Source organism: Bacteroides sp. 2_2_4 (genome assembly GCF_000157055.1).
GTDB classification, from domain to species: Bacteria; Bacteroidota; Bacteroidia; order Bacteroidales; family Bacteroidaceae; genus Bacteroides; species Bacteroides ovatus.
The window spans coordinates 463,439-521,109 of sequence record NZ_EQ973355.1; the positions used below are offsets into that span (position 1 = coordinate 463,439).

At 41.6% G+C, this 57,671-nt stretch carries 44 protein-coding genes, 2 tRNA genes and 1 pseudogene (1 of these 47 cut by a window edge); 29 read left to right on the top strand and 18 right to left on the bottom strand.

The annotated features are described in order from the left end of the window. Positions 1 to 429, bottom strand: a 429-nt coding sequence (locus tag BSCG_RS0127160; protein ID WP_032849270.1) for a Fic family protein, incomplete at its 3' end; no start/stop codon positions are given. 18 nt (positions 430 to 447) lie between these two features. Beyond that, positions 448 to 741: a helix-turn-helix domain-containing protein gene (locus tag BSCG_RS25225; protein WP_008774737.1), complete on the bottom strand. Its 294-nt coding sequence runs from the start codon at positions 739 to 741 to the stop codon at positions 448 to 450. 181 nt (positions 742 to 922) lie between these two features. Between BSCG_RS25225 and BSCG_RS0127165 the strand changes: the two genes are divergently transcribed. Further along, positions 923 to 1,213, top strand: coding sequence for a hypothetical protein (locus BSCG_RS0127165; protein ID WP_050428032.1), 291 nt, complete (start codon positions 923 to 925; stop codon positions 1,211 to 1,213). Positions 1,214 to 1,253: 40 nt separating this feature from the next. Continuing rightward, positions 1,254 to 1,631 carry a hypothetical protein gene (locus tag BSCG_RS25220; RefSeq protein WP_008774739.1) on the top strand — a complete coding sequence of 126 codons (378 nt, stop codon included), beginning with the start codon at positions 1,254 to 1,256 and terminating at the stop codon, positions 1,629 to 1,631. 436 nt (positions 1,632 to 2,067) lie between these two features. Here BSCG_RS25220 and BSCG_RS25215 read toward each other — a convergent pair. From BSCG_RS25215 to feoB, 3 genes are all read right to left on the bottom strand, one after another. Further along, positions 2,068 to 2,139: transfer RNA gene (locus tag BSCG_RS25215), tRNA-Cys, on the bottom strand. Positions 2,140 to 2,190: 51 nt separating this feature from the next. Continuing rightward, the gene (locus BSCG_RS25210; RefSeq protein ID WP_004312937.1) at positions 2,191 to 2,406 is read right to left on the bottom strand and encodes a hypothetical protein; all 216 of its coding nucleotides are present in this window, start codon (positions 2,404 to 2,406) and stop codon (positions 2,191 to 2,193) included. Then, a complete protein-coding gene (gene feoB, locus BSCG_RS25205) occupies positions 2,403 to 4,889 on the bottom strand; it encodes a ferrous iron transport protein B (protein WP_008774741.1) in 2,487 nt (828 codons plus the stop codon). Before feoB ends, BSCG_RS25210 begins: the two co-directional genes overlap by 4 nt. Positions 4,890 to 5,034: 145 nt before the next feature. Here feoB and tilS point away from each other — a divergent pair, with 145 nt between their 5' ends. Further along, on the top strand, positions 5,035 to 6,315 hold the full coding sequence (tilS, locus tag BSCG_RS25200) for a tRNA lysidine(34) synthetase TilS (protein WP_008774742.1): 1,281 nt from the start codon (positions 5,035 to 5,037) through the stop codon (positions 6,313 to 6,315). Here tilS and BSCG_RS25195 read toward each other — a convergent pair. Continuing rightward, entirely contained in the window at positions 6,300 to 7,136 is an 837-nt protein-coding gene (locus BSCG_RS25195; protein WP_004312931.1) for a 4Fe-4S binding protein, read from the bottom strand. The two genes, tilS and BSCG_RS25195, sit on opposite strands and share 16 nt — an antisense overlap. A gap of 236 nt (positions 7,137 to 7,372) precedes the next feature. Between BSCG_RS25195 and rho the strand changes: the two genes are divergently transcribed. The 22 genes from rho (at position 7,373) to BSCG_RS25090 (ending at position 32,407) form a co-directional block, all read left to right on the top strand. Beyond that, a complete protein-coding gene (gene rho / locus BSCG_RS25190) occupies positions 7,373 to 9,631 on the top strand; it encodes a transcription termination factor Rho (RefSeq protein ID WP_008774743.1) in 2,259 nt (752 codons plus the stop codon). Positions 9,632 to 9,915: 284 nt separating this feature from the next. After that, positions 9,916 to 11,382: a sulfatase gene (locus tag BSCG_RS25185; RefSeq protein WP_008774744.1), complete on the top strand. Its 1,467-nt coding sequence runs from the start codon at positions 9,916 to 9,918 to the stop codon at positions 11,380 to 11,382. Positions 11,383 to 11,472: 90 nt separating this feature from the next. After that, complete coding sequence (locus BSCG_RS25180) at positions 11,473 to 13,323, top strand: sensor histidine kinase (protein WP_032849271.1); 1,851 nt, start codon at positions 11,473 to 11,475, stop codon at positions 13,321 to 13,323. Next, positions 13,320 to 15,275, top strand: coding sequence for a sensor histidine kinase (locus tag BSCG_RS25175; protein ID WP_008774746.1), 1,956 nt, complete (start codon positions 13,320 to 13,322; stop codon positions 15,273 to 15,275). The genes BSCG_RS25180 and BSCG_RS25175 overlap by 4 nt, the downstream gene beginning before the upstream one ends. Before the next feature lie 39 nt (positions 15,276 to 15,314). Further along, on the top strand, positions 15,315 to 16,637 hold the full coding sequence (locus tag BSCG_RS25170; protein ID WP_004311376.1) for an MATE family efflux transporter: 1,323 nt from the start codon (positions 15,315 to 15,317) through the stop codon (positions 16,635 to 16,637). A 104-nt stretch (positions 16,638 to 16,741) separates the two neighbouring features. Then, positions 16,742 to 18,064: a signal recognition particle protein gene (gene ffh / locus BSCG_RS25165; protein WP_004311377.1), complete on the top strand. Its 1,323-nt coding sequence runs from the start codon at positions 16,742 to 16,744 to the stop codon at positions 18,062 to 18,064. A gap of 156 nt (positions 18,065 to 18,220) precedes the next feature. Continuing rightward, a complete protein-coding gene (gene folD / locus BSCG_RS25160) occupies positions 18,221 to 19,102 on the top strand; it encodes a bifunctional methylenetetrahydrofolate dehydrogenase/methenyltetrahydrofolate cyclohydrolase FolD (RefSeq protein WP_004304330.1) in 882 nt (293 codons plus the stop codon). Then, positions 19,099 to 20,268, top strand: coding sequence for a CapA family protein (locus BSCG_RS25155; RefSeq protein WP_032849272.1), 1,170 nt, complete (start codon positions 19,099 to 19,101; stop codon positions 20,266 to 20,268). The genes folD and BSCG_RS25155 overlap by 4 nt, the downstream gene beginning before the upstream one ends. 44 nt (positions 20,269 to 20,312) lie before the next feature. Further along, positions 20,313 to 20,388 (top strand) — tRNA-His (locus BSCG_RS25150). 141 nt (positions 20,389 to 20,529) lie between these two features. Next, complete coding sequence (locus BSCG_RS25145) at positions 20,530 to 21,804, top strand: phage integrase SAM-like domain-containing protein (RefSeq protein WP_032849297.1); 1,275 nt, start codon at positions 20,530 to 20,532, stop codon at positions 21,802 to 21,804. A 121-nt stretch (positions 21,805 to 21,925) separates the two neighbouring features. Then, entirely contained in the window at positions 21,926 to 24,037 is a 2,112-nt protein-coding gene (locus BSCG_RS25140; protein ID WP_032849298.1) for a DEAD/DEAH box helicase, read from the top strand. Positions 24,038 to 24,274: 237 nt separating this feature from the next. Further along, positions 24,275 to 24,943 carry a hypothetical protein gene (locus BSCG_RS25135; RefSeq protein WP_008774750.1) on the top strand — a complete coding sequence of 223 codons (669 nt, stop codon included), beginning with the start codon at positions 24,275 to 24,277 and terminating at the stop codon, positions 24,941 to 24,943. A 351-nt stretch (positions 24,944 to 25,294) separates the two neighbouring features. Continuing rightward, entirely contained in the window at positions 25,295 to 25,564 is a 270-nt protein-coding gene (locus BSCG_RS25130) for a hypothetical protein (protein WP_008774752.1), read from the top strand. Between the two features lie 94 nt (positions 25,565 to 25,658). Next, on the top strand, positions 25,659 to 26,546 hold the full coding sequence (locus tag BSCG_RS25125) for an AAA family ATPase (RefSeq protein WP_032849273.1): 888 nt from the start codon (positions 25,659 to 25,661) through the stop codon (positions 26,544 to 26,546). Beyond that, on the top strand, positions 26,512 to 27,597 hold the full coding sequence (locus BSCG_RS25120; RefSeq protein ID WP_032849274.1) for a DUF3871 family protein: 1,086 nt from the start codon (positions 26,512 to 26,514) through the stop codon (positions 27,595 to 27,597). The genes BSCG_RS25125 and BSCG_RS25120 overlap by 35 nt, the downstream gene beginning before the upstream one ends. 8 nt (positions 27,598 to 27,605) lie before the next feature. Further along, entirely contained in the window at positions 27,606 to 28,061 is a 456-nt protein-coding gene (locus tag BSCG_RS25115) for a JAB domain-containing protein (RefSeq protein WP_032849275.1), read from the top strand. 936 nt (positions 28,062 to 28,997) lie between these two features. Further along, positions 28,998 to 29,654, top strand: coding sequence for a hypothetical protein (locus BSCG_RS25110; protein WP_008774756.1), 657 nt, complete (start codon positions 28,998 to 29,000; stop codon positions 29,652 to 29,654). 12 nt (positions 29,655 to 29,666) lie between these two features. Then, the gene (locus BSCG_RS29855) at positions 29,667 to 29,900 is read left to right on the top strand and encodes a hypothetical protein (protein ID WP_175285317.1); all 234 of its coding nucleotides are present in this window, start codon (positions 29,667 to 29,669) and stop codon (positions 29,898 to 29,900) included. A 174-nt stretch (positions 29,901 to 30,074) separates the two neighbouring features. After that, a complete protein-coding gene (locus BSCG_RS25105; RefSeq protein WP_008774757.1) occupies positions 30,075 to 30,473 on the top strand; it encodes an aspartyl protease family protein in 399 nt (132 codons plus the stop codon). Positions 30,474 to 30,730: 257 nt separating this feature from the next. Further along, positions 30,731 to 31,339 carry a hypothetical protein gene (locus BSCG_RS25100; protein WP_032849276.1) on the top strand — a complete coding sequence of 203 codons (609 nt, stop codon included), beginning with the start codon at positions 30,731 to 30,733 and terminating at the stop codon, positions 31,337 to 31,339. 455 nt (positions 31,340 to 31,794) lie between these two features. Next, positions 31,795 to 32,028 carry a PspC domain-containing protein gene (locus BSCG_RS25095; protein WP_004300799.1) on the top strand — a complete coding sequence of 78 codons (234 nt, stop codon included), beginning with the start codon at positions 31,795 to 31,797 and terminating at the stop codon, positions 32,026 to 32,028. Between the two features lies 1 nt (position 32,029). Next, positions 32,030 to 32,407: a VOC family protein gene (locus BSCG_RS25090; protein ID WP_004300800.1), complete on the top strand. Its 378-nt coding sequence runs from the start codon at positions 32,030 to 32,032 to the stop codon at positions 32,405 to 32,407. Here BSCG_RS25090 and BSCG_RS25085 read toward each other — a convergent pair. Further along, positions 32,399 to 34,264, bottom strand: coding sequence for a DNA polymerase III subunit gamma/tau (locus tag BSCG_RS25085; RefSeq protein ID WP_004300801.1), 1,866 nt, complete (start codon positions 34,262 to 34,264; stop codon positions 32,399 to 32,401). The two genes, BSCG_RS25090 and BSCG_RS25085, sit on opposite strands and share 9 nt — an antisense overlap. Before the next feature lie 156 nt (positions 34,265 to 34,420). Here BSCG_RS25085 and BSCG_RS25080 point away from each other — a divergent pair, with 156 nt between their 5' ends. Together BSCG_RS25080 and BSCG_RS25075 are read left to right on the top strand one after the other, a co-directional pair. Beyond that, positions 34,421 to 34,717 carry an FtsB family cell division protein gene (locus BSCG_RS25080; RefSeq protein WP_004300802.1) on the top strand — a complete coding sequence of 99 codons (297 nt, stop codon included), beginning with the start codon at positions 34,421 to 34,423 and terminating at the stop codon, positions 34,715 to 34,717. A gap of 3 nt (positions 34,718 to 34,720) precedes the next feature. Then, positions 34,721 to 35,062, top strand: a complete 342-nt coding sequence (locus BSCG_RS25075) for a hypothetical protein (protein WP_008774759.1) — start codon at positions 34,721 to 34,723, stop codon at positions 35,060 to 35,062. Positions 35,063 to 35,162: 100 nt separating this feature from the next. On the opposite strand, the gene BSCG_RS25070 is transcribed toward BSCG_RS25075, so the two are convergent. Beyond that, complete coding sequence (locus tag BSCG_RS25070; RefSeq protein WP_004300804.1) at positions 35,163 to 35,765, bottom strand: OmpH family outer membrane protein; 603 nt, start codon at positions 35,763 to 35,765, stop codon at positions 35,163 to 35,165. Positions 35,766 to 35,792: 27 nt separating this feature from the next. Continuing rightward, a complete protein-coding gene (locus tag BSCG_RS25065) occupies positions 35,793 to 36,026 on the bottom strand; it encodes a hypothetical protein (RefSeq protein WP_004300805.1) in 234 nt (77 codons plus the stop codon). Positions 36,027 to 36,159: 133 nt separating this feature from the next. On the opposite strand from BSCG_RS25065, the gene BSCG_RS25060 reads away from it, so the two are divergent. Together BSCG_RS25060 and BSCG_RS25055 are read left to right on the top strand one after the other, a co-directional pair. Further along, positions 36,160 to 37,620, top strand: coding sequence for an aminoacyl-histidine dipeptidase (locus BSCG_RS25060; protein ID WP_004326498.1), 1,461 nt, complete (start codon positions 36,160 to 36,162; stop codon positions 37,618 to 37,620). Continuing rightward, positions 37,601 to 38,800 carry an endonuclease gene (locus tag BSCG_RS25055; protein WP_032849277.1) on the top strand — a complete coding sequence of 400 codons (1,200 nt, stop codon included), beginning with the start codon at positions 37,601 to 37,603 and terminating at the stop codon, positions 38,798 to 38,800. The genes BSCG_RS25060 and BSCG_RS25055 overlap by 20 nt, the downstream gene beginning before the upstream one ends. Positions 38,801 to 39,051: 251 nt before the next feature. On the opposite strand, the gene BSCG_RS25050 is transcribed toward BSCG_RS25055, so the two are convergent. From BSCG_RS25050 to BSCG_RS25010, 9 genes and pseudogenes are all read right to left on the bottom strand, one after another. Continuing rightward, positions 39,052 to 40,227: a mechanosensitive ion channel family protein gene (locus tag BSCG_RS25050; protein ID WP_004311434.1), complete on the bottom strand. Its 1,176-nt coding sequence runs from the start codon at positions 40,225 to 40,227 to the stop codon at positions 39,052 to 39,054. A gap of 142 nt (positions 40,228 to 40,369) precedes the next feature. After that, positions 40,370 to 42,187, bottom strand: a pseudogene (locus BSCG_RS25045) (alpha-L-fucosidase). A gap of 144 nt (positions 42,188 to 42,331) precedes the next feature. Then, positions 42,332 to 45,418, bottom strand: a complete 3,087-nt coding sequence (locus BSCG_RS25040) for a glycoside hydrolase family 2 TIM barrel-domain containing protein (protein ID WP_083793637.1) — start codon at positions 45,416 to 45,418, stop codon at positions 42,332 to 42,334. A gap of 167 nt (positions 45,419 to 45,585) precedes the next feature. Continuing rightward, entirely contained in the window at positions 45,586 to 47,910 is a 2,325-nt protein-coding gene (locus BSCG_RS25035) for a glycoside hydrolase family 20 protein (protein ID WP_004300811.1), read from the bottom strand. Between the two features lie 18 nt (positions 47,911 to 47,928). Then, a complete protein-coding gene (locus tag BSCG_RS25030) occupies positions 47,929 to 49,512 on the bottom strand; it encodes a sulfatase (protein ID WP_032849278.1) in 1,584 nt (527 codons plus the stop codon). Positions 49,513 to 49,714: 202 nt separating this feature from the next. Then, positions 49,715 to 51,559 carry a DUF5006 domain-containing protein gene (locus tag BSCG_RS25025; protein ID WP_008774763.1) on the bottom strand — a complete coding sequence of 615 codons (1,845 nt, stop codon included), beginning with the start codon at positions 51,557 to 51,559 and terminating at the stop codon, positions 49,715 to 49,717. 45 nt (positions 51,560 to 51,604) lie between these two features. Next, a complete protein-coding gene (locus tag BSCG_RS25020) occupies positions 51,605 to 53,449 on the bottom strand; it encodes a RagB/SusD family nutrient uptake outer membrane protein (RefSeq protein WP_008774764.1) in 1,845 nt (614 codons plus the stop codon). Between the two features lie 18 nt (positions 53,450 to 53,467). Next, complete coding sequence (locus BSCG_RS25015; protein WP_032849279.1) at positions 53,468 to 56,788, bottom strand: SusC/RagA family TonB-linked outer membrane protein; 3,321 nt, start codon at positions 56,786 to 56,788, stop codon at positions 53,468 to 53,470. A 31-nt stretch (positions 56,789 to 56,819) separates the two neighbouring features. Further along, positions 56,820 to 57,671, bottom strand: partial view of a glycosyl hydrolase family 18 protein gene (locus tag BSCG_RS25010; protein WP_004304365.1) — the 3' portion only. It continues 789 nt past the right edge of the window; the window shows 852 of its 1,641 coding nt (coding positions 790-1,641); its start codon lies beyond the right edge, outside the window; its stop codon occupies positions 56,820 to 56,822.

Sequence of the window (57,671 nt, forward strand, 5' to 3'; positions counted from 1 at the left end):
TATTAAATAAGGTTGTGGCGGCATGTGGGTACTACCGGAAATCATAACGGGAACGGTACGATATTTCCCGGCATTTTCACGGTCTATTCCATGCAAGATAAGAGCGTGTATTTCTTTGATAGTACGTTCGCTTATCTCTATATCCTTCTTCGCTATATCTTTGATATAATCAATAGCTTCGCTATGATTGATAGCTTCCAAATGTTCACGCATAGATTTGCCGGATATGGTAACTCCTTCATTTACTACTAATGCGGTTTCCTGTAATGTAAGGGTATTGCCTTCGATCCGGTTACTTTCGTAGGTGTATTCTATATCCAAGGCATCCTGTATCTTTTGCAGCGCATCTTCCGGTAATGGACGTAAAGCGGATAACTCTCCTTTGAGTGTATCGGCTTTATCTAACAACAGTTTTAAATCTTCATTCATGACTATTCTACTTTGATATTATAAAACGATTTCTCCGCTTTCTATTCTATCCAGCAACCGGGACAAGTCCGATACGCTATTTATATTGTAATTGGTATCTCTTATGCGGATCACTCCAATAATACCACCGGAAGAAGAAGGTGCAAACAGTTCTGTAATATCAACCTCTAAAGCATTGGCAATCCTTTCCAGTGTTTCAAGCGTTGGATTTCCATTGATAGCCCGGCTTAAACTTTCTTGCTTAATACCCATCTTTTCCGCAAGCTGGCTCACTGTGATGCCTTTTTCTTTACATACTTCTTTTATTCTCATGATAATGACATTTTAAGTTATAATTCAATTTATGTGCAAATATAGGAATAAATAACTCAAAAGTTATATCTCATAGTTAAATATAGTTTAAAGCATCATTATTTTTCATTTAGACAATTGTAGTTATGATATTAAGAGTTATATTTGCACTATGATAATAACAATAAAAGTTATAAAGAATATGAAACGCTACAACTTATCAGAAATAATGCGAACCGCACATAGAACTTATAAATATGTAGGTAAGAAACAAGGTAAAACCTTCGGTGAGGTACTGAAATCAACTTGGAGACTTGCCAAACTGGACGTAGCCAGACAAGAAGCGGATGCAAAACGCAAGGCGGAAGAAGAGAAACGGCAGGAGGCATTAAAAAGTAGCAAGCCAGCAGAGGTAGTGCGCTATAACTTCATCGGTGAGATATACAACCGGAACAGTAGAGGTTACATGAGTTCACAATATTGCGGAGATTAATTTAATATACAAAATCAATATAAATATAACTTTAATAACAATGGCAACAATTGATTTACAAGATTTAATCACAGAGAAAAATGTAGAATTACAAGAGTTCATCAAAGAGCAAATGAGAATACACCAGCTTAGTAATTTATCAATAGACCAAAGAGAGTTAATGATAGATACTCCAGCAATAAGTACAAAGCAAATGATTGATACTTATTATTCCACGATCCAATATGTGGCAGCTCGGCTGATTGAATTAGAAGGCAATAATGAGGCATGGAATAAACATCGAGCCATTATCATGAAGAAGGTAGCAAAGAAAGAAAAGGAATGTAAGAGAATAGAGAAGAAAGCCCGAAAACATGAAAGATATAGCCGGAAACTCACACAGGAATATAACAGAAAATATAATACTAATATATCGTGATAACATTTAAGTCAGGGGACTTCGGTTCCGGCACATTAGTTGACGCCATCAACAAAGCCACCCCGGTAACAATACGGTTGCCGGGTTTACATTTCTTGCAAATTATTGAAAAGTATTCAAGGATTAACATTATGGTTACCTTTGGCAAGTCGTTTTAAATGCCACCATTTCCGGCAATATACCCTAAGGATAAATAAAGAATCACGGTAAGATTACGGTAAGGGTAAAATGTGATTTTTGATAATACTCATGTTTTATAACTCCCAATAACGGTTATTTGGAACTGATACACTACAAAGATTTTCTGGGGGCATTGCACATGTGTGAGAAGAAGAATCACACTTCTCCTACCCTAATTTTGTAGTACCAATGTAGTACCATTTTCAGCTAAGAGCAAAGAAAAACCCTTCCAGAAATTATCTGAAAGGGCTTCGTGAGGTTCCTGGCGGATTCGAACCGCCGTACACGGTTTTGCAGACCGCTGACTAAGCCACTCATCCAAGGAACCATTATTTCTCGTTTGCGGTTGCAAAGGTAGTACAAATTTTGAAACTACCAACTATCCGCAGCAATTTTTCTTTGTACTTTTTTTCTTTACATCACACTCTCTGCGTTTCTTCTCCATCATATCCTTTAGTTCACAGCCACTTACGCAGCTGTCACAAGGATTCTGATTTTCCCGCGTACGACGAAAAAAAAGAAATATTCCATATACAACACGGGCAATGCAGAGCACAACGAGTACTCCGACTACCCACTCTTGCCAATTATTCATACAAACAATCCTCCAATCTGATAAACAGTAAATGATACAAGCCAAGCTAATGCCGTTGTATAACAGGCAGCAAAAAGCGCCCATTTCCAACTACCCGATTCCTGTTTGATAGCCGCCAACGCCGCAATACACGGGAAGTAAATCAATACAAACAGCATATAACAGAAAGCGACCAATGGAGTAATCGGAATACGTTCTGCCAAACTCACCGAGTCAGCATCCGGATCATCTGCATACAAAACGCCTAACGTACTTACCACCAATTCTTTCGCCCCTACACCGGAAAGCAAGCCAATACCTAATTTCCAATCAAATCCCAATGGCTTTATTACCGGCTCTATTCCACGCCCCAACTGACCGATATAAGAATTCTCCTGCTGCTCGGCAACCGTTTCATAAGCATCATGATTCGGATAATATCCCAAAAACCAGATAATAATAGAAGCAATCATAATAATTCCGCCCATCTTTTTCAGATACTGCGCTCCCTTTTCCCATGTATGCCGGAAGATAGACTTCGCTGTCGGCATTCGGTAAGGAGGAAGCTCCATCACAAACGGCGTATCATCACCCTTTATCAGAAACTTGCTAAACAAGCGAGCCATTACCACGGCCAGCACAATACCAATCACATAGATACTTAACAGCACCAAACTTGCATTGTTCGGGAAGAAAGCACCCACCAACAATAAATAAATCGGCAGACGCGCACTGCAAGACATCAATGGATTCACCAACATGGTAATGAGACGACTCTTCCGGTTCTCAATAGTACGGGACGCTATAATCGCAGGCACATTACATCCGAATCCCATAATCAGAGGAATAAACGACTTTCCGTGCAACCCCATTTTATGCATGATCTTATCCATGATAAAAGCCGCACGAGCCATATAACCAGAATCCTCCATGATAGAAATACAGAAATACAGAATCAAAATATTCGGTAAGAAAACAATCACAGCTCCTACCCCACCGATAATTCCATCAATCAGCAGATCTTTAAATGGACCTTCCGACATATTATTGCGCAACAATTCACCAAGCTGCTCTACCATCCATTCAATCCCCATCATCGGATATTCGCCAATGACAAATGTACCTTCAAACATCAGATACATAAAAAGAAAGAAAATAGGGAATCCCCAGACACGATGAGTTACAATCGAATCCAGCACCTTTGTTGTCTGCGCCTGTTCCAGATGATTATCCGTGAACGTTTCTTTCAACGCACCACTGATAAATCCATATTTAGCATCAGTAATAGCCGATTCACAATCCTCATTCATTGTCTCCTGAACACGCTTCGACATCTTGTCGCGGACATGGAAAATTTCATCCGCATTCGGCAATGTGCGTACAATACGCTCAATGTCAGGATCATTCTCCAACAATTTAATGGAGAGGAAACGGGTAGAATATTTATGCCGGATAAACTCGTTCTTGGACACTTCACTTTTTACAGCCTCAATCGCTTTTTCTATATCAGGACCGTGGTTTATATGAATATGCCGGAAGACACGCCCCGTCTTTTTATGTTCACGCACATAATCTTCCAGATGCTCTTCCTCATGGTTCTTACGGTCTTCCAAAGAGTCATGCCATTCAGTCAAGTCTTTGAGGACTTCCGGATTCATGTTTCCCTGTTTATCGAAGAAGTCTACTCCTTCATACAGATTGATAACTACATGAAACAACGTATCCAATCCACGATTTTTCTTACTGGCAGTAGGCAGCATCGGCACCCCGAACAACTTGCTCAACAAATGGTAATCCAATGTATTTCCACTGGCTTCCAGTTCATCATAGATATTCAGAGCCACTACCATGCGGACATTCATGTCTATCAATTGAGTAGTCAGATATAAGTTTCGCTCCAGATTAGAAGAATCGACGACATTAATAATCACGTCAGGAGTTTCATCGATAATATGACGGCGAACATAGATTTCTTCCGGCGTATAAGCAGATAAAGAATAAGTTCCCGGTAGATCGACAATACGGAAATGATAGCCTTCGAAGTCAAAATAACCTTCTTTGGCATCCACGGTCACACCGCTGTAATTTCCTACATGTTCATGAGCACCGGACGCAAGATTAAACAAAGAAGTCTTGCCACTGTTCGGATTTCCAACCAAGGCAACATTGATGGTGCGACGTTTACCTAACGCCAACCGTTTCATATCTTCTTCTTTTACTGAAAGGTCTTCGGGTAATCCTTCATGATAAACAGTCTTTTCAGCCAGTTCTTTTGCCTCCTCCTCGCTGATTACTTCGATCATTTCAGCTTCCTGACGACGAAGAGATATTTCATAACCTAAGACTTTATATTTTATGGGATCTTTTAGGGGAGCGTTCAACAGCACTTCAACCGTTTTACCTTTAATGAAGCCCATCTCCACAATACGTTTACGAAAACCACCGTGCCCCAATACCTTTACAATAACACCTTTTTCTCCTGTTTTTAATTCGGACAAACGCATAACTCTCAAAATTTTCGGCAAAGATAATTCATAACTTCGGAGCACGCAAATTATTTAGAATGTTTTTAAATAGCAGTCATTTTCCTCCTCCAAAAGATTTAGGAAAAATAAAAAAACTTATTGATAAACTCGTATCTTTGCAGATATGATACAACAACACGTTACAAAATATATAGAAAAAGAACATTTGTTCTCACTGGATGCCAAAGTCCTGATTGCATTGAGTGGCGGTGCCGACTCGGTGGCACTGCTATGTATTCTGCACACAGCAGGTTATCATTGCGAAGCCGCACACTGTAATTTCCACCTGCGAGGCGAAGAATCAGACCGGGATGAACTGTTTGTCCGCCAACTTTGCAAAAGAACCGGAATCCATTTGCATACAATTGATTTTAACACGACACAATACGCAAAGGAAAAACAGATTTCGATTGAAATGGCTGCACGGGAATTACGCTATGACTGGTTCGAGAAAACGAGAAAAGAATGCCAAGCAGATGTGATCGCCGTAGCACATCATCAGGATGATAGCGTAGAAACCATACTACTCAATCTGATTCGAGGTACAGGAATTACCGGTTTATTAGGAATCCGCCCCCGCAACGGAGCAATCGTGCGGCCTCTGCTTTGCGTCAATCGAGAAGATGTCATTCATTATCTGGAGAGCATCGGACAAGATTATGTAACAGACAGCACCAATCTGGAAGACGAATATACCCGTAACAAAATCCGGCTCAATCTCCTTCCTCTTATGCAGGAAATCAATCCGTCAGTCAAAAAGAATCTGATAGACACGAGCAATTATCTGAATGATGTAGCTACCATATATAATAAATGCATAGAGGAAACCAAAAATAATATTGTAACGACAGAAGGTATCCGAATCAGTGATTTAGTAAAGGAACCGGCACCCGAAGCTATTCTATTCGAAATCTTGCATCCTCTAGGCTTCAATTCTGCACAAATCAAAGATATTGCCTTTTCGCTTCACAGCCAACCGGGCAAACAATTTTGCAGTAAAAAATGGAGAGTGATAAAAGATAGAGAATTCTTATTAATAGAAGCTATTGAATCGGGAAATGAAATTCTTCCTCCTTTTCAAATCATCAAAGAAGAAAAAGAATACACCCCTGCTTTCCTAATTCCACGCGACAAAGGAATAGCCTGTTTTGATGCCGACAAACTGAATGGAGATATTCATTACCGGAAATGGCAGACAGGAGACACTTTTATTCCTTTCGGAATGAAAGGAAAGAAAAAAATAAGCGATTATCTGACCGACCGCAAATTTTCTATCAGTCAAAAAGAACGCCAGTGGGTACTCTGCTGTGGAGAACACATTGCGTGGCTGATAGGCGAACGAACAGACAACCGCTTTCGTATTGATGAAACAACTAAGCGTGTCGTAATCTACAAAATAGTTTGAGGCAATTTCTGTTTCTTGAAGCAATCTGACAACAAAGCCGCAAAAGGAGTATCATACACCCGTGCTTTCTTAACGCAGGCTTTTACACAAGCACAACACTTGATACATTTAGCTTCATCTGTATGCAGTTCATCCCCTTTCGTTATAGCCCCTGCCGGACAACGGACCACACACAATCCACAATGGGTGCACAAATTCTCATCCTCCACCCAAGGAGTGCGGGGAAGCGGTGTTCCACTTTTACGCAACTTGATAACTTTCCTCAAAAAGCGAAACAAAGGAAAAAATGGCTGACTCGGACGTTTGATAGCACGTACATCTACCGGATAAAGGGTATCCATGCTATCGGCAGCCTGTATTTTTTCCATGATTTTCTTCCCAAATTCCGTAGCAAAGGCTAAATCCGACTCATCGGGACGTCCCACCGCAATCGGATGTTTATCAGTACTATATGAATGTTCTCCAATAAAAGTTGCCCCGGCAATCACTTTCAATCCATGAGGAATAGCAAAAGCATCCAGTTCCATTAAAGCTTTTTCATAAGCACGGTTTCCATACACCACCACCAAAACGGTCGGAGTATCTACTCCCCGGATGTACTGCAAACGCTCCATTGCCAGAGGAGCGACATGACCTCCATACACAGGCACTACAATAATGGCCAAAGCAGATGCAGGAATCACGATTTCATCTGCAATTTGCTGCGTTACATTAATAGGAAGGATATTTTTTATGCCCGTACCGTGAACAATCGCTTCCGCAACTTGTTTAGATGTGTGTGTAGGCGAAAAATAAATTAAATGAGCTTCATTTACTGTCATACTATTTTCTTTTATGTAGCAAAGATACACTTTTACGTGGAAAAAAATGTTTGATTGTTCATGAAACCAAAAAAAATTATTATCTTTGCCCCGTTGAAACATTCTACGATTCAACATATACATCCCTAATTCAGAATAAAAAACAAAACGTATGCTTGCATATCTGTAGCCATAAGCTGTAGTAATGCTGTCCGTAATTCAGCAAAAAAAGAAATATTAATAACTTACCATACTATATGTATAACATTATCCAATTAAACGACAAAAATCTGTCGGAACTTCAAGTTATTGCCAAAGAGTTAGGCATAAAAAAAGCAGACTCATACAAAAAAGAAGACCTTGTTTATAAGATACTCGATGAACAGGCTATTGTAGGAGCTACTAAGAAAGTTGCCGCAGATAAGCTCAAAGAAGAACGCAAAAATGAAGAACAAAAGAAAAAGCGTTCACGGGTAGCTCCTACCAAAAAAGAAGACAAGGTAGTTTCCACACCAAAGAGTGGAGAGGTTAATAAAACAAAAGAAGCCACTCCTGTAAAAGCACCACAACCTTCCAAGAAAGAAGAAAGTACAAACAAAGAAAAAGAAGCTCCTGTTGTAGAAGCTAAAGCAGAAAACGCTACTACTGCTCCCAAGCGTAAAGTGGGACGTCCGCGCAAGAGCGCTGACGCAGAAGAGAAAAAAGAAGTAGAAAATGTAACACCGGCTGCTCCCAAAGTGGTGGAAACTAAGCCTGTTGTTGCAGAGAAAACTACTGAAACAAAAGAAAAAGCTGCTCCTGTACAACAGCCGATTGCTGAAAAGAAAGCAAAAAGCAAACCGGCTGCAGAAACAAATAAACCAGCCGCAGGGCCAAACAAGCCTGTTGCAGAGAAAAAAGTTATAGATAAACCACAAAAGAAAGCCGCACCCGTTATCGACGAGGAAAGCAATATCTTATCCAGCGTTGACGATGATGATTTTATTCCAATCGAAGATCTGCCTTCTGAAAAAATAGAGCTTCCTACCGAACTCTTTGGCAAATTCGAGGCAACTAAAACAGAACCTGTGCAAACAGCACCTGAACAGCCATCTCATCCTCAACAGCAACAACAATCTCAACAGCAGCAAGCACAACAGCAACGCCCGCGCATTGTCCGTCCACGCGACAATAACAACGGTAATAACAATGTGAACAATAATAGCAATAACGCTAATAACAACAATAATAATTTCCAGCGTAATAACAATAATCAAAATCAGGTTCAGAATCAGAACCAACAACGCTTACCGATGCCACGTGCCACTCAGCAAAACCATGCGAACGAGAATCTTCCGGCACAACAGCAACAACAGCAGGAACGCAAGGTTATTGAACGCGAAAAGCCTTACGAATTCGATGATATTCTCAACGGAGTAGGCGTTCTGGAAATCATGCAGGATGGATACGGATTCCTCCGTTCTTCCGATTACAACTACCTTTCTTCTCCTGACGACATTTATGTATCACAATCTCAAATCAAACTCTTTGGTTTGAAAACCGGTGATGTAGTGGAAGGTGTTATCCGTCCACCCAAAGAAGGAGAAAAATATTTCCCGTTGGTAAAAGTGTCGAAAATTAACGGACGTGACGCAGCCTTCGTTCGCGACCGTGTTCCTTTCGAACATCTGACACCTCTCTTCCCGGATGAAAAGTTCAAACTTTGCAAAGGCGGTTATTCAGACTCCATGTCTGCACGCGTTGTTGACCTTTTCGCTCCTATCGGTAAAGGACAACGTGCCTTGATCGTTGCCCAGCCAAAGACAGGTAAGACCATCTTAATGAAAGATATCGCAAACGCTATCGCAGCCAACCACCCGGAAGTTTACATGATTATGCTGCTGATTGACGAACGCCCGGAAGAAGTAACAGACATGGCGCGCAGCGTTAATGCAGAAGTAATTGCTTCTACTTTCGACGAACCGGCAGAACGCCACGTAAAAATTGCAGGTATCGTATTGGAAAAGGCAAAACGTCTGGTAGAATGTGGTCACGACGTAGTTATCTTCCTTGATTCTATTACTCGTCTGGCTCGTGCATACAATACAGTATCTCCTGCATCCGGTAAAGTTCTTTCCGGTGGTGTGGATGCAAATGCACTTCATAAACCTAAACGCTTCTTCGGTGCTGCCCGTAATATTGAAAACGGTGGTTCACTGACTATTATTGCTACCGCATTGATTGATACCGGTTCTAAAATGGACGAAGTTATCTTCGAAGAATTCAAGGGTACAGGTAACATGGAGTTGCAGCTCGACCGCAACCTGTCCAACAAACGCATCTTCCCGGCAGTCAACATTACCGCATCCAGCACTCGTCGCGACGACCTGTTGCTTGATAAAACAACCCTTGACCGCATGTGGATATTACGCAAATATCTTGCCGACATGAATCCGATCGAAGCAATGGACTTTGTTAAAGACCGTCTGGAAAAAACCAGAGACAACGACGAATTCCTGATGAGCATGAACAGCTAATCAACAGCAAACTTATAAATGAACGGTGAACAAACTGCGCCATAACAAGTGCAGTTTATTCACCGTTTTCTTTTTCGGTAACCCATTTTATGACTTATCACCTGCCGTTTATCACTTATCATTCAACTCCCATCACCGATAGTTACCCCTAACCGCTTGCCACACCTTTCATTTTTGTACAAAATACTTTCATTTGCGTCCAAAACTACTACCTCGCCCTTTTTTACGTTTCCTTTTTTCCTACTTTTGCTTCCAAATCAAATATTACTTAATTCTAACCAGTAATGAAAACTATTTATCCATTCATGGGATTAGCCCTGTGCAGCGTGACAGCGCAGGCCCAAGAAAAGCCCAATTTCCTGATTATCCAGTGCGACCATCTGACACAACGCGTTGTGGGAGCTTACGGACAAACACAAGGCTGCACCCTCCCTATTGACGAAGTCGCTTCACGAGGAGTTATCTTCTCCAATGCTTATGTAGGCTGCCCTCTCAGCCAACCCTCACGCGCTGCTTTATGGAGTGGCATGATGCCTCATCAAACCAATGTACGTTCCAACTCCAGCGAACCTATCAACCCACGTATTCCCGAAAATGTACCGACATTAGGAAGTCTTTTTTCTGAAAACGGTTACGAAGCCGTACACTTCGGAAAAACGCATGACATGGGTTCACTTAGAGGATTCAAGCATAAAGAACCAGTAGCCAAGCCATTCACTGATCCGGAATTCCCGGTCAATAACGACAGCTTCCTGGATGTAGGAACATGCGAAGACGCTGTTGCTTATCTAAGTAATCCGCCGGAAGAACCATTCATCTGTATCGCAGATTTTCAGAACCCTCACAATATCTGTGGATTTGTAGGAGCGAACGAAGGAGTACATACCGACCGCCCCATTAGCGGAACCCTTCCGGAACTACCAGCCAATTTCAATGTAGAAGACTGGAGCAATATCCCTAAACCTGTACAATACATCTGCTGCAGTCATCGCCGCATGACCCAGGCCTCTCATTGGAATGAAGAGAATTACCGTCATTACATTGCTGCTTTCCAACACTATACCAAGATGGTTTCCAAGCAAGTAGACAGCGTATTGAAAGCACTTTACTCCACTCCTGCCGGAAAAAACACAATCGTTATTATCATGGCTGACCATGGTGATGGGATGGCTTCACACCGCATGGTGACCAAACACATCAGCTTCTACGATGAAATGACCAACGTACCGTTTATCTTTGCAGGTCCCGGCATCAAACAACAGAAAAAGCCCATAGACCAAGTATTGACACAGCCTACACTGGATCTTCTGCCTACCCTTTGTGATTTGGCAGGAATTCCTGTTCCGGCCGAAAAACCGGGAATCAGCCTTGCACCTATATTAAAAGGAGAGAAACAGAAAAAAACTCACCCTTATGTCGTTTCCGAATGGCATAGCGAATATGAATATGTCGTTACTCCCGGACGTATGGTACGCGGACCGAAATACAAGTACACTCACTATCTGGAAGGTAACGGAGAAGAGCTATATGATATGAAAAAGGATCCGGGAGAACGCAAGAATCTCGCCAAAGACCCTAAATACAGTAAAGTCCTCGCCGAACACCGTGCCATGCTTGATGATTACATCGCCCGCACCAAAGACGATTACCGGAGTTTGAAAGTAGATGCCGATCCACGATGCAGAAACCATACTCCCGGCTACCCCAACCACAAGGGCCCTGGGGTACGAGAGATACTCAAAAGAAAATAAATTATAAAAAAGAGTGAAGATTTCTTTGTAATCTTCACTCTTTTTAGTTCTTTTGCAGATAAACTTACAAGCAAGCAATTCTTATATCAGGTGAAAAAACACAGACGTCATATAATTGCAATAGTCGTAACCGCATTAATATCGGTCACCTTATATGCTGCACGTACAAATTCAGATCGTCTTTCTTTATTACAACCTTTACTTGAATACAATCATCCATTTAGTCCGGACACCCCTGTCGACAGCATCATTGCCTGGGAAAAACTTTTAGAACCGGAATTACAAAAGGAACAACAATACCCACTCCTATTCCAGATAAATCTGCTGACCGTTCAAGCCTTAATCACAGAAGGCAACATCAGTCTCGCCATCAACCAGGCCAATCAGATGTACCAGAAAGCCAGAGAAATGGACTATCCTTTGGGAATAGCACTCGCATTACACGCCATTGGAAATACCTATTTAAGTTCGTCAACACCACAAGTTGCCATCAAATCGTATAAGGAAGCATTAGAAATCATCCAGAAACTCCCTCATGCCAACCAATATATCAAAACGATCTTGTCCCAATTTATCCTGACGAAGCTCAACTATCACCAAATGACAGATATAGAAGACAATATCCGGGAACTCGAATCTGTTATCAACAAGGATACGAATCCCCAAGACGATTTCCACCTTGTTTATTGTCAGGCATTCTATCGCATCCAGATGCATCATCTTCCGGAAGCATTAAACTATATACGACAAACCGAACAAATCAGCCGGCAACACCAGTACCCATATTTTCATTTAATGATTAAATACCTGTATTCACGCTACTACACTGAATCCAAAGAATACACGCAGGCACTAACCACACTTGACGAATTACTTTCGCATACCAAAGCAGCCAACTCATACAGATCCCTGCAAGTACTGAAAGATCGTGCACACATACTTACACTAATGGGAAACAGCAAGGAAGCATGTGAAGCTTATGAAATATTCAATACGTACAAAGACTCTTTGGACGCAATGAATTATATTCGCCAAATCAATGAATTGCACACCCTCTACCAAATAGATAAAAATGAACTGGACAACTTAAACAGACAGAAGACAATCCTCTACTGGAGCTGGTTCACCATCCTATTCATAGTCATACTGATTGTATTTTTCATCCTTTTGGTCAGACGAGGAAATAAAAAACTGCGCCAATCACAGCAGGAACTGGAAAAAGTGAAAAAGCAAGAAGAAAATTCCATCCGGACAAAGAGCCTTTTCCTTTCCAACATGAGCCATGAAATTCGCACGCCGCTCAATGCGTTGTCCGGCTTCTCCTCCATCCTGACGGAAGAATCCATCGACAACGAGACCCGGAAACAGTGTAGCGATATTATTCAGCAAAATTCAGAACTGTTACTCAAGCTGATTAACGACGTAATCGACTTGTCCAGTCTCGAAGTAGGCAAGATGAAATTCAAATATGAGCGATGTGATGCAGTGGCAATATGCAGAAACGTTATCGACATGGTTGAGAAAATAAAACAAACGAATGCTAACGTCCGTTTTTCGACCTCTTTCCATTCATTAGAATTGACGACAGACAATGCAAGGTTACAACAATTATTAATCAACCTTCTCATCAATGCAACCAAATTTACTCCGCAAGGTTCCATCACCATGGAACTGGAAAAACAGACAGAAGACATAGCACTGTTTTCCGTGACCGACACCGGTTGCGGTATCTCTCCGGAGAATCAGAATAAAATATTCAACCGTTTTGAGAAACTGAATGAAAATGCTCAAGGGACAGGACTCGGTCTGTCTATCTGCCAACTCATTATCGAGCAGCTGGGCGGCAAAATATGGATTGACTCCAATTATGAGGAAGGAGCCCGTTTCCTGTTCACACACCCCATTTACCATGAGCAACAAGGAAAGGAGGAAGCCGAATGAAACAAGTCCTGCTCCTGATCCTTCTATTATGCTGCACCCTCACCGGAAAAGCCAGCACCGAGATTGTTTTGGAATCCGACAGCCTGATAAAGGTGTTGGAAACATTACCGTACGATACGACACGGCTGAATGTTCTCAATCAAATCATCAGAATAGAACAAAACAACCAGCAATGTATCCAATATTCAGATGCATTAATGAAAGAAGCATTGCAACTGGGAAATGACAAATATGCCGGTCTGGCTGCTTACTACCATATTTTATACTATTACAATCGTAATAATCAAGACAGTGTAGCCAAATGGCTCACCATAATGGAGCCTCATGCCCGGAAATCAGATTTATGGAATTACTTCTTTGATGCCAAACGTTTCCAGATAGACCTGTACACATTCAACGAACAATACGAACTTGCTATCAACGAATCTCAAAAGATGCAACAGCAAGCCTCCCAAATGAATAGTAACCGGGGTAGTATGGCTGCCTATCAATGCTTGAGTAATGCATATATCGGCAGCCAGCGCTGGGATAAAGGAATAGAAGCACTGGAGGCTGCCTACCAGCTACTCACTCCGACAGAAAATCCGGTGGTCCGTATCTCGGTATTGTCACAGTTAGTATCCGTTGTCAAAGAAAAGAAGGATAATAAAAAACTACTCAAATATTTGCAGGAACTGGAAAACACTCTTCATAACCACATCAGTGCAAACCCATCCTTAAAAGCGGGATTTGCCGATGTATACCTGTTCAATGAACTGTTCTACAGCTATTATTACCTGAATACCCATCAGCCGCAACAAGCCTATGAACATCTCGTAAAATCTAAAGAATATCTGGACGAGAATACTTATTTCATGTATAAAGTACTCTATTTCGACACATTTGCCAAATATTACCAGGCAATTGGAGCCTACCAACAGGCATCGGATTATATCGACACGACACTGACGATGTTGAAGAAAGACTTCACAAGCGACTATGCCGAACAGCTACTCGAAAAGGCCAGAATATGGAAACAGGCAGGGCAAAGCGGAAAAGCCATCCCCCTGTATGAGCAGGCACTTGCCATCAAAGACTCGACAGCCACTGTACTCTCAAACAATCAGATGGCACAGATACAAAGCAAATACAATATCGAAAAAACAGAACTGGATCAAAAAAGGGAAAACAACCGGATCCAGCTCACCTATCTGATCTTTATATTTGTTATCCTGATTCTGCTTTTTATCTTTATGGCACGACTCTTTATGGTACGGAAGGCACTCAAATACGCGGAAAACGAAATCCGGAAAACAACAGAAAACGTGCGGAAGACCAATGAAATAAAAAATCGCTTCCTGTCCAACATGAGCTATAACATCCGTACCCCACTCAACAATGTGGTCGGTTTCTCACAACTCATAGCCAGCGAACCCAATATAGACAAGGAAATAAGGCAAGAATACTCAAACATCATCCACAAAAGTTCGGAGAAGTTAATGAGACTTGTCAATGACGTTCTCGACTTATCCCGTTTGGAAGCTCAGATGATGAAGTTCCAGTTGCAAGACTATGATGCCACTACCCTATGCAAGGAAGCATGCAGCATGGCGCAGATGAGGAACGAAGAAACAGGTATCCAGATTGAATTTTCCAGCGAAACGGACGCCCAAATTCATACCGATATAATGCGACTGACACAGGCCTTGATTAGCGTACTGGTGTACCCACAAGAACACCGGCAAGCACGAATCATCCGGTTCACATTAAGCCAGAATGAAGACATGCTTTGTTTCCGGATCACTAATTCACCTTTGGCAGACCATGCATTCGTATCACAGGAAACCATCATCCGGCATGATATCAACCTGTTGTTACTAAAACATTTCGGAGGAAACTATCTCGTCAACGATAAAACTCCCGGAGGTCCGGAAATTGTTTTCATCTACCCCATCGTTTCCGAATCGAAATAAAGCACTATCTTTGCAAAGTGTAAACTTAAACACTTAATTATGTACACCAACAAACAGATTTGGAGTGTCAGTTATCCGATACTACTAAGCTTGCTGGCACAAAATGTCATCAATGTCACCGACACAGCATTCCTCGGACACGTGAGTGAAGTAGCCCTTGGAGCATCAGCTATGGGCGGGTTATTCTATATATGCGTATTCACCATCGCATTCGGATTCAGTACCGGTTCGCAGATAGTCATCGCACGACGCAATGGCGAAGGACGCTATTCGGATGTCGGTCCCGTCATGATTCAAGGAATCATGTTCCTGTTCGTCATGGCCCTGCTGCTATTCGGATTCACCAAAGCATTCGGTGGAAACATCATGCGTTTGCTAGTTTCTTCAGAATCCATCTACGAAGGAACAATGGAGTTTCTGAACTGGCGTATTTACGGATTCTTTTTCTCTTTTATCAATGTCATGTTCCGGGCATTGTACATCGGCATTACACGCACTAAAGTGCTAACCATCAATGCTATTGTCATGGCATTAACTAATGTCGTACTGGACTATGTATTAATTTTCGGAAAGTTCGGTTTGCCGGAAATGGGTATCAAAGGGGCTGCTATTGCTTCCGTATTGGCAGAAGCCTCCTCCATTCTCTTTTTCGTCATCTATACGTATGCCACGGTCGATTTAAAGAAATACGGTATGAACCGCCTGCGCACATTCGACCCAGCATTGCTGATGCGGATTCTTAGTATCTCCTGCTTCACCATGCTGCAATATTTCCTGTCGATGGCTACCTGGTTCGTTTTCTTCGTAGCCGTAGAACGGTTGGGACAACGGGAACTGGCGATTGCCAATATCGTCCGGAGTATTTATGTCGTATTGCTGATTCCGGTCAACGCACTGGCTACGACTACCAACAGTCTTGTCAGCAATGCTATTGGTGCAGGAGGCATCCAGCACGTGATGCCGCTCATTAATAAAATTGCGCGTTTCTCCTTTTTCATCATGCTGGGGTTAGTAGCGGTATCGGCACTGTTTCCGCAATTCCTGCTCTCCATTTACACTAGTGAAGCTGCGCTCATTACGGAATCCGTATCCTCGGTATATATAATTTGTTGCGCCATGCTTATCGCATCCGTAGCCAACGTGGTGTTTAACGGTATCTCCGGAACAGGAAATACACAGGCAGCCCTGTTGCTCGAAACGATTACAATTATCATCTACGGATCATACATCATTTTCATCGGAATGTGGCTGAAAGCACCGATCGAAATTTGCTTTACGATTGAGATTGTGTATTATAGCTTGCTGTTGATAACAAGTTATATTTATCTCAAAAAAGCAAAATGGCAGAATAAAAAGATATAAATACAAGAGATTTTTGTACATTTGCAAGCTCAAATAAAGAGTAGACGGAAAAGTCCCTCTTTCGGCCAAGTAAATTGTAATTAGTAATTCGTAATTAAATAACTATGTTCGATAATTTAAGTGAAAGACTAGAACGGTCATTCAAGATTCTGAAAGGTGAAGGCAAAATCACCGAAATCAACGTGGCGGAGACGCTGAAAGACGTACGTAAAGCACTTCTCGACGCCGACGTAAACTACAAGGTGGCAAAGATTTTCACGGATACAGTGAAAGAAAAAGCGCTTGGCCAGAACGTTCTTACGGCTGTGAAGCCAAGCCAATTGATGGTGAAAATCGTGCATGATGAACTTACACAATTGATGGGTGGAGAGACAGCCGAGATCAACATCGACGCCCGTCCGGCAGTTATCCTGATGTCAGGTTTGCAGGGTTCGGGTAAGACCACCTTCTCCGGTAAACTGGCACGGATGCTGAAAACCAAGAAGAACCGTAAGCCATTATTGGTGGCTTGTGACGTTTACCGTCCGGCAGCTATCGAACAGTTACGTGTATTGGCAGAACAGATTGAAGTACCGATGTACTGCGAACTGGACAGCAAGAATCCGGTAGAAATCGCACAACACGCCATTCAGGAAGCCAAAGCCAAAGGATACGACCTCGTTATCGTCGATACAGCCGGACGTCTGGCAGTAGACGAGCAGATGATGAACGAGATCGCCGCTATCAAAAAAGCAATCAACCCGGACGAAATTCTGTTCGTGGTAGACTCCATGACCGGTCAGGACGCTGTAAACACAGCTAAAGAATTCAATGAACGTCTGGACTTCAACGGTGTGGTACTGACCAAACTCGATGGTGATACCCGCGGTGGTGCGGCTCTTTCTATCCGTTCGGTAGTGAACAAACCGATTAAATTCGTAGGTACAGGTGAAAAGCTGGAAGCAATCGATCAGTTCCACCCTGCCCGTATGGCCGACCGTATTCTCGGTATGGGTGACATCGTTTCATTGGTAGAACGCGCACAGGAACAATACGATGAAGAAGAAGCCAAACGCTTACAGAAGAAAATTGCCAAAAACCAATTCGACTTCAACGACTTCCTTAGCCAGATTGCACAAATCAAGAAAATGGGTAATCTGAAAGACCTCGCTTCCATGATTCCGGGAGTAGGAAAAGCAATCAAAGATATTGATATTGACGACAATGCTTTCAAGAGCATCGAAGCCATCATTTATTCCATGACTCCGGCAGAACGTTCCAATCCGGAAATACTGAACGGTTCACGCCGTACGCGTATCGCCAAAGGTAGCGGAACGACTATCCAAGAAGTGAATCGCCTATTGAAACAGTTCGACCAGACACGCAAAATGATGAAAATGGTGACTAGCAGCAAAATGGGTAAGATGATGCCTAAGATGAAAAAGTAATCATTCTGTAGATCCAAATCTAATGATAAGTAAAAAGAGGGAGTTTCGGCTCCCTCTTTTTTTTATCCCCCCATCTCTTGACAAAAATTCCAATCCCTTTGGAGAGTTCAGTTATTTATTTTACTTTTGTCCATCACCAATAAATACTCTGAAAATATGACTCTGATAGACGGAAAAGCAATTTCCGAACAAGTAAAACAAGAGATTGCAGCCGAAGTAGCCGAAATGGTGGCTCATGGCGAAAAACGCCCGCACCTGGCCGCTATTCTTGTAGGACACGATGGTGGTAGCGAGACTTATGTAGCTGCCAAAGTAAAAGCCTGTGAAGTATGTGGATTCAAGTCTTCCCTCATCCGTTATGAAAGTGACGTGACCGAAGAAGAACTGCTTGCCAAAGTACGTGAACTAAACGAAGACAACGACGTGGACGGCTTTATCGTACAACTTCCCTTACCCAAGCATATCTCCGAACAGAAAGTAATCGAAACAATTGATTACCGTAAAGACGTAGACGGTTTCCATCCGATCAACGTAGGCCGTATGTCCATCGGGCTTCCGTGTTATGTATCCGCTACTCCCAACGGCATCCTCGAATTGTTGAAACGTTATAACATAGAAACTTCCGGAAAAAAGTGCGTCGTACTCGGACGCAGCAATATTGTCGGCAAACCGATGGCTGCCCTGATGATGCAGAAAGCCTATCCGGGCGATGCCACAGTAACCGTATGCCACAGCCGTAGCAGAGACCTGGTAAAAGAATGTCAGGAAGCTGATATTATTATCGCTGCTTTGGGACAACCGAACTTTGTAAAAGCCGAAATGGTGAAAGAAGGCGCGGTAGTTATTGACGTAGGTACTACCCGTGTGCCGGATGCAACCAAGAAATCAGGTTTTAAACTGACCGGCGACGTGAAGTTTGACGAAGTTGCACCGAAATGCTCATTCATCACTCCCGTACCGGGCGGTGTTGGACCAATGACGATTGTATCGTTAATGAAAAATACACTCTTAGCTGGTAAGAAAGCTATTTATCAATGAGACATACCCTGTTTCTGATGATTTTGCTTCTCTCTTTGTCCTGCACCTCCCGGTCGCAGGCAAAGAGAGATTCTATCATTGACACCCTGTCGGACAGCCTTTCCGACAGCATCTTCTCCACCGACACCCTACGCCTCCTTTTCGTAGGTGACCTCATGCAACATCAGGGACAAATCAACGCTGCACGAACATCAACCGGCTATGATTACTCCACATGTTTCACGTATGTCAAAGAAGAAATAAAGAAAGCCGACCTCTCCATCGCCAACCTGGAAGTGACATTAGGAGGCAAACCTTACAAAGGTTATCCTGCTTTCAGCGCGCCGGACGAATTTCTGACCGCAATTCACGATGCAGGTTTCAATGTTTTAGTGACTGCCAACAACCACAGTCTCGATCGTGGTAAATCCGGACTGGAGAGAACCATTCAATTAATAGACTCTTTAAAGGTTCCACACGCAGGCACGTATATCAACGCTGATGAACGCGAAAAGAAATATCCTCTTTTATTAGAAAAGAACGGATTCCGCATCGCCCTGCTCAACTACACGTATGGAACAAACGGCATCCCCGTTACCCCTCCTAATATCGTGAACTATATCGATACAGCCATCATCGCCAAAGATATTGAAGAGAGTAAAGCAATGAAGCCGGATGCCATCATAGCTTGTATGCATTGGGGAATCGAATACCAGTCACTCCCGGACAAAGAGCAAAAATTCCTCGCCGACTGGCTGATTGAAAAAGGAGTAAACCATATCATCGGCTCCCATCCTCACGTAGTTCAGCCCATCGAAGTTCGCACAGACAGCCTGACGAATGACAAACATCTCGTAGTCTATTCGCTGGGAAATTATATTTCCAATATGTCCGCCCGCCGCACTGACGGAGGACTGATGGTAAGAATGGAATTAGTAAAAGACAGCACTGTCCGCCTCAATAATTGTGATTATAGTTTGGTATGGACAGCCCGTCCCATTCAATCAGGAAAAAAAAATCATCAATTGCTCCCAATCAATTTGCCGATTGATTCAATTCCTTTACAAGCACGTAACTCTCTGAAAATCTTTGTAAATGATGCGCGAACCCTTTTCAGCAAGCACAATCGGGGAATAAAAGAATATACTTTTTTCGAAAAAAAAATAGCAGAATCTTTTGGAAATTAGAAGATAATATCTATCTTTGCACCGCGTTAGAGAAACGCAAACATGGTGGATGTAGTTCAGTTGGTTAGAGCGTCAGATTGTGGTTCTGAATGTCGCCGGTTCGAGTCCGGTCTTCCACCCAACAAAAACCCTTGTAAGTTAAGTACTTATGAGGGTTTTCTTTTTGTTGGTAGAATATCATTCAGGGGCAGAAATTAGGCTAAATCACCCCTTAAAAGTATAGTTGTTGGTCTATTGTTGTTCCCAATAAATCAATATAACATGCTAACTATCAAAGCAGAAGTCTTAAAATCCAAGCAAAAAGTTGATAATACCTACAATGTAAAGATTAGGCTGACCTATAACAGAGAGGTTAAGAGGTTGGCTACTCATATCTTTGTAAGAACAGAAGACCTGACTAAGGACTTCAAGTTAAAGAATCCAAAGTACATCAAGGAAGCTGACAGACTAGTCAGACATTATCAAGAGTTATGTGCTACTCTACCCCTAGAGACTTCCAACTTCACCCTTAATGATATTTTAGAGTGCATCCAGAAGGAAAAGGAAGCAAATACCCCTATTGACTTTATCCAGTTCTGCAAAGACTGGTTAACAACTACAGAGGTCAAAGGTAAGAGGAACTATCAAACTACCCTTAATACCTTCATTGCCTTCTTAGGAAAGGATAAACTGAATACCAACCAAGTTACCAAGTTGTTAATGATGGAGTTCATGGAATACCTTCACAAGAAAAGGGCTAAACAGGTGGCAGAACTCCAGAGGAAAGGCAAGAGAATACCTTCCAATAGAATGGTATCTTTATACATGGGGAGTATCAGGCATCTATTCAATGAAGCCAAGAAGAAGTATAATGACTATGACAGGAATGTCATTAGAATACCAAATTCACCTTTTGAGAATTTGGATATACCAAAGCAAGAGGCAACTAGAAAGAGAGCATTATCAGTAGAGTTAATCAAGAAGATATGGGAACTGCCTTATATCATCAATACCAATGGCAGGGAAAGGTTGTGTCCTTTTAACTTAGCCAAGGATTGTTTCATTCTCTCCTTCTGCCTAATAGGGATGAACTCTGCTGACTTGTACAACTGTACTGAAATGGAAGGTGGTTCAATTACTTATTACAGGACTAAGACTACAGACAGGAGACTTGACAAGGCTAAGATGAAAGTAGATGTTCTTCCTATCCTGTTACCTTTAATGAAGAAATATGAAGATTACACCCAGAAGAAGGTGTTCTGCTTCTATCACCTCTATTCTACTTTCAAGAACTTCAACAGAGCCATCAATCTTGGGCTAAAGCAGATTGGCAAGATACTAAAAATTGATGATTTGGAGTACTATGCTGCAAGGCACTCATGGGCTACATTAGCTGTTAACAAGGTAGGCATTGATAAGTACACTGTTCATGCTGCATTGAATCATATTGATGAGGCTATGAGAGTTACTGACATATACATTGAAAGGGACTTCAAGATAGAGAATGAAGCTAACAAGAAGGTGGTTGAGTATGTATTTAGCAACCATAATGAGTAGTCTTGTCCAAAAGTGAAATAAGTTTAACATAAAAGAACCTCTGTAATTGATTGAATTATGGAGGCTCTTTAATATCTTTGTTCACTTACTACTTATATATAACCTTAAACAAAGTGAGCACATGAAAGAGGCTACTCAACAGTATAGTGATATTACTTATAATACCTTTGCAGATGTAATAGATTGGGATGACTTGACAGAAAAAGACTACCAGACTATACAGGAACTAAAGGAGAATGGAATAACCATAACTCCTGATACAGTAATTGAAGACTTATCAGGTTTTCCCGTTGGTGAAGCTCCTAATAAAGTAAAAGGGATTTTTGCCAATAAGAGGCACTTACTATCTAACTATTTAACCAAGATGCCTCATGGGTTAGTAGACAAGAAGATAACAGGCATTGGAGCTACTACCCTTGAGATAAACTCAAAGAGAAACTCAATCATAGTCTTTCCTACTAAGGCTCTGGCTTATGGCAAACACTCAAAGCATCCTAATACATTATATGTAGGTAGTGAGATTAAAGGTGAAAAGGAAAAGGTCACTAATCAGCAAATTGAGGAATACTTGGCTAAAGGTGGATACAAGAAACTTCTAGTAGTTGCAGATAGTCTAGGTAGACTATTAGGTATCATAGGAAAAAACTACAAGGACTACTTCCTTATGATTGATGAGGTTGATGTTCTCCAGACTGACAACAACTTTAGACCCCAATTGGAGAATGTGATTGACTACTACTTTATGTTCCCATCAAAGAACAGATGTATGGTAACAGCTACTATGAAGGAGTTCAACAATCCACTACTAAAGAAAGAATGTAAGTTCTCCATAACTTGGACATATAATGCCCGAAGAGATGTTAAGTTATTGCACACAAATAATATCATACAAGCTGTCATAGAAAAGGTTATCTCCCATCCTACAGAGAAGGTGTTCATTGCCTATAACTCCATACTCCAGATAAGAAACATTATAGCATCACTAGATGAAGAAACCAGAAAGGAATGTGCTATCCTATGTAGTGAGGCATCCATAAAGGAAGCAGGAGAATACTTTGCACCCAAATTAGGAGACAATGATACCTTACCTGCTAGGATTAACTTTGCCACCTGTTGCTACTTCACTGGTATAGATATAGAGGATAGTTACCATCTAATCACTGTATCAGATGTAAGAAGAAGCCACTCAATGTTGACCTTAGATAGAATGACACAAATACATGGTAGATGCAGAAAGGTCAATGGGATACTTAGTGAAACTATCATATATAACACCTTAGGATATGTATCAGTAATGGAAAGTATGGATAGCTATGCAGTCACCCTCTTACATAAAGCTAAGAAGGTGCTCAAAGTAATAGAATCAGCAGATGATATCATGCAAGGTGACCATACCCTAACTGATCTGTTTGCAATGGTCAAAGAAGCCATAAGAGAGAAAGCACAAGAAAGAATTGCAGGGAATGAGTTAATTAACTTGACTAGAAAGGATGTACATGGAAAGGATGTACCTGCCTACCTCAATATAGACTACATCATTGAAAGGACAGAGTTATACTCCACATACTTTATGCCTGAAACACTGAAAGAAGTACTAAGTAAACAGGTTAAAATCATTAGCTACAACTCCCTGAACTATGATGTATCTCCAGAGCAAAACATCATAGAGAAAACCAATAAGGATGCACAGAATAAACTAACAGACAGCAATATCCAAGATGCCATAAAATACATCAAAACATTATCAACCACAGGACAGTTGAATGATAATACCTTGTACTCATATACTAGATATTGCAGAAGTAAAACTAAGATATTCTTAGAGAGATTCATCAAGCTATATAGGTATGTTGACCTTGATAGTCTGCTACATCAACTATGGGAAATTAGAACAAGTAACAGTGTAGTCTTCAAGAACCTCAATAATACAGTCATGTACTGGGCACTAGATGAAGAGCATCCTTTCAAAGTTGCTATAAGAAGATGCTTTACCCTTAATAGAAGTTATTCAGCAAATGAGATACAAGATAAGCTGACTCCCATAGTCCAGTATCATCTACACAAGGTACTAAAACCAAGAAAGTATGTAGCCTTATTGAAAAGTATGTATGCTACTGATAGAACATCTGGGAATAAGTATATCATTAGAAATGAGAATCCTAGAGGCTTCAGAGAGCATACTTGCAGGATAGCTACCAAAGAGAATAATTTGTTAAAACTATTTATGTTATAGGAAGTTAATAGAAAGCAGAATAAAGGGTAGAATGTTGATGCTGTGGACTTTATTTGCTATCTTTGTTACTGGAAATCAGTTCCTTATAAAGGGCATTTGCTCTAATATGGCACTGACTACTAACCTTAGGGTCAAAATTCCCCCTATACTAATTACCTACCTTAAGCAAACCCCTTTCCTTTATTACTGTAGGTAATTAGTATGGGGTGGAATTTGACCCTTCAAAAATGAAATTTAATGACAACTGTAAAACAATACACTATCATCCCTATTGAAGCTTGTAAATATTTCAAGCCCAAAGACCTTTATCTATTAGCAGGTCTGTACATTAATTCACCTTATAAGAAAGGTGAAGAGTATCTGGTGACAAATACCACCTATGAACAGTTAGCAGACACTACAGGAGTCAGTCTTGATTATATCAAGGATGCCTTTATTCCCAGATTAAAAGAAAGCAACTATGTTAGAGTTGAGTCTATACAGGAGAGCTATATGGTCAAGAGAAATATTTATCATCTACCTAATCCTCCAGAGAATTTCAGGATTATATGGGCAGAGTTATTCAGTGACAGTTCCTTAAGTCCAGAAGAAAAAGGAGTTATAATAGGATTATACTGTCTTTGTGTCAACAATGAGTTCAGACTAGGAATGTCAGACAAAGCCATTTATAGTCAATTAGATATGGTAAAGAACACATATAAAAAGTACAGAGACTTACTTATTGAGAAAAAGGTTATCTGGTCTTCCTATGATGTTCCAATGGTACTAACATGGAGTGAACACATGGAAGCTAAAGTCCTTCTGTATCCTCACTTAGGTTACAACACTTGGATAGACAAAGTTACATCACATGTACCAGATGATGATGAAATCAAGCATTACCTTGATACTGTTAATGATGAATGAATATGAATGATATATACCTCAATATCCCCTGTTTTCACACCAGTGAGGCAGGGGTTTTCTATATCTGTACATAACTAATGTATAACAGTCCCTACTGTCATCTGATATACTGTCTCTCTGTATTTTTTTAATTTTTTATTTTCAATTTCTGTAAACTTAATAGCTACAAGTACACTCTAAGTCACAAAGTCTCCCTCCCCTTACCTTAAGAGTGGGATATCCCCCCTGTGCATATTGGGGATTATTGGATTCACATTGTGAACTCATTACAATTAGCTCATTACCCCACCAAAGCAACTGAATCAACAGCAGCAGAATGGTCTGTCTGCACAACAATAAAATTACAAGATTATGGAAAAGTTAAAGTTCTTAGAGACAGTGACAGTGAATGAGTTCAAGGCTCAAAAGGGAGTCAACAAGATTGAGATTAAGCAGAATCCTCATACAGGGAAGTGCTTCTTTGTTTATGGCTGTGAAATAGGTGCAGTTAGTGACAAGTTCATCAATGGAGAGGTTACCAATCCTGTTATCTCCCAAGTATGTTCACCTGATACAGGTGACATGTTTTATATGCTGCATCAGAGAGGTGAAGGTGGAGCTATGACACTGGCAACTCTATGATGGGTGTCAATGTAGACCTCAAGGAGGCAAGTTTATTAGGACTTGCTTCCTTTTTTCTTTATAGACTGTGTATAACAATTAACCCTATTCAGATATGTTGAACTTAAGAGTTTCATCCAAGAAGCAGGCTAAGATTAAGCTTGCTCTACAAGGCTGTGCAGGTTCAGGTAAGACCTATTCAGCATTACTTTTAGCTTATGGTTTATGCAATGACTGGACTAAGATAGCCATCATTGACAGTGAACATGGAAGTGCAGACCTTTATGCTCACTTAGGTGCTTATAATGTATTAAGTCTAAGTGATAATTTTACACCTGAAACTTATATACAAGCTATTGAAATATGTGAAGGTGCAGGCATGGAAGTTATCATAATTGATAGCATCTCACAGTGTTGGGATACCTTGCTAGAATACCATGCAGGATTACAAGGAAACAGCTTCACTAATTGGCAGAAGGTGACACCCAGAATCAATGCTTTCATGCAGAAAATTCTACAATCCAATAGGCATATTATATGCACTATGAGGTGCAAACAGGACTATGTTTTAAGTGAGAAGAATGGCAAGATGATACCAGAGAAAGTAGGACTTAAAGCAGTCATGAGAGATGGTATTGATTATGAGTTTACCATAGTCTTTGACATCAACATGAAGCACCAGACTATTGCATCTAAAGACAGGACAAACCTGTTCATAGGTAAGCCTGATTTTACCATTACACCTACTACAGGTCAGATAATACTTGATTGGTGTAATGATGGTGTCAATCTGGAGATGATAAGGAGCAAGATTAACAGCAGTAAAACCATTGAAGAACTGACTGCCATCTATCATCAATTTCCTGAATGGTATCAGCAGTTAACATCAGACTTTATGCAGAAGAAAGCAGCACTTCAGGTACAAAAGAATCAACAAACTATTAACTATACCCCTAATTACGTTAGATATGGAAATAATGCAGTTGCAGCCAGTCAGAGCTAATCTGATATACCCTAATAGAAATAAGGTAGATAATCCTTATATTCAAACAGTTGAGCCAATAGAAATCATCAATACAGGCATTATATCAACAAATCCTGTAGAAGCTGATTCCATAAGCACCAGAGAAGGTAATAAGTTACCTTTTATTGAGGCTAATACAAAGGAAGCAACCATGCAGTACCTCAAAGAGGAATGTATTACACCTGTGTTCTCTAAGGACAATGAGGTTACTATATCACACTCCAGTTTCATTGAAACTGTATGGGAAGCAGCTAATAAGGTGTTCTCCAATGAGAGAATAGAAGAACCTGCCATCAGGGTAAGCCATGTTATCAAAGGTAGAATACCGGAAGCTATTCATAAACCAGTGAATCAATTACTGGAATCTGATAAAACCATCTACTTTGAGAGAATGATGTTCTGTTTTGAGATACCTACCATATATGAGGATATTGCAGGTAACAGACTGAATTTAACCATAGGTGGAGTTAGGGCTTATAATCACATGAATCTGTACAGCAAGAAAGGTGCAGAGAAATTCAAGGTGTTCATTGGCTTTAAAAATCTTATATGTTGTAACATGTGTGTCTCAACAGATGGTTACAGGTCAGAATTAAAGGTTATGAGTACAACTGAACTATTCAATGCAGTGGTGAGGCTGTTCCAAGAGTACAATATAGCCCAACACTTATATTATATGTCAGCCTACAAGGATACCTATATGAGAGAATCCCAGTTTGCCCAGTTCTTAGGCAGATGCAGATTATATCAGTTCTTACCTGTAGACCAAAAGAAGAAGTTACCACAGATGCTAATGACTGATACCCAGATAGGATTAGTTGCCAAAGCATATTACAATGATGATAACTTTAGTACCCTTTTGGACAGCAGGGAAATCAGCATGTGGAATGTGTACAACTTACTAACTGGAGCAAATAAAAGTAGCTACATTGATAATTTCTTGGACAGGTCACTTAATGCTACTCAACTAACAGAAGGACTTAATAAGGCTTTATATGGTGAGAATGAATACAGTTGGTTCATTAATTAGTGCATCTTATGGACAGTATAATGAATGTAGCAGAGGTTCAATTAAGCTATAAAAGCAATGTCAAATCATCAACTAGATACAAGATAAATAGCTCACAGGATGCTTATGAACTATTGATAAAGTACTTCCCTGATGATACAATAGGTTACAGGGAAAGCTTTAAAGTGGTACTGCTTAATCAGTCTAACAGAGTACTGGGTATAGTACCTATTTCAGAAGGTGGAATCTCTGCAACTTATGTAGATGTAAGGTTGATATTACAAGCTGCCTTATTGGCTAATGCAACACAGGTAATATTGGCACATAATCACCCCTCTGGAAGCATGAAACCCAGTACTCTGGATGATACTCTGACTGAAAAAGTAAGGAAGGTGGCTGAACTCATGGAAATTCACATAGCAGACCATATAATCTTAAGTCCAGAGAAGGAATACTACTCCTATCATGATGAAGGAAAGCTATAAATACTTAACCTTCTAAGGTCTACATTACCCTACCTTCTATAAAATCCATCCCCCTCTGCTATTATTATACCATTATGATGGGAAATTTCTCCTGCCTCACTTTCTTGCATATTATATATACAAAGTAAGTGATGTAAAATGGCAAATCAGGAGATAGTTTAATAGAGGTTGACTGCCTCTTCTAATACAGGTTGAGGGTATTTGATTACAGGGTAAAGAGATGTACTGCTATAATAACTTAACCACTTGAGGTTCGGTGAAGTATGTAGACATGAATTATAGCAATAGTTAGTAAGTTAGACTAAATTAAATATTGATTGAATTATGTGTGAGATTATCTTAATTCTAGTGGGGTTTGTCCTCACAAGTATGATACTTAAGGATTAAGAGGCTAACTACCTCTTACTATGTGTTTTATTGTTGTTGATAGCCCTAGTTCATCATGAACTGGGGCTTTAGCTTGTGTATATATGACAGCATTAGATATGATATTACAGTGGCTAATATTGATAGTTACTGGTGCTCTATTTGTCAATTGGGCATATAGAAAGTGAATAATTAAGCCTACTTTTGTACAATAAGGATATAAGCCTGCACCTATGGTACTGATATGCCTTTAGACCTATTAAATTATGGCAGTCAGATGATTGAAGTATGACTAGAAAGTTCTATCTTTGTAGCTGTATCAACTAAATGACAACTAATGAAATAGAAGTTTAACAAGACATATTAGAAGAAGAAGTGTTTACTTTTTACAAGTAGTTTTCAAAAATCGCCAATTTAAGAAAACACCTACTATAGTAATAAGTGGATGCTCTCACCATATGGTGTGGGCTTTCCTTGTTTGTAGGTGTAGGTGTTTGGCGATACCTTGAAAACTCAACAAGTTAAGTACCACACCTTCTTTTTGTAGTGTGGCTACAAAAGGAAATAATTATGGGAATACTAAACTTATTCAGGAGAAGAATTAAAGACCCTGAACTGTGTAGATTACGAGACTTACTGGCTATTGTTTATGCAAGTGGTGAAATGACTACGAAAGAGAGAAGTACAATTCTTGAAATAACTACAAAGCACAACATTAGTAATAGTAAGTTTCATCAAATGCTTGAAATGAACCCTGATAGTGTACAAGATGCTTACCCTATTACTCAAAAGGAGAAGGATGAATATCTGCATGAGTTGGTGTATCTAATGGTGGTAAATGGCAAACATACAATGAGAGCAGTAAACTATGCAGAATTTATTGCCCAAAAGATGGGATATAACTCTCAAGATGTACATGAAATGATAGAGATTGTAAGTTCCTGTCCTATTCATAATTCAACCAAGAAGAAGTCTACTCAATGGCAAGTTAAGTCAACTAGAGACTTTAGTCAAGAGGAAATCAATGCTGTATCCCAAGCAATTGTGGTATCATCTCAATATGGAAACTCTATACAATTCACTTTGAAAACTGGTGCAACTACCTATATTCCACTAGACCTGAGTAGTAATTTAACTACTGGTACTATCATTGACATAACTAAGGTTAAGTTATTAACTCTTGAAAAAGATGGAGAATGTGACATTTATAGGGTGCTACCTATATAGCTAAATTAAAGTATGAAAGGATTATTGAATACAATTGTTAAAATAATATTTAGTATAACCATTATTGTAATTTGGTTAGTTGTCCCCATATTAGCAGATAGCCAAGTGGATATATGGATGATTATTTCACCTATAACATTAGCAGCAATAGGAGCTATAGTCTACTGTAAAAATAAGCACAAGAACAATGAAAGAACCTCTGATTCATATTCAAGGTATTTAGATGATATATTAAAGAACAAATAATGAATTAAACACTAAAGAATGAGAAAGATATTATATGTTTTAGGCTTACTTCTATTGGGGATAAGCATATGGAGTATTGCATGGACATGGCTAGAGTGGACATTAGTAGGAGTGATACATAGAATGGTCTTCCTTATAGTTAGTATCATACTCATCTATAAATATAGGTAGCCAATGTACTACTCCTTATATTATGGGCTAAATAACACTGGACTTCCTATTATATTAGTTGATATTAAAGGCAAAAACCTTTGTTTCATCTTGGATACTGGAAGCACCTGTAGTCTGATAGACAGTACTGTAGTAGAATATTTCAAGGATATAGTAGAACCAGTTGGTGACTATTGTATCAGTGGAATAGAAGGAACTAAGCACAAGGTAGATATGATTACTCTACCTTTTAACTTTGAAGGTCAGGTTTATAAGCCCAAATTCTGTGTAAAACCCTTACTTGATGCCTTTAAAAGCATTGAGGATGAAAGTGGAATACAAGTACAAGGACTACTTGGTACTGACTTCTTACTGGAAAACCAGTGGATTGTTGACTTTAGAACATTGACACTAATTCATTAACCCAATACAACACTACTATGCCAAATCCAGAACCTAACAAGTGGGCTGGTATCCTGTTGATAGCAGGTACAGCCTTACTAATCATCATCATGGTGATACTGACAATCATAGCCAGTTCTCATATGTAAGAAGAGAAGGTAGCCTAGTACAAAGTGAAGAATAATATTGGATGAACCAAATAGATTTACTACATTTGCATCAACCACTTTAAATGATTAAAGCATGGAAAGAACATATATAAATGAATTCCACAAGCAATGGATAGAGAGCACTCTCAAGTCAATAGCCTCTTGGCAGAAACAGCCAATCTCATTAGAAGAGAAAAAGAAGCAGCAGGAAATGTTGAACCAACAGAAGGATATAAGAGAGGGCAAATTGAAAAGCTAAAGTTATTTGCTACTCAACATGATTTATGGATCAACATTAACTCCCTCCCCTTGTCTTACCTTAGTAAGGGTGGAGAGAATGAAGTATTCACAGGTCATGAAGATGTTGTATTCAAGTTAAACAACTTTGAGTATGCAGGTGAAGACCTTGAGAACTTCTTCATCAGAATAGAAGCTCATAACCTATTCTTTAGCAATGTCACTTATCAGATGATTGGCTTTGCTTATAACAGTCAACATGAGTTTTGTGCTGTGTTAGTTCAACCTTATGTCAGAGCTAAAAGAGAAGCTACAGAGGAAGAAATAGCAGAACACATGCAAGCATTAGGCTTTGAAATGGTCTATGAGGATGAATTTCACAATGCAGAATATGAGGTTTTTGATGCTGTACCTAATAATGTTCTGTATGGTATTGATGACAAGCTTTACTTCATTGATACTCAAATCAGATTTAGACCTATTGAGATAACACTTAAATAAATTTAGTTATGAAACAGAAGCAAGAAACTTAGCACAGTCCAAGTGCTATTGGTAGTATAATATTAGCATAATAGTAATGCTACCATTGTTGGTCTATAGTTGTTCTATAACCAATTAAGAGAAAGTATTAACAAACTAGCAACTATTAAATATAAGGGTGTTACTATGCCTGATTGTGGTTCTGAATGTCGCCGGTTCGAGTCCGGTCTTCCACCCAACAAAAACCCTTGTAAGTTAAATACTTATGAGGGTTTTCTGCTTTCAGGAAATAGGCATCTTAGAGAGCAAATCATGCTAAATCCTACCTAATATTCCTTGTTGTTGGTCTATTGTTGACCCCCAATTAAGTAAGTTAAAATGCTAACAAATAATACATAAATCTTTCCGTTTAACCCATAAACGAAATATATTCTCTATATTTGTGTAGCATTTGCATTAAAAGAACATAGTATATCATGGAAAATGAAAAGAAATTAACCCGCTCTTCCAATCGAATGATTGCAGGTGTATGTGCCGGAATAGCCGAATATTTCGGATGGGATGCTACTTTATTGAGAATAGTATATATATTGGCTACATTCTTCACTGCTTTCGCCGGAGTGATTATATATATTATCTTGTGGATTGTCATGCCGGGAAGAAAACCTTCAGACGGATATGAAGACCGCATGAATCAACGCCTACATTGATATGAAAATCAAGAATATCGACCATATCGTCATACCGGTGTCCGATATAGATAAAAGCCTACATTTCTACACAGAAGTCCTGGGAATGGAAGCCGATACAAGCAACCAACGCTTTGCCGTCAAGTTCGGTAATCAGAAAATCAATCTTCACGTAGGAAAAGCACAGTTCCTTCCTGCTGCCAAGCATCCTGCTTTCGGAAGTGCGGACATCTGTCTACTGACAGAAGGAAACATAGAGGAAATAAAAGTCGAAGTAGAATCCAAAGGAATAGAAATAGAAGTCGGTATAGTCCAGCGTCGAGGTGCGCAGGGTGCCATCCGGAGTATTTATTTCAGAGATCCGGATGGTAATCTGATAGAAGTAAGTACATTAATATAATTCCAGCCCGAACTCATCTTTCAGTTGCATCAATGCCTGATTCTTTTGAGCCATCATCTGGAATTTCTCGACACGTCCCACAGGACGTACTGTTTCTGTTGCCTCACTTACCCGCACTGTCATCATCACTTTACTGTTCTTCAGTCTGCCGCGAAGATAATCCTGCAATTCGGGAATCAAAGCTGTAAAATCCTTTGCAGCAAACTCATTATCAACCACCACTTCAAAAGTCGTTGAGTTGTTAAGCAACGCCGGACGGAGCATCTGCATACGTTTTGCAAGAGCATCCTGTTCTTTCGGCAACTGGCCGGCATACTCCTGCCAATAATAATTCAAATCCCGGTCATTGAACATAAAATCCTCTTCCGGTTGTTGCACCTTAGGAACATAAGTTGTAGTCGCATTCTGCGATACTTGGTCACGCTGCGGATTCTTGATAGATACCCCCAAGCTGGACATCTTCATCACGGGAATTTTTCGTTCTTCCTTGGCAGTCTGAGCAACTCCCGCTCCTTGTGACGGAGCAGACGAAGCCGCACCAGGAGAAGCCGGTGCTCCCGGTTGCACAGCCGCAGAAGCCTGCGGATGCTGGGCAGTAGTGCCATTAGCAGCCTGTGTTGTAACTGAAGACGGAGACGAATGAACTGGAGCCTGCTGAACCTGAGTGGCAGAAGCTACCTGCGGCTGCTGTGCTGCGGCAGGCTGAGTGAATACGGGTTTTATAGTCTTCTTAGGGCCACGCCCACCACTCACGTCATCCCCCTCGGTGGTAAGCTGTGCAACCTGTATCAAGGTCAGTTCTACCAGCAAACGCTTATTTTTGCTGATGCGGTAATTCAAATCGCACTCATTACACAGCTTCATAGCCCGGTACAAGAAAGGTAACGGACATTTCTGCGCCTGTTCCTGATAACGTTGGCGTATGCTCGCTCCCACTTCCAGTAAAGGCAATGTCACCGGGTCTTTCCCGACCAACAAGTCACGGAAATGAGACGACAATCCGGTAATAAAGTGACTTCCGTCAAAACCTTTATTCAATATATCATTGAAAAGCAACAATGCGTCGCTCACCTTGTTTTCGAGGAAGCAATCCGTCAGACGGAAATAATATTCATAATCAAGTACGTTCAGATTATCAATCACACTCTTATAGGTGATATTTCCTCCGGTGAAACTAACCACCTGATCGAAGATAGACAATGCATCACGCATACCACCGTCCGCCTTCATGGCTATCACGTTCAGCGCTTCCGGCTCTGCCGTGATTCCTTCTTTCGAAGCAACATACGACAGATGATTCACCGTATCTTCCACGCTTATCCGGTTAAAGTCATAAATCTGACAACGTGAAAGAATGGTAGGAAGAATCTTATGCTTCTCCGTCGTAGCCAGAATAAAAATCGCATGACGGGGAGGTTCTTCCAGCGTTTTTAGGAACGCATTGAAAGCAGATGCCGAGAGCATGTGCACCTCGTCGATGATATATACCTTATACTTACCAATCTGTGGCGGGATACGCACTTGCTCCACCAACTGGCGAATGTCATCCACCGAGTTATTAGAAGCAGCATCGAGTTCGTGAATATTATATGACCGCTGTTCGTTGAAAGCTACACATGACTCACACTGATTGCAAGCCTCTCCGTCAGCGGTAGGCGTCATACAATTAATGGTTTTGGCAAAGATACGCGCGCAAGTCGTTTTTCCTACCCCGCGCGGTCCGCAAAACAAATAAGCATGAGCCAGTTTTTGGGTAGCAATTGCATTTTTCAGCGTAGTAGTCAACGCCCGCTGCCCCACCACCGATTCGAACGTGGACGGACGATATTTACGGGCTGAAACAATATAGTTTTCCATATCCGGGATTCTCTCTGTTTTTGAAATTTCGCTTATTCTGCAAATGTACACAAAAAAAGTGATAAGTAATAAGGGATAAAGAGAGAAGTTTTGAAGCCGAAGCGATAAGTTTTTAAGTTATTAGTTTTATCTTTGCAGATATTAAAAGGAGAAATTATGGGTAAACTAATCAGTATCTGGAGTTTCATATGCAGACGCAAGTACCTCATTACGGTCGTTGCATTTGCTGTTATCATTGGCTTTCTGGACGAGAACAGCCTGGTTCGTCGTTTCGGATATGAACGGGAAATCAGCCAGTTGAAAGAAGAGATAGAAAAGTACCGGGCAGATTACGAAGAGAACACCAAACGTCTCAACGAAATAAGTACCAATCCGGACGCCATCGAACAGATCGCCCGTGAAAAGTATCTGATGAAGAAACCCAACGAAGATATTTACGTTTTTGAAGATTAAAGAATGAAACAATTAGTACCCGCCCTTTTCACCGCAGGCGCCATAATGGCTCTCACCGGAGCAGCTGTGTTTATTACCGGATGGATATACGCTCCTTACATATATACTGTTGGAGCCGGATGTATCGCATTGGCACAAGTGAACACACCCGTCAAAGGAAAGAGCAAAACATTGAAACGCCTGCGTATTCAGCAGATATTCGGCGCACTGGCACTTATCCTGACCGGAGCCTTTATGTTTACCACACGAGGCAATGAATGGATTGCCTGCCTCACAGTTGCTGCCATCCTCGAACTTTACACCGCTTTCCGTATTCCACAGGAAGAAGAAAAAGAAAGGTCATAAAAAAAGCCCGTTCATAGCTTTTCAGTCTTGAACAGGCATCACTTTTTTTAATTCGATAATGTTCCGTCCTTTTATAAAGAACGGAACAGTTTTATATCATTTATTTCTTCACTGGTGAATATCTTGCATTCAACCCGTCAACAATTTCTTTTGTAATATTGAAAGTGCTGTCAGCATAAAGCAGGTTATCGAAACCAGTGTTGCTGAAGATCAGGCTATATCCGTGAGTCTTATTATATTCTTTCAGGAAAGCGTTGATAGAATCGCGGAACTGCAAGCTATTCTTGTTGTTCTCTTCCATCAAACCATTCTGAAGTTTGTTGCTCAACTCTTGCAAATCTTGTTCCAACTTCACCAGACGGTTGTACTCTTGCTGCGCTCTATCTTGTGACAGGAAAGCATTGTTTTCAACTTTCTTCTGAAAATCTTGCTTTTCCTTGTTCAAAGAGGTAGCCTTCTGATTCAATGTCATACGAACATTTTCGCTCTTCTTTACCATCGCCTCATTCAAGTCAATACAGAAATTGTATTTGGCAAGCAGCGTATCTATTTCAACATAGGCAATTTTCATTCCTGACAGTTCGGCATTAGCCTGAGCCGGAGCATTGGTAGTTTGATTGTCAGTTTTGCCAGCACATTGTGAAAATAAAACGATAAACGCAAGAGCAGCCAAACCGTTCATGAGGTAGTTCATTCTATTCATAATTAATAAGTATTGTTTTTAATAAATTTAATTCATACTATCGTTCAAGGCTTTTTCCAACTCGTTAATAGAAAAACGCGGCTTCTTTTGTGCTTCGCGATCTTGCGACTGTGCGCATCCGATTCCTTTCTGACGCAACGCTTTATTCCCACTCACGTGACCATTCGGGAACTTCCCACCCTTCGTAAAGAATACTTTCACCCCTAATAATACCAGGGAAATAGCAACTATTAACAAAGTTATCAGTATAGTCTCAACCATTTCTATTAATTTTGTGAGTGCAAAGATAGGCTTTAATGAGATATGAGTTCAGATAAGTCAATCAAATTAACCATATTTAGCAATAGAAGAAGCGAAAACAACCCTTCTATTCCTATTATAAAATAGAAACAGCATGGAAAAAAAAGACTTAAAGCCGGCTGGCGTATTCAAGTATTTCGAAGAAATCTGCCAAGTGCCACGCCCTTCGAAGAAGGAAGAGAAAATGATTGCCTACCTGAAGACATTCGGAGCAAAACATAATCTGGAAACCAAGGTGGACGAAGCCGGCAATGTATTGATTAAAAAGCCCGCTACTCCGGGAAAAGAAAATCTTCAAACCGTCGTTCTGCAATCGCATATCGACATGGTGTGCGAAAAGAATAACGATGTTCAACACGACTTCCTCACCGATCCCATCGAAACGGAAATTGACGGTGAATGGCTGAAAGCCAAAGGCACAACCCTCGGAGCCGACAACGGTATCGGTGTAGCTACCGAGCTGGCTATTCTGGCTGACGACAGCATTGAGCACGGTCCGCTGGAATGCCTGTTTACCGTAGACGAAGAAACCGGACTGACCGGAGCTTTTGCCCTGCAAGAAGGTTTTATGAGCGGTGACATCCTTCTGAACCTCGATTCGGAAGATGAAGGGGAAATCTTTATCGGATGTGCCGGAGGTATTGACTCCGTTGCAGAATTTACTTATAAGGAAGTGGAAGTTCCCGCCGGATATTTCTTCTTCAAGGTGGAAGTGAAAGGGTTGAAAGGCGGTCACTCCGGTGGCGACATTCACCTGGGACGTGGCAATGCCAACAAAATTCTGAACCGTTTCCTTTCACGCATGGCTGCCAGACACGATCTGTACCTATGTGAAATCAACGGTGGTAACCTGCGCAACGCTATTCCCCGCGAGGCTTATGCCATCTGTGCTGTTCCCGAAGACGCCAAGCATGATGTCCGCACCGAACTGAATATTTTCACCAGCGAAATGGAAGACGAATTATCCGTTGTAGAGCCTGACTTAAAGCTGGTTCTCGAATCGGAAACTCCACGCAAAATGGCTATCGACCAGGATACTACTACCCGTTTATTAAAAGCTCTGTATGCAGCTCCTCACGGTGTATATGCCATGAGTCAGGATATTCCCGGACTGGTGGAAACTTCTACCAATCTGGCATCTGTCAAGATGAAGCCCAACCATATCATCCGCATTGAAACCAGTCAGAGAAGTTCTATACTGTCCGCACGCAACGATATGGCGAACACGGTTCGCGCCGTATTCCAACTGGCAGGAGCCAATGTTACTTTCGGAGAAGGTTATCCGGGATGGAAACCGAATCCACATTCGGCCATCCTCGAAGTAGCAGTTGAATCATACAAACGCTTATTTGGTGTAGATGCGAAAGTTAAAGCCATCCATGCAGGATTGGAATGTGGTCTGTTCCTTGATAAATATCCAACGCTGGATATGATCTCTTTCGGACCGACACTGACAGGTGTTCATTCTCCTGACGAACGAATGCTTATTCCTACTGTAGAAAAGTTCTGGAAACACCTGTTGGACATCCTGGCACATGTACCTGCCAAGAAGTAGCGGGCAAATAAGTCAACATAAAGAAGAGTATGGTAACAGTCAAAAAAGAATAGCTGTTATCGTACTCTTTTTTACTATGATTTTATCAGGTGTAAGTTTCCTCGCTCCTTCCAATATCATTGCACAAGAGGTTCACAGCAGACAAGCCTCCTCTCAACAAGAAAGAATCTCTTTCCGTGTTGTAAGTTGGAACATAGAAAACCTGTTCGACACACACCACGACAGTCTGAAGAACGATCATGAATATCTTCCCGATGCGATACGTCATTGGAATTATAGCAGATATAAGAAAAAACTGGCTGATGTTGCCCGTGTAATTACTGCTATTGGCGAATGGAATCCTCCCGCATTAGTTGGATTATGTGAAGTAGAAAATGATACAGTGCTTCGTGACCTTACCCGTCGTTCTCCTTTAAAAGAGCTCAGCTATCGTTATGTAATGACCAACTCCCCTGATTTAAGAGGAATTGACGTAGCCTTGCTTTATCAACGGGATCTATTCAAACTATTATCTTCCCGTTCCATCTCCATTCCTCCGTTTAAGCAGCACCGTCCGACAAGAGATTTGCTACACGTCAGCGGGCTTCTACTGGCGGGAGATACACTCGACGTATTTGTCTGCCACTTCCCCAGCCGTTCGGGTGGAGCCAAAGAATCGGAACCTTATCGTTTATATGTAGCTCACATACTGCGTACGGAAGTCGATAGCATTATGAATATTCGTTCTCATCCGCAAGCCATTATCATGGGGGATTTCAACGATTACCCGACGAATCAGTCCATTCTGAAAATACTGAAAGCCGAAGCGCCTCCTGTTAAAACCAATGACCTAGCTTCAACAACCGACTCCGCCAACGCCTCAACAGTTACCCCCTCCTCACTAAAACTATATCATCTACTTGCCCGAAAAGCAAAATCAAAAAACTTCGGTTCTTACAAATTTCGTGGTGAATGGGGATTACTCGACCACTTGATTGTATCAGGCACGCTATTAAATCAATCAAATCACTTTTTCACTAGCGAAGAAAAAGCAAATGTATGCCTTCTCCCTTTTTTACTGAAAGACGACGAAAAATATGGTGACAAAGAACCTTTCCGCACTTATAAGGGAATGAAATATCAAGGAGGCATCAGTGACCATCTTCCTATCTACACAGACTTTGAATTGATTGTATATTAATTATGGCAAACGATAGTAGCCAATATTATCAGGTTATTACAAATAAAGATAGTCAACCATTATCAGAGAAGTACAAACGCCGCTACAGCATACTCTGACAAGAGACTATTCTCACTACGATGAGAATCTTTTCTCATCGTAGTGAGAATACTTGAGAAATATAACGCCTCATCATAGCTTCATAAATTAAATTATCAAACAAGAGTTCCGAACTTCTATTTCTCCATGTCCTCTATGATGCAAATGATGAATTAGTCCGAATACTGATAAACCTTCAAATCGAACTTCGGAACCATTGCCAGCAAATGGTCGAAGATATCCGACTGAATACGCTCGTATTCTTTCCAGACCTTATTGCGGGAGAAGAAATAAACCTGAATAGGTACTCCGTACATCGTAGCTTCTTTCTGACTGATAATCAAATCCAACTCCTGATTGACCACAGGCAGACTACACAAATAGCGTTCAATATATACCCTGTACACTTGAGAATTGGTAGGAACGACTCCTTCTTCCGGCTGATAATCCGCCATTAATGGAATTTCTTTCCGGTAACGGTCCAACATTTCCGGAGTACAGAATTGAAGTGTAGTCAAATCCAAAGTTATACTCTTCATCACCCGTCGTCCTCCCGACTGTGTCATTCCCCGCCAATTCTGAAAAGGACTGCTCACTAATGTATAAGGAGGAATAGTGGAAATGGTATTATCAAAATTCTGGATCTTGACTGTATTCAGCGTTATTTCCTGTACAATGCCATTTGCGTCACCGGAAGGAAGCGTCACCCAGTCCCCCGGACGAACCATATCGTTGGCAGAAAGCTGGATACCCGCCACAAAACCTAATATGGAATCTTTGAATACTAACATTAAAATAGCCGCTGAAGCGCCCAAGCCCGCAAACAAAGTAGCCGGAGACTTATTCACGATAATAGCAATGATTACAATCCCGCCAACAAAGAAAAGAAGCACCTGCAACACTTGGATAAAACCTTTCATCGGGCGGTCTTTCATCGACTCTCTTCCGTCATAGATATCCATTATCATCAACAGAATCCCATTTATAGCCAATAGTAAAGAGAAAATAATATAAATGACGCACGCCTTCTGGGAAATCAGCAACAGCTCTTTTCCACGGATAAAAGCCATCGGCAACAACGAATAAACCAGAAAAGCCGGGATGGTATGAATCAAATTATGAAATACCCTACGCTTCATCAACAATGTATTCCATTGATGAGGTTTACGTCTCGTATACTGTTTCATACCTCCAATAAGAATTGCCTGGCAAAGATAATTCAAAACGATAGCAACCACTATCATCAGTAAAGCCATAATAGTCTCATCAAAACGATCGGCAACTGCCGGATCTATTCCCCAATTAATGAGGGTTTTATTCATCCATTTTCCTAAATCTACTACTAACATAACTTCTGTCTTTTTTTTATAAATAACAGTAAAATATTCATTTGGTTTAGAAAAAAAGAGACTAGTATCCGATTTATCAAGAATCAAGACACCGGTCTCCACTGCTACTCTCTAAGCATATCATTTTTCGATGAGGGCTCCATCAGGGAATCACCATCACCCCTATTTCATTCATATTTACTTTAGCAACGGTAGCATCAGGTGTAGTGGCCTCCAGTTTAATGAAACGTGCCTGTACTTTCTGACTGAAAGCAACCGTCTGTGGCAACGGATTATGCATAATATTGCTGAACTCTCCACTGGCAGGCACTTCTTTCCAGCTCTTACCATCCATGCTTACAAAGAATTGATAACGGAATGCCATCGTCGGCTTTGCCTCCGCTTTTGAAGGCGCGTACGTGAAACTGCTCAATGTTACCGTCTTCCCCAAATCAATCGTTAATGGAGAAGCAGCAACCTGTTTCCATCCGGAACGCGGCAAATTATTCCAGTCTTCTTTCGTTGTTTCTTCCTGCAAAGGTTCTGCATAATAAGCGGCAACCTGACTAACGTAAGCAGTCAACCGGCACTCGTCTATTCTCACCCGGAGCTTATTGGCATTAACTGCCGGAAAGCGCAACATACGTTTATATCCTATCGTCGTACCTTTTCCTACTTCTTTCCAGCCATTATCCATCAAGGCTTCCACAGTAAAAGCCTCTACCCTCTGCCCTTTCGTTATATCTTCCTGCAACATGACCAGATTGATTTCCGATTTGGACTTCAATGCATAGACAGCCTCACCGCCCGAAGTAGTGCTCCAGTATTTTCTTCCGTTTTTCACCCGGTTGTCAGCAAACGTTTGTTGCCGATAATCAGCAAACTCTTTCAACCGCTTGATATCAGCTTCATGAATCAGTCCCCTCCGGTCAGGTGGAATATTCAACAGGAGCACTGAATTATATCCTACCGACTGGAAATAAATATCTGATAAATGCTTCAAAGATTTCACTTTACCATCTTCCTCCGCATGATAGAACCATCCCGGACGGATAGATACGTCGACTTCCGAAGGATACCAGAATAATTCCGTAGCTTTCTCCAATATCTTACGACTTCCCAAATCCTCTGCTTTACTGAAAACACCCAAACGTTTGTTGTTCTCTTGTGAACGGGCATATATACCGGGAGTCAACACAGTTGCGTTCCATTCCGTTTCACGGCCTACTCCTTTCTCGTTTCCGACCCAGCGGACATCATCCCCCATAATTGCCATCACAGCTTTGGGTTGGAGGCGTGGATGGTTTGGTAAAAAGCGTCCCAGTCATACACTTGCTTCTTTCCGTTCGGACCTTCTCCATTCGCCCCGTCGAACCAGACTTCATGTACTTCACCATAATTGGTGAGCAATTCCGTCAATTGCCGAATAAAAAAAATCATTGTAACGGGGAGAGTCTCCATAACATTCCGCATTCCGGTCCCAGGGAGAAAGATATACTCCAAACTTCATATCATATTTGTCACAGGCAGCACGAAGTTCTTTCACTACATCGCCTTGTCCGTTTTTCCAGGGAGAAGAGGCCACGGAATGTTTGGTAGTAGCCGTTGGCCAAAGGCAGAAACCGTCGTGATGTTTTGCAGTCAGAAGCACCATTTTAAAGCCGGCTTCCTTGAGGGTACGTACCCATTGTTCAGCATCCAGTTCCGAAGGATTAAAGAGCGCGGGATCTTCTTTCCCGTCCCCCCATTCACGTCCTGTAAAGGTGTTGATACCAAAATGAAGGAAAGCTGTTAATTCCATTTGTTGCCAAGCGTATTGCTGTGGAGTAGGTACCAGCCGCGCTGCCATATCAACCTTCTGTTCGATAGTTGCACTTTGAGGAAATTCAACATGCTTCACATAGTAATTTTCTTTTTTCTGCGCCTGCGCTCCACTCATGAGAGTAACAGACAATAAAAGAGAGGTTAGTAGTTTATTCATGGTCTATTAATTATTGCAATCGTACAAAGATAAAATAAAGGTGCAGATTTCACGATTCTCATGGAATATTTTCTTACGACATTCCATCCAATCAGTGTAACCCCCACCTTTATATATAATCTAAATAACCTATTGATTTAGTATCTATTTCACCGGATAAAGGGTAAATTCAAAACTCTGTTTCTTTAATGGAACCAAGTATTGCGGTAATACTCCGGGACCACAAGTAGCCGTTCCCACACCTGCCTGTTCAGCATCCAGATGCACTGTCAGCAATCCATCGCGTTCCAGTTCATTGATATGGCGGGCCTTCTCTAATAATACATCCGAGAAAGGAATGATACTAAACTGGAAAGCACGATCCGACTCAACAAAGATACCTTCGCCGGAAGTATCTGCCAACTTCACCCAACGTACATCGGTGCGGTTGCTTGTAGATTGCGGAGCAACATAATAGTGGAACATCCGTTCCGGTGTGGTCTGATATACACCGATTTTACCGGACTGATTGCGGTCAATATAGGTTTCATTATCTCCACGTCCCAAGTAAGAAACCTGATCGTAGGCGTTCGACACACGGAACGTCAATCCCAAGCGTGCCATTGATTTCACGATGGTCGTGTCGGGTTGGAAAGTTGTATGTACTTTCAGTGCACCGTTTCTATCCAGTGAATAAACAAAGTCAGCAATTCCTACCCTTTGCGTTTTTGCATTTAGAATTTCTACACGGGCAGTGGTCGAAGTCTTACTTTCCTTCAATGACACTACTTTCTGGGTCAGACAATCCAATCCCGCATCACGCCACAAGCGTGCGCCGTTCTTATCCCGGTTGTCATTATCCGTTGCCGGGCGGTAAAGGCTCAATGTCAGCGGAGTAGCCAATAATTCTTTGCCGTTCAAGTTCAATGAAGTCAGCGCGCCTGTTTGCTTATCAACGGTGAAAGTCGTTTCACCTGCTTTTTGCGGACGGTAGCCTGTGTAGTTCTTATTACCGGCAAATACAAACTGGTCGTATGCCACCTCCCAATCCTTATCTATCATTGAAGAAGCTTCACGACGGGTCCAGCTGATATTCAAATAAGCCTCACGGACTGTATTCGGAAGTTTTACAGTCCCCAAAGTAACATCAACAGTAGCGTGTGGTGCACAATCAACCGTTTTTGTACCTTCCGCCAAAATCTTGCCATTATCTGCCGTCACATTCCAGTTCAGTACATACTCATTCAAGTTAGAGAAATCATACCAGTTCTTGACACGGATAGTCAGATTCTTCTGATTCGCCAGCGTTACTTTTATGTTCTGATATACTTTCTTTACTTCGAGCAAATGCGGGTGCGGTTCACGGTTGGCGCCCACCAAACCGTTACAGCAGAAGTTTCCGAAACTTGGAATTCCTTCCGGTCCGTAATCACCGCCATACGTCCAGTACCATTTACCATTCTTGTCTATTTCGCGGAATGACTGATCCACCCAGTCCCAAACGCAGCCACCTTGTGCCATCGGATTGTTTTCAAATACGTCCCAGTATTCTTTCAGTCCGCCGCAACTGTTGCCCATCGCATGAAGATATTCACAAAGAATGAAAGGGCGGTAGATGTCTTTCTCTTTTACGTATGCTTTGATATCGTCTACACTGCGGTACATACGACAGTAAATATCCGTATTATAGTTCAATTCGGCACGTTCATACTGTACAGGGCGAGTTTTCTCTACCGATTTCAGCCAGTCATAAGTACGTTCGAAGTTAATTCCGTTTCCTGCTTCATTTCCCAATGACCAGATAACGATAGCCGGGTGATTCTTAGAACGTTCATACATCCGGTGAGTGCGATCCATGTGTGCAGTCAGCCAGGTACTATCCTTGGCTAGGGAAGCAGGACCATATCCCATTCCGTGAGATTCGATGTTTGCCTCATCAATCATGTACAAACCGTAACGGTCGCAAAGTTGATACCAGTAAGGATGTGTAGGATAATGCGAGTTACGCACCATGTTGATATTGTGCTGCTTCATCAGTTTGATGTCCAGTTCCATCAGCTCCTTGCTCACGGTACGTCCCAGTTGAGAATGCTCGTGTCGGTTGGTTCCCTTCACCAATACCGGAACGCCGTTGATGCAGAAACGTCCGTCTTTGATTTCCGAGGTACGGAAGCCGACTTCACAACCAGTCAGTTCGGTTACCTTGCCTTGTTCATCCTTCAGTTCGAGTATTAATGTGTAAAGATGAGGATGCTCTGCACTCCAAGCCTTTACATCGGGAATATTCTTTTCATCAAACGTGATAAAATTGCTCAATCCGCGGGATTTTATCCGGATAGCATCCTGCAGGACAGTTTTGCCATCGGCGTCTTTCAGGGTATAAGCAATAGAAGTAGCTCCAGATATAGCAGAATGTCCCTCTACGGTCACTTCAAGTCCGAAAATACCATCTTTGTATTTCTCTTTTTCTAAAGAAGCATTCAGTTTATAATCCGCAATGTACTGTTTGGGAGTACTGTAAAGATACACGTCACGTTCGATACCACTCAAACGCCACATATCCTGACATTCCAGATAAGCACCCGAACTCCAGCGATACACTTCCAAAGCAACCACATTTTCGCCTTCATTGAGGACATCTGTAATATCCCATTCGGCAGCCGTCTTTGATCCCTGATTATAGCCAAGTAATTTTCCATTCACCCATACATAATAGAAAGAAATGACTCCTTCACAACACAGTACTACCCTGCGTCCTTTCCAGTCGGCAGGCACTTTGAAGGTACGTCGGTAGGAGCCGACTTCATTCTCTGCATAAGGCACCAGCGGCGGATTCTTCTTGAAGTTGAACATTTTATCATCAAACTCATACGTTTCGTTGACATAGATAGCCGTGCCATACCCCTGGCGTTCCCAGTTACCGGGCACATTGATATCCGCCCATCCTCCTGTATAATAAGAAGGTTGGTAAAAGTCCTTCGGACGATTATCGGGATTCTTCACCCAATGGAATTTCCACTTTCCATTGAGACTCATATAAAAAGGAGACTGTTCATACCCTCCCGGCTTTTCAATGTCGGAAGCGTTGGCGTAAGGCCATACGTATGTGTGAGGAGCGAGTTTGTTCAGTCCCACCGCATACTGGCTTTGCCATTCGGGCAACGGTTGTTGTTGCGCTAAAGTGAAAGTAGCAGTCAGTCCTGACAATAGAACTAAAAGAGTTCGTTTCTTTAAGCTAATATTCATAAGCATGTCATCATAATTGGTTTATATAATAAATTAGGCACAGATTAAGCTGATTGACGCTATTATTTTATATACTCATCATTCTAAAAACCGTGAAATTCGTGTAATCCGTCTCTAATAATATAAGATTATTCTGCAAGAACACTTAATTGCTGTTTTTAACTATTTGATTACTATTCTATAATCACTTCATCAAAATAGACTCTCGCTTCCTGACCGGGACGGACATGCTCGTCGGGACATATCCCCGCACCTTCCGCCGTCACTCGGACATAACGGGCAGATACTCCGCCCATATCTATCGAATAGTCATTTCTAAAAGTTCCTTCCAGATAGATTTCTTCCGGAGAGAAGTTCAATTCTCCCATAGTATGGTAGGTTCGATTGTCATCGGAAACTTCTACGCGAATCATCTTCGGTTTATGTGCTCCCATTCCATAATTCGTAATGCAACCGATGGCAAATTTATTCAAAATCTCCCGCCCCTGCAAATCTATCGTGAAAGATATAGAATCATTTTGATTCCAGTTACACCATTCAAAATCAGTATATTTCAGGCTTCCCCGCAATCCGTTGACTAACAACATTTCGTTCTTCTTATTGCCAAGCAAAGGTTTTGCCGTAGCTTTGTTCCATGTGAGTTGCAAGTCTAAAGTTTCTCCCATTTGCTTGCCGTTCATAAAGGTAGCGGCTTTCACCATTTGTGTCTTCGTCACACGGATAGGTCCGTCGTAACGATGAGAAGACATTGCCGGATTACTTCCGTTCAGTGTATAATGAATCTCTACATCCGGGCGGATACATTCCAAATTCACTTCCAAATGTCCGTCCACTGATGTCACCGTCTGTTGTATGTTATACATTGAACGGGCATAGACAATTCCTTTTTCCGCAATATGCGCGTTGTATGCGTCCATCCGCTTCAAGAATCCAGACCAGTCCTTCGTTCCTGCGGGCGTCCATGCCACTTCTGCTAAAGCGGCCAGGCGGGGAAACAAAAGATAATCCACATCTTCGGGTTTATTACAGAACTCTGTCCACATACAAGCCTGTACTCCCATTAACAAAGACTCATATTCCGGTTTCCAATCCTTCTGTACAGGTTCGTAATCGAAAACATCTTTCAGGGTATTGTTGCCAAAATAGGTTACCGGTTCAAACCATTGCGGTCCCTGATAACGAATCAAGTATAAGACACGCGCCGGAGTCATGATAAAACGATGTCCCTTTTCGGCAGCTTTCAGAGCAGCCGTACCCATTCCCTGCCAGCCTAGGATAATAGATTCTTCAGGAAGAAAAGAGCTGTTTGTCAACTCATCCCAGCCAATCACTTCACGACCTTTCTTACGCAGATAATCACTGATACGTTTCATGAAGTAACCCTGCAAATCTTCTTCATTGGCCAAACGCTGTTTTTTCATCCGTTTTTGGCAAAGCGGGCATTTCTCCCAGTTTGTCTTTCGCGCCTCATCTCCACCAACATGAATATAGCGAGAAGGGAAAAGCTCTAGAATTTCGTCAAAAACATCTTGCAAGAATGTAAATACGCTATCATTTCCCGCACAGTAGATAATCTCGGAATTTCGTCCTCCCAGTCCGGGAAGTACACCGACAAAGTCTTTCACAACCGGACAGGCAAGCTGGGGATAAGCAGCCAGAGCAGAGTTACTGTGTGCCGGTACATCTATTTCGGGAATGACTTCTATCTGTCTGTCGGCTGCATAAGCTACAATTTCCCGGATGTCCTCCTGCGTGTAGAAACCGCCTATCGGAGTAGGTTCTCCCCGTTCCGGGTTACGACGTGAGTGGAAAGGCACATCTGTACGGTCTACTCTCCACGCTCCTATTTCCGTCAAACGGGGGTATTTCTTTATTTCAATCCGCCAGCCGTTATCGTCTGTCAGATGAAAATGAAGTTTGTTTATTTTCAGCATCGCCATACAGTCAATGATTCGCAGTACATTCTTTTTAGGGATAAAACAACGTACCGGATCCAACAGTAATCCGCGGAAACCGAAACGGGGTTCATCCTGAACCGTCATTGCCGGAACTCTCCAATCGACATTCCGGACCGGTTGTTCCGATTCTATGGCAGCCGGCAGAAGTTGGCGGATAGATTGCAGGGCATAGAAAAAGCCTTTTGTATCCGAAGCTTTAATGAGTATCTGTTCCGGCGTAATCTCCAGTAAGTAGGCTTCACTTTTTAAAGAAGAATCCGTCACAAAACGGACTTGTCCCTCTTCACGCCCGACATTCAAAGCAGGAGTTATTCCGGCAGCACGAGTAAACAAGTCAATAAAATTGCGAGCAATCACGGCTTGTTCCTGACTTTCTACCGCAAACACCGTTTGGGCTGAAAAGGTGAAGTTGCCACGGCCCGGCACAATCTGTGTCGGGCGTGGTACTATTGAAATTAAAGGGGATGTTAAGTTATCAGCCTGCAAAAACGCTGTCAGTGGCGAAAGCAGTATGAGAATGATTAAGATGTATTTTTTCATGGCGTATGTACATTGGTATTATTCCTTGTCTCTCTCCGGTGAGAAGCGGACAGGATCATTGTATTGCTCCTGAAGTTTCAGCATTTCTTCTTTTAGTTCTTTCACTACCGGTTCATATTCAGGTTGTCCGTAGAGGTCGTGCATTTCCGACGGGTCTGCCTGCAGGTCGTAGAGTTCCCACCAGTTAATGTCATTATAGAAATGAACCAGTTTATAGCGTTCCGTACGTACACCATAATGACGTTTCACCATGTGTTCAGCGGGATATTCGTAGAAATGATAGTAGAGAGCCTTCCGCCAATCTTTCGGATGTTCGCCTTTCAGCAAGGGGACGAGGGATACACCTTGTATGTCTGAAGGAATCTCTGCTCCTGCCAATTCGAGGAAGGTAGGTGCATAATCGATGTTCTGAACCATTTCGGTGATGTCGCCCCTACGGTCGAATCCTTTCGGCAGACGCATGATGAGTGGTGTACGCATGGATTCTTCGTACATGAAACGTTTGTCGAACCAACCGTGTTCGCCCATGTAGAATCCTTGGTCGGAAGTATAGACAACAAGTGTGTTATCCAGTAATCCTTTCTCTTTCAGGTAGTCGAGTACACGACCAACATTGTCGTCCAGCGACTTCACCGTCTTCATATAATCGCGCATATAACGCTGAAATTTCCAGTTGGCTAGTTCCTTGCCTTGCAGGTTCTGTTTATAGAAGTCGTCTATTATTGGGGTGTAGAATTTGTCCCATGCAGCACGTTGTGCTTCATCCATACGACCGATATATTTCTCATATAAGGATTTCAGACGGGTATTTTTGTCGGGACGAAGCATTTTGAGATCATAAATCATGTCCATGTCTTTCATAATACTCATCTCTTGTGCGGCAGCGGCAGGGCGTCCTTCGTAATTGTCAAAGAAATTGTCCGGTAGCGGGAAGGTTTTATCTTCGTACAAAGCCAGGTTGCAAGTATCTGCCAACCAATTACGGTGAATAGCCTTATGGTGAATCAAAAGACAGAAAGGTTTCTCCGGATTGCGTTTGTTTTCTATCCAGTCAATGGCATCGTCAGTGATAAGGTTCGTGATATATCCATGTTTTTGGATAGTGTCATTGTTCTGTGTGATGAAATCCGGATTGTAATAGTCGCCTTGTCCGGGGACAATCTGCCAGTAATCAAAACCGGAAGGCAAACTTTCAAGATGCCATTTACCTACCAGTGCTGTCTGATAACCGATTTTCTGCAACAGCTTCGGAAAAGTCTGTTGCGAACTGTCGAATACGCAAGTGGTATTATCATAGAATTTATTAGCACAACTATGTTTACCCGTTATCATGCAGGCACGACTGGGACCGCTTAATGAATTGGCTACAAAACTTTGAGTAAAGCGTACACCATCGGCAGCAATACGGTCGAGATTGGGTGTTTCCATGTAGCGTGTGTCATAACAGCTCATCATTTGAGCTGTGTGATCGTCTGTCATAATGTAGACGATATTCAAAGGTTTCTGTTCCACAGGCTTTTGCTTGTTTGAACAGGAAGCAAAGGAAGCTACAGCTGCTACTCCTGCTAAAGGAAAGAATAAGTTTGGTTGCAATTTTTCCATAAATACTAATTTGTATAAGATTGTGTCAGCAAAGATAGAGGACAGCCATCTATTTAACTTCCACAAATTACCATTTAATTTCCAATAATCTCCATTTCTGCATAATTGACTAATAAATAGCCGGAAGCATATCGCCTTCTAACGATAGCTTCCGGCATAAAATTCATTTCACACTATTGAAAGCTAATTGAAAGAGATAGCATTAATAAAATAACTGATTAGCCCAGACTTTTTCAGCATCAGTCTGTACATAATTCTTATTTGTATAGATACGAATCCAATCAATTTCCATTCGAGGCGTATTATCATCCGTTTCACAATTGGCAATACTTTTCAGTACATTATCCCAACCTTCAGGCGCTTTACCAGCAGCCCGTTCCGAGCTTTCAGCCAATCTCATAAAGAAGTAGAGACCGGCACTGCCACCAGCAGCAGTAGCAGGATCAGGATTAGCAGTAGCAGGAGTTCCAGCCTTGTCGAATGGCCACCTGTCAGGAGATTGTGTACGATTCACAGTCAGATTGGTTGCTCCATTAATTCCTAAATTGATTATATTTTCATCCACAAGTTCCACCCAATATATATTCCATTCATTCGCTTGAGGTATTGCTACACTCTTTGAACCTATCTCATTATCAACAGTTACAGCCTGAGTAATTACAGAACCTTGAGTGTTCTTGAGAATATCGATCTCATCTTTCGTGTTCGGAAGGGAATTTTTCTGATTTTTAAGTCCGATTGTCGGAACAAAACCAGTCCGTATTCCTCTCAAACGCGCCTTCACTTCAATTCTCATACCAGGAAAGAACCGAGTATGTTGTGGGGCAAAAATACCACCAAATTTAGAACATTGCAATGCGGCGACACCGTAATCCTTGGTAGCAGTCATGGCACCAGTCCCCTGAACATTTTTATCCACCCACATATTTAAAATACCTTCATTGGTTATATTTGTACATTTTGCATTATTCACAGCTTGTATTTTCTGTGACGGTGCATCATTAATATCAGAAAAGGCCCAAGAAATACGATGTCCGAAAGCATTAGGGGTATTATTTCCGCCACTAAAACTATTATTAATATAATGGAACTCTATCGCATTGCATAATACCCAATCTTTATCTTTCAAAGCTGAAGTGGGATGAGCGCTATTCTTATTCATAGCTATTTTATCTCCCGTAAACCAACTTTCAATTGCAGTTTTATTTTTATCAGACATAAACGGCCTATCCGGGAATTCATACACCTTCGTTATATCAAACAGATTAGGATCTCCCATAGATTCCAAATCAGTCATAGTTATAGTCAGAGTAGAATTTATCATCGGATTCGCTGGAGAATCACTCTCCAGATTCAATACCAGTTGCAAATCCCCTGTCATTTCAAAATCCTGTTTAATAGTCACAGCATCACTTTTTGCCGAAGTTCTTCCTGCAGGAATTGTTAATGTAGAAGGTAAATTTTCATACCTATCTCCTTCCCCTTCTTTCGGAGTAATTTTCATATTAAGAGGTACGGAACTTGGTTTTTCAATCTTTGCAACTAATACAAACTTACCACCTTCCATTACTACATTCTCCGCATTGTTCTCCAATGATGCCATTATCCGATAATAATCGGAAACCTTAATTACCTGACTGGAGCCTTCCATCTTATAACCACGGGCAAAAGCCGTAAAGTTTATAGCAGTACTACCCGTCAGTCCGGATGCCTTTATCGGAAAATCCACCTGAATCTGTTTCTCCCCCTTCGGAAAAGTAACGATTCCATTGAACTGTTCGAATACATTCGAAGCATCCTCCGTTCCGGCTTTCGCCGTAAAGTAAATATCAAAATCTTCATTTGCTACAACCTCCTTGCCATCAGCATCCGGTTCCACATTAATATTCACTTTCAAGTGTTCTCCCATCGCAAATGCGTTGTCATTGATGTTCATCGTTAATGGCACGATTTCCGGCAGAGGGCGGTATTTCGTTTCTTCCTCACACCCAGTCAACCCCATGGTCAACAAGCATATCGGAAATATTTTATATAATATGTTCTTCATATCTTTATCTATCTAATTATCATAAATGAATTTTATTCAGTTCCCTTACTTAGTCGGCCATCCCGGATTCTGATTCAGCTCATGGTCCATCTGGATTTCATCCGGTGGTATGGGTAACAAGTAATCACGATCTTCATTAAACTTGTAGCCTTCAGGCAAGTACTCTTTCAACGGATCCATCCATCCTTCATTATCTGTCAGTACATGATTCAGTCCTTCTTTCCGCAATGTAGGCGAAAAGCTCAGATAAAGTACACCGTCTTTGCCCAGATAAGCTCCACGTCCGCGTCCTTCCACACCTTTCAACGTTCCGGCTACCCTCCAACGCATCAGGTCATCCAAACGAAAACCTTGCAGAGATAGCTCTGAGCGTCTTTCCCGACGTACCTCCTGCACTGCCGGCGGCAGGCCTTGGAAAGGGAAGTGAGGATCAGCCGCCGGAGTAACATAGGCCACACCGGCTCTTTGACGCAATGGCTTCAATGTTTTCTCTGCCACGCCATCGTTATACAGCCCCAATTCGGCGGCAGCTTCAGCATAACAAAGCAATCCTTCGGCATAGCGGAACATGACATGAGCCGTTTCACAATTGCCGGTTACATAGGTCGTATCAATGCCAAGGCGAGTATGGAACCCGGTCACGTTCTTGTAAATACCATCCCCATTCAAGCGCGGAGATGAAATATCTTTATTCTTTTCCTTTTGTTCTTCTTCGGTACCTGTCTCGTCATACGCTCTCACATTCATCAAGCTATTAGATTTGAACTTACAACCGGTATGCATCACCATGGCCAAAAGTCTTCCGTCACGATCTTTAAATACCTCATTAAAGTCCTTATACTTTTCATCGGTTGGGTCAACCGGCGTACCATCCACATTCAGAAAGTTATCCACCAAAGACTTGGATAGTCCCGAAGGCTTCACATTATCTGTTACTCCACCGCTAAGCTGTTGAGTAACGGTATTGAACACGCCATCAGCTATTGAATATTTTTTCCAAAAAGTCACTTCGCTAATGTTGGAAAGATCGTTTGAATTGAATAGCTCCAAAAAAGCGTCATCTATATTGGTAGCTTTCGGATTGGTTGCTGTCATATGCAAAGTCAGTCCGACCGGGAACAAATATTGATCTCCCCAGTTCATCACTTCCTTAAAAAACTCTTCAGAGTTATCTTCCGTTGCAAAATCAGTTCCTTTGTGATACTTCTCCCACGAACCTTCGTACAAAGCAACTCGCATAGCCAGAATCATGGCCGTTTCTCTGTTGACACGCAATCCACTGTATTTACTGCGGGAATGTAAATTAGCACGAGCCTCCGGTATCAACCCAATAGCCGCTTTCAAATCGTTCAGGATGAAACGGGCTGCATCCGCACGTTTTGTCGCCGGAATTTGCAAACCGCCCAACGTAGCATTGCCATCCCAGAAGTCATCCATAATGGGAATATTACCAAAACGTGTGAGCAGATAGAAGTGCCAATAAGCACGGAAGAAATACGCTTCCCCTCTCAATGAAAGCACTTCGTCCGTCTCGTCCACCTCGGAAACTGCGTAATAATGGAAAAAGTAATTCACCATACGCAAGTTTTTATAGCCTTTATTCCAATCGTCAGAACCACTGAATTGATTATTCTCTCCATTCAGGCGCATATCATACTTTTCCGAAAGGATATTGTCACTGTTCACCTCTTCTCCTCTGACACCAATACCATATTGAGCCGGAGCCGGTAGAGAAGTATACAAATTATTTATATAGCTCTCTACATTCTCTCTGGTTTTCAAGAAATCTTCATTGTTAGGCTGCGTATAGGGTTTACGGTCCAAATAGTCGGAACACGCCGACAACAGTAAGCCTGCAAAAACAGTCAGGATAATTATTTTATTTTTCATGATAGCGTTCCTCTTTAATTAAAATGTAAAATCAAGTCCAAACACGAAATTACGGTTCATCGGATACACCTTTCCGTTACCATTCTGATTTTGAGCCGAGGTAAGTCCCGGAGCAGCCGCGTTACTTCCGCCTGCCCACGCGTTCACCTGATTAAGGGTTTCCGGATCAAACTGATTCGGCAGTTTACTGATGGTAAACAGGTTATCGCATGTAAAGTATACTTTCAGGTTACTTAGTCCAATATTCTTCAACAATTGAGGCTTAAAAGTATAGGATACTGTCAAGTTCTTCATACGCATATATGCCGCATTCAGCATATAGCGGGTAGTATTGTATCCCGTATTGGCATTCGTTGTCTGGGCATCGGTCGTCAGTCGAGGTAGATATCCATTGGGATTCTCGGGACTGAAATAATCGAGATGCTCCTTGAACCATTCTTTACCACCGAATAGGTAAGTACTGGCGGCCATCGGGAAATCTCTCTTGGCAACTCCTTGCAGCAAAGTGGATATTTCAAATCCCTTATATCCTACGTTTAGATTGATACCGAAACTGTATTTGGGAGTGGCATTACCGATAATTTTCAAATCACCATGGTCGGCCAATGTACCCTTACCCGGATCCACTTTACCGTCACCGTCGGAATCAATGTATTTCAAGTCGCCTCGTTGCCACTTGTCGCCGGACTTAAAGAAACTAAGATCTACTTGTCTGAGGTATGCATCCACTTCACGATTGGACAAAAAGAGATCATTCGCTTCATATCCCCAAATCTCACCAACGTCCATTCCTTCATAATATCCTTTATTAGTTGCCAAACCGGTATGATTGTTGTATATCAACCCCTCCGGATTATTATATTTGGTGACAACAGCTTTGTAATTGAATACATTGAATCCTATGCCATAGCTAAAACCACATTTCAACTGGTCCTGCCAGTTTACAGACAATTCCCAACCACGATTACGTAAAGTAGCGTTATTGACCTTCGCACGGTCATCCGTACTAATACCTCCGAGATTCGGAATAGCTTCAGCAGGTCCAATCATGTCGCGCGTGGTACGCTGATAAATATCGGCAGTAATAGACAGTCGGTTATCCAACAACATCAAGTCGATACCTAAGTTGGCATTATCCACCTTCTCCCACGTAATATACGAACTGATCATCTTAGGCGTAGTGGCTAAAGTTCCTTTTTGAGGAGTAGCTTGCACACCGGGCAACAGCCAAGCATTGGGTGAATCGGAGGTCAAACTCTGAATCCCAAGGTAATCGTAGAGTCCCGCTCCGTTCTGATTACCCAAGCGACCGTAAGAAACACGTACTTTCAATTGAGAAACCGGCAGATTCAAAGCTTTGAAATAGTCGGTACGAGAAATGTCATAACCGGCTGAGAAAGAAGGGAACAATCCCCAGCGATTTCCCGGAGCAAAACGGGAAGAACCGTCATAACGTCCACTGAATTCCAGAAAATAAATCTCCTTGTAATTCCAATTCAGTTTAGCGTACATACCCATTGTAGCCCAATGCGTCCGGTCTTCACCTGCCAATACTTGCCCGTTAGCATTCACAAAAGAGAATATATCACTAGTCAGCAATCCGTCTTTATAAGTATAACCATTCGAATTTTCTTGCAGTTCCATCTGGAAACCCGCCATCGCCTTAAAGAAGTGGTCGCCCCAAGCATGTGTGTAGGATGACGATACGTTTGGAGACAGGTAGTAGTTGAAAGTATTACCGTGTGTATAAGAGCCCCAATTAGAGTTTTTCCAGTTCATGCCCGGATATTGATACCCCTGCTTGGTTCCCTTACTTATATCCAACGTTCCGTCAGGCTTTTCAGCAGTGGGATATCCGCGTTTGAAGTCATTGTTTTCCACATCGAAGCGTACTTTCATTTCACCTACAATATCCCAACCTTCCAGCGGAGTAATCGTAGTGGCAAACGACATCGCATCAGAAATTCTGTTCTGCACATAATGCGATTGTTTCAGATAACGGTATTCGGAATTGTCATTATATTCCGACTTTACAGGAAGATGGGTAGGAGAATTCGGAAAGCTGCTTCCGATAGTTCCATAAAAAATGGTCTGGTTAGCCATCGGACGCTTCAGTATATTCAGCGAAAGGTTATTATTGAAATTAAACTTCAACCATTTATTGGCTCGGATCTGAAACTTCGAGTTTACATTGTACTTACTCAAGTTATCGTCCACTTGATCCAGTAATCCTTCCTGGTAAATATATCCCAAACCTACGTAATAATTAAATTTATCAGAACCTCCCGTTACGCTCAGATTATGAGAATGACGGATGGAAGCTTTTTTAAAGTAGTAATCATACCAGTCGGTATTGGCATACACAGCATCTTTAGAACCTGCCCAACCGGTACCGTCCGCATTAGGTCCTATGCCCGGGAACTTTTCCGAATAAGGATTCTCCATAAAGCCCTGCATCTTTTCGATGAGCGCATCAGGAATCGAGTGTTTTACTCCATCGTTATCATCTCGTTCGTTCAGATAATTGGCAAATTCAATAGAATTCATCATTTGGGGCATATTAATAGGAGAACTGAATCCTACAGTACCACTGTATGATATACGTGTTTTTTCCTTTTTACCACTTTTGGTAGTGACGATAACCACACCATAGGCGGCACGTGCACCATAAACGGCAGCAGCAGAAGCATCTTTCAAAACACTGATGGTTTCAATGTCGGCAGGATTCACATTCTGCAAACTTTGCTCCACTCCGTCTACCAATACATAAGGTTCGCCTCCATTGATAGAACCGATACCACGAATATTGAATTTAATTTCGGCACCGGTCTCACCGCCTACCCCATTAGCAACCGCATCAGAAGAGAAGTTTAAACCGGCTACATTACCCTGAAGGGCACTCGTGAGGTCAGTAACCGGACGGTTGACAATAGCATCGGAACCTACAGTAGCCACCGCCGCCGTAATGGTGCTTCGTTTCTGTTTATCCATACCTACTACTACCACTTCATCCAAGACTTTTGTATCCTCTTTTAACGTAAATCGGTTGCCTTCTGCTTTTGTCACCTTTATTTCAAGGGGAGTAAAACCGACATAAGAAATAACCAATGTGTTACCTACTTTCCCTTTCACGGAAAAGTTACCGTCAATGTCAGTCAGCGTCCCATCTTTAGAACCTTTCACCATCACTGTGGCGCCGATAATGGTTTCACCTTTATCATCTACCACTTGTCCTTTTATCATTTGTTGCTGTGCCAACGCACTCAAAGGAAAGGATAGCAGGAGTATCAGAAACAGAATCAAAAATTTCTGTACTCGCATGAACTTCTTTTTTTCCATAATATTGTATTTGATTAATTTAGATTCTCTTTTATTCCGTCGGATTCGCATAATATTCAAACTCTTCTTTTATGGCCTTCAACAAAGACTTATTATTGGTTACGTCAATATCCGTTGCCAAATCCCAACTCATAATACCTGCAAAGCCTTCTTCACACACATATCTCGCTTTCTTGCGAATCGTTTCTACACTGTTGAAAGTATATGTATTTCCTTTATATGTATATGTATCCTCAATCGTAGTAGCCAGACCGTCATTCACGAAATCATAATAGGCAGCAATCAGACTACCCGTAGAACCATAGAAAGGGACTCCCATCACTAGTTTATTCTTAGGAATTCCATATGTTATAGCCATTTCTCCATCTTTTACAAATTGCTCATAAGGAAAACGCATCACTGCAGGGCCATAACATTGATAAGAGATAAAATCCAGTGCATCAATAGCTTCCGGAGATATTTTAAAAGAAACCGGATGCAAAGACGCAGTGAAGTAAACATACTTTCCTAATGTAGAACGCATTTGGATAACTGTTGCACTATAATTATTAAATTCATTCGTATTTGTAGGCCATTCAAAATCAAAATCAACTCCATCAAAATCATATTGTTCGATAATCTTCTTCACCTCGGAAGCAAATCTTGTGCGAGCAGTGGCATCAGCCATCATCTTTTTCCATTCTCCACCGGCAATGCCCAAGCGCAATCTTCTATCTCCCTGTTGTCCCTGTAAAGCGGTACGTATATTATTCAAACGCCCCAGCCAGGAATGTGAATCCTTGCCAGGTTTCGTGGCATCATCGTATTTCCAGTAAGCAAGTATTTTGGAATTATTCCAATTGTCAAAGGTGATAGGATTTCTACCTGATGTACCTACTACCAG

Bases quoted from the DNA above. Each gene is read 5' to 3' on its own strand.
- BSCG_RS25225 (WP_008774737.1), bottom strand. From the start codon at position 741: ATGAGAATAAAAGAAGTATGTAAAGAAAAAGGCATCACAGTGAGCCAG.
- BSCG_RS0127165 (WP_050428032.1), top strand. From the start codon at position 923: ATGAAACGCTACAACTTATCAGAAATAATGCGAACCGCACATAGAACT.
- BSCG_RS25220 (WP_008774739.1), top strand. From the start codon at position 1,254: ATGGCAACAATTGATTTACAAGATTTAATCACAGAGAAAAATGTAGAA.
- BSCG_RS25210 (WP_004312937.1), bottom strand. From the start codon at position 2,406: ATGAATAATTGGCAAGAGTGGGTAGTCGGAGTACTCGTTGTGCTCTGC.
- feoB (WP_008774741.1), bottom strand. From the start codon at position 4,889: ATGCGTTTGTCCGAATTAAAAACAGGAGAAAAAGGTGTTATTGTAAAG.
- tilS (WP_008774742.1), top strand. From the start codon at position 5,035: ATGATACAACAACACGTTACAAAATATATAGAAAAAGAACATTTGTTC.
- BSCG_RS25195 (WP_004312931.1), bottom strand. From the start codon at position 7,136: ATGACAGTAAATGAAGCTCATTTAATTTATTTTTCGCCTACACACACA.
- rho (WP_008774743.1), top strand. From the start codon at position 7,373: ATGTATAACATTATCCAATTAAACGACAAAAATCTGTCGGAACTTCAA.
- BSCG_RS25185 (WP_008774744.1), top strand. From the start codon at position 9,916: ATGAAAACTATTTATCCATTCATGGGATTAGCCCTGTGCAGCGTGACA.
- BSCG_RS25175 (WP_008774746.1), top strand. From the start codon at position 13,320: ATGAAACAAGTCCTGCTCCTGATCCTTCTATTATGCTGCACCCTCACC.
- BSCG_RS25170 (WP_004311376.1), top strand. From the start codon at position 15,315: ATGTACACCAACAAACAGATTTGGAGTGTCAGTTATCCGATACTACTA.
- ffh (WP_004311377.1), top strand. From the start codon at position 16,742: ATGTTCGATAATTTAAGTGAAAGACTAGAACGGTCATTCAAGATTCTG.
- folD (WP_004304330.1), top strand. From the start codon at position 18,221: ATGACTCTGATAGACGGAAAAGCAATTTCCGAACAAGTAAAACAAGAG.
- BSCG_RS25155 (WP_032849272.1), top strand. From the start codon at position 19,099: ATGAGACATACCCTGTTTCTGATGATTTTGCTTCTCTCTTTGTCCTGC.
- BSCG_RS25145 (WP_032849297.1), top strand. From the start codon at position 20,530: ATGCTAACTATCAAAGCAGAAGTCTTAAAATCCAAGCAAAAAGTTGAT.
- BSCG_RS25140 (WP_032849298.1), top strand. From the start codon at position 21,926: ATGAAAGAGGCTACTCAACAGTATAGTGATATTACTTATAATACCTTT.
- BSCG_RS25135 (WP_008774750.1), top strand. From the start codon at position 24,275: ATGACAACTGTAAAACAATACACTATCATCCCTATTGAAGCTTGTAAA.
- BSCG_RS25130 (WP_008774752.1), top strand. From the start codon at position 25,295: ATGGAAAAGTTAAAGTTCTTAGAGACAGTGACAGTGAATGAGTTCAAG.
- BSCG_RS25125 (WP_032849273.1), top strand. From the start codon at position 25,659: ATGTTGAACTTAAGAGTTTCATCCAAGAAGCAGGCTAAGATTAAGCTT.
- BSCG_RS25120 (WP_032849274.1), top strand. From the start codon at position 26,512: ATGGAAATAATGCAGTTGCAGCCAGTCAGAGCTAATCTGATATACCCT.
- BSCG_RS25115 (WP_032849275.1), top strand. From the start codon at position 27,606: ATGGACAGTATAATGAATGTAGCAGAGGTTCAATTAAGCTATAAAAGC.
- BSCG_RS25110 (WP_008774756.1), top strand. From the start codon at position 28,998: ATGGGAATACTAAACTTATTCAGGAGAAGAATTAAAGACCCTGAACTG.
- BSCG_RS29855 (WP_175285317.1), top strand. From the start codon at position 29,667: ATGAAAGGATTATTGAATACAATTGTTAAAATAATATTTAGTATAACC.
- BSCG_RS25105 (WP_008774757.1), top strand. From the start codon at position 30,075: ATGTACTACTCCTTATATTATGGGCTAAATAACACTGGACTTCCTATT.
- BSCG_RS25100 (WP_032849276.1), top strand. From the start codon at position 30,731: ATGGATAGAGAGCACTCTCAAGTCAATAGCCTCTTGGCAGAAACAGCC.
- BSCG_RS25095 (WP_004300799.1), top strand. From the start codon at position 31,795: ATGGAAAATGAAAAGAAATTAACCCGCTCTTCCAATCGAATGATTGCA.
- BSCG_RS25090 (WP_004300800.1), top strand. From the start codon at position 32,030: ATGAAAATCAAGAATATCGACCATATCGTCATACCGGTGTCCGATATA.
- BSCG_RS25085 (WP_004300801.1), bottom strand. From the start codon at position 34,264: ATGGAAAACTATATTGTTTCAGCCCGTAAATATCGTCCGTCCACGTTC.
- BSCG_RS25080 (WP_004300802.1), top strand. From the start codon at position 34,421: ATGGGTAAACTAATCAGTATCTGGAGTTTCATATGCAGACGCAAGTAC.
- BSCG_RS25075 (WP_008774759.1), top strand. From the start codon at position 34,721: ATGAAACAATTAGTACCCGCCCTTTTCACCGCAGGCGCCATAATGGCT.
- BSCG_RS25070 (WP_004300804.1), bottom strand. From the start codon at position 35,765: ATGAATAGAATGAACTACCTCATGAACGGTTTGGCTGCTCTTGCGTTT.
- BSCG_RS25065 (WP_004300805.1), bottom strand. From the start codon at position 36,026: ATGGTTGAGACTATACTGATAACTTTGTTAATAGTTGCTATTTCCCTG.
- BSCG_RS25060 (WP_004326498.1), top strand. From the start codon at position 36,160: ATGGAAAAAAAAGACTTAAAGCCGGCTGGCGTATTCAAGTATTTCGAA.
- BSCG_RS25055 (WP_032849277.1), top strand. From the start codon at position 37,601: ATGTACCTGCCAAGAAGTAGCGGGCAAATAAGTCAACATAAAGAAGAG.
- BSCG_RS25050 (WP_004311434.1), bottom strand. From the start codon at position 40,227: ATGTTAGTAGTAGATTTAGGAAAATGGATGAATAAAACCCTCATTAAT.
- BSCG_RS25040 (WP_083793637.1), bottom strand. From the start codon at position 45,418: ATGCTTATGAATATTAGCTTAAAGAAACGAACTCTTTTAGTTCTATTG.
- BSCG_RS25035 (WP_004300811.1), bottom strand. From the start codon at position 47,910: ATGAAAAAATACATCTTAATCATTCTCATACTGCTTTCGCCACTGACA.
- BSCG_RS25030 (WP_032849278.1), bottom strand. From the start codon at position 49,512: ATGGAAAAATTGCAACCAAACTTATTCTTTCCTTTAGCAGGAGTAGCA.
- BSCG_RS25025 (WP_008774763.1), bottom strand. From the start codon at position 51,559: ATGAAGAACATATTATATAAAATATTTCCGATATGCTTGTTGACCATG.
- BSCG_RS25020 (WP_008774764.1), bottom strand. From the start codon at position 53,449: ATGAAAAATAAAATAATTATCCTGACTGTTTTTGCAGGCTTACTGTTG.
- BSCG_RS25015 (WP_032849279.1), bottom strand. From the start codon at position 56,788: ATGGAAAAAAAGAAGTTCATGCGAGTACAGAAATTTTTGATTCTGTTT.